At 68.2% G+C, this 57671-nt stretch carries 45 protein-coding genes (1 of these 45 running past the window's edge); 28 read left to right on the top strand and 17 right to left on the bottom strand.

Going from position 1 to position 57671, the window contains the following annotated elements:
• The 3 genes from DJ82_RS04305 to DJ82_RS04295 all read left to right on the top strand — a co-directional run.
• A protein-coding gene (locus DJ82_RS04305; RefSeq protein WP_094581142.1) for a diadenylate cyclase crosses the window boundary here: on the top strand, positions 1 to 341 show its 3' portion. The gene continues 217 nt to the left of window position 1, outside the view; 341 of the gene's 558 nt are visible here — the last part of the coding sequence; its start codon lies off the left edge, out of view; its stop codon occupies positions 339 to 341.
• 1232 nt (positions 342 to 1573) lie between these two features.
• Positions 1574 to 2749, top strand: coding sequence for an alpha-D-ribose 1-methylphosphonate 5-triphosphate diphosphatase (locus DJ82_RS04300; RefSeq protein WP_094581144.1), 1176 nt, complete (start codon positions 1574 to 1576; stop codon positions 2747 to 2749).
• A gap of 171 nt (positions 2750 to 2920) precedes the next feature.
• Positions 2921 to 4192, top strand: a complete 1272-nt coding sequence (locus DJ82_RS04295) for a glycosyltransferase family 4 protein (protein WP_094524682.1) — start codon at positions 2921 to 2923, stop codon at positions 4190 to 4192.
• Positions 4193 to 4350: 158 nt separating this feature from the next.
• Here DJ82_RS04295 and DJ82_RS04290 read toward each other — a convergent pair whose 3' ends face one another.
• Complete coding sequence (locus DJ82_RS04290; RefSeq protein ID WP_094581141.1) at positions 4351 to 5307, bottom strand: phosphoadenosine phosphosulfate reductase family protein; 957 nt, start codon at positions 5305 to 5307, stop codon at positions 4351 to 4353.
• A gap of 59 nt (positions 5308 to 5366) precedes the next feature.
• Positions 5367 to 7235: a PAS domain-containing protein gene (locus DJ82_RS04285; protein WP_158217276.1), complete on the bottom strand. Its 1869-nt coding sequence runs from the start codon at positions 7233 to 7235 to the stop codon at positions 5367 to 5369.
• A gap of 395 nt (positions 7236 to 7630) precedes the next feature.
• On the opposite strand from DJ82_RS04285, the gene DJ82_RS04280 reads away from it, so the two are divergent.
• Entirely contained in the window at positions 7631 to 7816 is a 186-nt protein-coding gene (locus DJ82_RS04280; protein ID WP_094525779.1) for a DUF1328 family protein, read from the top strand.
• A gap of 453 nt (positions 7817 to 8269) precedes the next feature.
• Here the strand turns inward: DJ82_RS04280 and DJ82_RS04275 are convergent, their stop codons facing one another.
• Positions 8270 to 9148 (bottom strand): hypothetical protein, encoded by an 879-nt coding sequence (locus tag DJ82_RS04275; protein WP_094581139.1) that lies wholly within the window; start codon positions 9146 to 9148, stop codon positions 8270 to 8272.
• 222 nt (positions 9149 to 9370) lie between these two features.
• Complete coding sequence (locus DJ82_RS04270) at positions 9371 to 10450, bottom strand: glycosyltransferase family 2 protein (RefSeq protein ID WP_094581138.1); 1080 nt, start codon at positions 10448 to 10450, stop codon at positions 9371 to 9373.
• Positions 10451 to 10790: 340 nt separating this feature from the next.
• Here DJ82_RS04270 and DJ82_RS04265 point away from each other — a divergent pair, with 340 nt between their 5' ends.
• From DJ82_RS04265 to DJ82_RS04250, 4 genes are all read left to right on the top strand, one after another.
• Complete coding sequence (locus DJ82_RS04265) at positions 10791 to 11624, top strand: LpxD N-terminal domain-containing protein (RefSeq protein WP_094525776.1); 834 nt, start codon at positions 10791 to 10793, stop codon at positions 11622 to 11624.
• Complete coding sequence (locus DJ82_RS04260; RefSeq protein ID WP_094581137.1) at positions 11621 to 12394, top strand: hypothetical protein; 774 nt, start codon at positions 11621 to 11623, stop codon at positions 12392 to 12394. The genes DJ82_RS04265 and DJ82_RS04260 overlap by 4 nt, the downstream gene beginning before the upstream one ends.
• 140 nt (positions 12395 to 12534) lie before the next feature.
• Complete coding sequence (locus DJ82_RS04255) at positions 12535 to 12723, top strand: hypothetical protein (protein ID WP_094581136.1); 189 nt, start codon at positions 12535 to 12537, stop codon at positions 12721 to 12723.
• Positions 12724 to 12913: 190 nt separating this feature from the next.
• On the top strand, positions 12914 to 14473 hold the full coding sequence (locus DJ82_RS04250; RefSeq protein WP_094581135.1) for an alkaline phosphatase family protein: 1560 nt from the start codon (positions 12914 to 12916) through the stop codon (positions 14471 to 14473).
• A gap of 168 nt (positions 14474 to 14641) precedes the next feature.
• Here the strand turns inward: DJ82_RS04250 and DJ82_RS04245 are convergent, their stop codons facing one another.
• Positions 14642 to 14956, bottom strand: coding sequence for a helix-turn-helix transcriptional regulator (locus DJ82_RS04245; protein WP_094525772.1), 315 nt, complete (start codon positions 14954 to 14956; stop codon positions 14642 to 14644).
• A gap of 122 nt (positions 14957 to 15078) precedes the next feature.
• Entirely contained in the window at positions 15079 to 16245 is a 1167-nt protein-coding gene (locus DJ82_RS04240) for a helix-turn-helix domain-containing protein (RefSeq protein WP_094581134.1), read from the bottom strand.
• Positions 16246 to 17010: 765 nt separating this feature from the next.
• On the opposite strand from DJ82_RS04240, the gene DJ82_RS04235 reads away from it, so the two are divergent.
• A complete protein-coding gene (locus DJ82_RS04235) occupies positions 17011 to 17316 on the top strand; it encodes a GYD domain-containing protein (protein ID WP_094525770.1) in 306 nt (101 codons plus the stop codon).
• 165 nt (positions 17317 to 17481) lie between these two features.
• On the opposite strand, the gene DJ82_RS04230 is transcribed toward DJ82_RS04235, so the two are convergent.
• Positions 17482 to 18144, bottom strand: a complete 663-nt coding sequence (locus DJ82_RS04230) for a hypothetical protein (protein WP_094581133.1) — start codon at positions 18142 to 18144, stop codon at positions 17482 to 17484.
• Between the two features lie 727 nt (positions 18145 to 18871).
• Here DJ82_RS04230 and DJ82_RS04225 point away from each other — a divergent pair.
• The 8 genes from DJ82_RS04225 (at position 18872) to DJ82_RS04190 (ending at position 29213) form a co-directional block, all read left to right on the top strand.
• Positions 18872 to 19981, top strand: coding sequence for a DegT/DnrJ/EryC1/StrS aminotransferase family protein (locus tag DJ82_RS04225; protein WP_094581132.1), 1110 nt, complete (start codon positions 18872 to 18874; stop codon positions 19979 to 19981).
• Positions 19978 to 20955 (top strand): Gfo/Idh/MocA family protein, encoded by a 978-nt coding sequence (locus tag DJ82_RS04220; RefSeq protein ID WP_094525767.1) that lies wholly within the window; start codon positions 19978 to 19980, stop codon positions 20953 to 20955. The genes DJ82_RS04225 and DJ82_RS04220 overlap by 4 nt, the downstream gene beginning before the upstream one ends.
• Positions 20956 to 21330: 375 nt before the next feature.
• A complete protein-coding gene (locus DJ82_RS04215) occupies positions 21331 to 21918 on the top strand; it encodes an acyltransferase (RefSeq protein ID WP_094525789.1) in 588 nt (195 codons plus the stop codon).
• 1 nt (position 21919) lies between these two features.
• Positions 21920 to 23305, top strand: coding sequence for a nucleotide sugar dehydrogenase (locus DJ82_RS04210; RefSeq protein WP_094525766.1), 1386 nt, complete (start codon positions 21920 to 21922; stop codon positions 23303 to 23305).
• Between the two features lie 70 nt (positions 23306 to 23375).
• On the top strand, positions 23376 to 24413 hold the full coding sequence (locus tag DJ82_RS04205) for a DUF354 domain-containing protein (protein ID WP_094525765.1): 1038 nt from the start codon (positions 23376 to 23378) through the stop codon (positions 24411 to 24413).
• Entirely contained in the window at positions 24410 to 25360 is a 951-nt protein-coding gene (locus DJ82_RS04200; RefSeq protein ID WP_094581131.1) for a glycosyltransferase family 4 protein, read from the top strand. The genes DJ82_RS04205 and DJ82_RS04200 overlap by 4 nt, the downstream gene beginning before the upstream one ends.
• A gap of 219 nt (positions 25361 to 25579) precedes the next feature.
• Positions 25580 to 27403, top strand: coding sequence for a glutamine--fructose-6-phosphate transaminase (isomerizing) (glmS, locus tag DJ82_RS04195; RefSeq protein ID WP_094557775.1), 1824 nt, complete (start codon positions 25580 to 25582; stop codon positions 27401 to 27403).
• A gap of 34 nt (positions 27404 to 27437) precedes the next feature.
• Positions 27438 to 29213, top strand: coding sequence for an asparagine synthase-related protein (locus DJ82_RS04190; protein ID WP_198948012.1), 1776 nt, complete (start codon positions 27438 to 27440; stop codon positions 29211 to 29213).
• 179 nt (positions 29214 to 29392) lie between these two features.
• Here DJ82_RS04190 and DJ82_RS04185 read toward each other — a convergent pair whose 3' ends face one another.
• The 3 genes from DJ82_RS04185 to DJ82_RS04175 form a co-directional block, all read right to left on the bottom strand.
• A complete protein-coding gene (locus DJ82_RS04185) occupies positions 29393 to 31189 on the bottom strand; it encodes a CARDB domain-containing protein (protein WP_094581130.1) in 1797 nt (598 codons plus the stop codon).
• A gap of 152 nt (positions 31190 to 31341) precedes the next feature.
• Positions 31342 to 32523: a bifunctional sugar-1-phosphate nucleotidylyltransferase/acetyltransferase gene (gene glmU / locus DJ82_RS04180; RefSeq protein WP_094525761.1), complete on the bottom strand. Its 1182-nt coding sequence runs from the start codon at positions 32521 to 32523 to the stop codon at positions 31342 to 31344.
• A 110-nt stretch (positions 32524 to 32633) separates the two neighbouring features.
• Positions 32634 to 33119 (bottom strand): response regulator, encoded by a 486-nt coding sequence (locus DJ82_RS04175; RefSeq protein WP_094581129.1) that lies wholly within the window; start codon positions 33117 to 33119, stop codon positions 32634 to 32636.
• Between the two features lie 216 nt (positions 33120 to 33335).
• Between DJ82_RS04175 and DJ82_RS04170 the strand changes: the two genes are divergently transcribed.
• Positions 33336 to 33632 (top strand): HalOD1 output domain-containing protein, encoded by a 297-nt coding sequence (locus tag DJ82_RS04170; RefSeq protein WP_094525759.1) that lies wholly within the window; start codon positions 33336 to 33338, stop codon positions 33630 to 33632.
• A gap of 167 nt (positions 33633 to 33799) precedes the next feature.
• Here the strand turns inward: DJ82_RS04170 and DJ82_RS04165 are convergent, their stop codons facing one another.
• Genes DJ82_RS04165 through DJ82_RS04160 form a run of 3 tightly spaced genes read right to left on the bottom strand, consistent with a single transcriptional unit; the run spans position 33800 to position 34795 of the window.
• Positions 33800 to 34024 carry a hypothetical protein gene (locus DJ82_RS04165; RefSeq protein WP_094525758.1) on the bottom strand — a complete coding sequence of 75 codons (225 nt, stop codon included), beginning with the start codon at positions 34022 to 34024 and terminating at the stop codon, positions 33800 to 33802.
• The gene (locus DJ82_RS14755; RefSeq protein ID WP_158217275.1) at positions 34021 to 34182 is read right to left on the bottom strand and encodes a hypothetical protein; all 162 of its coding nucleotides are present in this window, start codon (positions 34180 to 34182) and stop codon (positions 34021 to 34023) included. Before DJ82_RS14755 ends, DJ82_RS04165 begins: the two co-directional genes overlap by 4 nt.
• On the bottom strand, positions 34175 to 34795 hold the full coding sequence (locus DJ82_RS04160; protein WP_141212532.1) for a hypothetical protein: 621 nt from the start codon (positions 34793 to 34795) through the stop codon (positions 34175 to 34177). The genes DJ82_RS14755 and DJ82_RS04160 overlap by 8 nt, the downstream gene beginning before the upstream one ends.
• Before the next feature lie 419 nt (positions 34796 to 35214).
• Between DJ82_RS04160 and DJ82_RS04155 the strand changes: the two genes are divergently transcribed.
• On the top strand, positions 35215 to 35760 hold the full coding sequence (locus DJ82_RS04155) for a hypothetical protein (RefSeq protein ID WP_094581128.1): 546 nt from the start codon (positions 35215 to 35217) through the stop codon (positions 35758 to 35760).
• 203 nt (positions 35761 to 35963) lie between these two features.
• Here the strand turns inward: DJ82_RS04155 and DJ82_RS04150 are convergent, their stop codons facing one another.
• The gene (locus tag DJ82_RS04150) at positions 35964 to 37085 is read right to left on the bottom strand and encodes a hybrid sensor histidine kinase/response regulator (RefSeq protein ID WP_094525755.1); all 1122 of its coding nucleotides are present in this window, start codon (positions 37083 to 37085) and stop codon (positions 35964 to 35966) included.
• Positions 37086 to 37112: 27 nt separating this feature from the next.
• A complete protein-coding gene (locus DJ82_RS04145; protein ID WP_241881413.1) occupies positions 37113 to 37997 on the bottom strand; it encodes a winged helix-turn-helix transcriptional regulator in 885 nt (294 codons plus the stop codon).
• Between the two features lie 147 nt (positions 37998 to 38144).
• Here DJ82_RS04145 and DJ82_RS04140 point away from each other — a divergent pair, with 147 nt between their 5' ends.
• From DJ82_RS04140 to DJ82_RS04115, 6 genes are all read left to right on the top strand, one after another.
• A complete protein-coding gene (locus tag DJ82_RS04140) occupies positions 38145 to 38735 on the top strand; it encodes a metal-dependent hydrolase (RefSeq protein WP_094525754.1) in 591 nt (196 codons plus the stop codon).
• A 96-nt stretch (positions 38736 to 38831) separates the two neighbouring features.
• The gene (locus DJ82_RS04135) at positions 38832 to 39686 is read left to right on the top strand and encodes a succinylglutamate desuccinylase/aspartoacylase family protein (RefSeq protein ID WP_094581127.1); all 855 of its coding nucleotides are present in this window, start codon (positions 38832 to 38834) and stop codon (positions 39684 to 39686) included.
• Entirely contained in the window at positions 39683 to 40081 is a 399-nt protein-coding gene (locus DJ82_RS04130) for a hypothetical protein (RefSeq protein WP_198948011.1), read from the top strand. The genes DJ82_RS04135 and DJ82_RS04130 overlap by 4 nt, the downstream gene beginning before the upstream one ends.
• Before the next feature lie 138 nt (positions 40082 to 40219).
• The gene (locus DJ82_RS04125; RefSeq protein ID WP_198948010.1) at positions 40220 to 41869 is read left to right on the top strand and encodes a hypothetical protein; all 1650 of its coding nucleotides are present in this window, start codon (positions 40220 to 40222) and stop codon (positions 41867 to 41869) included.
• Positions 41809 to 42108: a hypothetical protein gene (locus DJ82_RS04120; RefSeq protein WP_094581126.1), complete on the top strand. Its 300-nt coding sequence runs from the start codon at positions 41809 to 41811 to the stop codon at positions 42106 to 42108. Before DJ82_RS04125 ends, DJ82_RS04120 begins: the two co-directional genes overlap by 61 nt.
• 82 nt (positions 42109 to 42190) lie before the next feature.
• Positions 42191 to 43180, top strand: a complete 990-nt coding sequence (locus DJ82_RS04115) for a DUF1616 domain-containing protein (RefSeq protein ID WP_094525752.1) — start codon at positions 42191 to 42193, stop codon at positions 43178 to 43180.
• A gap of 81 nt (positions 43181 to 43261) precedes the next feature.
• On the opposite strand, the gene DJ82_RS04110 is transcribed toward DJ82_RS04115, so the two are convergent.
• Positions 43262 to 45178 carry a hypothetical protein gene (locus DJ82_RS04110; protein ID WP_094581125.1) on the bottom strand — a complete coding sequence of 639 codons (1917 nt, stop codon included), beginning with the start codon at positions 45176 to 45178 and terminating at the stop codon, positions 43262 to 43264.
• A 329-nt stretch (positions 45179 to 45507) separates the two neighbouring features.
• On the opposite strand from DJ82_RS04110, the gene DJ82_RS04100 reads away from it, so the two are divergent.
• The 3 genes from DJ82_RS04100 to DJ82_RS04090 all read left to right on the top strand — a co-directional run bounded on the left by DJ82_RS04100 (position 45508) and on the right by DJ82_RS04090 (position 50874).
• Positions 45508 to 47082 (top strand): succinylglutamate desuccinylase/aspartoacylase family protein, encoded by a 1575-nt coding sequence (locus DJ82_RS04100; RefSeq protein WP_158217274.1) that lies wholly within the window; start codon positions 45508 to 45510, stop codon positions 47080 to 47082.
• A 181-nt stretch (positions 47083 to 47263) separates the two neighbouring features.
• Positions 47264 to 49111: a carbamoyltransferase C-terminal domain-containing protein gene (locus DJ82_RS04095; RefSeq protein WP_094581123.1), complete on the top strand. Its 1848-nt coding sequence runs from the start codon at positions 47264 to 47266 to the stop codon at positions 49109 to 49111.
• A 248-nt stretch (positions 49112 to 49359) separates the two neighbouring features.
• On the top strand, positions 49360 to 50874 hold the full coding sequence (locus DJ82_RS04090; RefSeq protein ID WP_094581122.1) for an oligosaccharide flippase family protein: 1515 nt from the start codon (positions 49360 to 49362) through the stop codon (positions 50872 to 50874).
• 36 nt (positions 50875 to 50910) lie between these two features.
• Here the strand turns inward: DJ82_RS04090 and DJ82_RS14915 are convergent, their stop codons facing one another.
• Complete coding sequence (locus DJ82_RS14915) at positions 50911 to 51741, bottom strand: CapA family protein (protein ID WP_198948009.1); 831 nt, start codon at positions 51739 to 51741, stop codon at positions 50911 to 50913.
• Positions 51742 to 57671 lie beyond the last annotated feature (5930 nt).

Raw genomic sequence — 57671 nt, 5'->3', positions numbered from 1 at the left:
CGTCGGTCTTCGACGAGGACGCGTTCGTCGACGCCGCCGGGACGGTGAGCGTCGAACGGGACGGGGGGATCGTCGTCGCCGTCGACGGCGAGGTCGAGGAGCAGATGGTTCGCTTCCGCGACCTCGGCACCCGGAGCGGCGAGTCCATGCTCGTCGACGACGTGAGCTACGAGCCGTGGATGGGGTCGCGGCACATGAGCGCGATCGAGACCTCGGTCCGGCCGGAGGTCGTGGCGACGGTGACGCTGAGCGAGGAGACGGGGCGCGTGAGCGTCTTCCGCGACGGCGATGCGACGTCGATGCGGCGCAACGAGATCGGCGGCGAGTGGCGCGCCGAGTAGGCGCCGGACGGAGATTTCGGTGTCGTCGACCGCGTTTCTACCCCCGAGCCCGGACGTCGTTCAGGTCGGGAGCCGACGGCGAGGCGGCGGGACCTCCGAGTGCCCGCGTCCGGGAGTTTTCCTCCGACGGAAACGGAGACCCATCGAGCCGGACGTCGCGGTGCGATCGGAGACGCGGCGCGGGCTGTCGAAGTTCGGTGTCCCCGCCGCTGTACCGCACTACTTTCGCTCATGCAGATATCATCGACTCCTTATAAATCTGGGTTCGTGCGGTCATTCGACCGCTTGCGGCCCGACTCGGAGAGCCGGTCGACGGCCCGCGGATCGAACGGGTCCGTACCACGTCGCAGTCGACGGAACCCCCAGTCGGATCGACGACCCGCGCGACCGGTCTGACGCAACCGTCGGTTCGCGACCGATGAAATCGCTCTCGTTCGGCCGCGTCCGCCGAGGGTACGGATTCTCGACGGCGATGGCGCTCACAGAGTTGCGATGGCGCTTACAGAGTTGCGATCGCGCCTGCAGAGTTGGGATCGCGCCCGCAGAGTTGGGATCGCGCTTGCAGCGGTCCGCGGGGAACCGCGGGTGGCCACTGCGACTCGCCTCGCGGTGGAGTCCCGTGGGCCCACGTTGCGCGTCACCGAACCGGACTCCGATTCCGAGGCGAGATGCGGCCGGACCGAAACGGAAATAAATATAATAAAAGTGATAGTATATAGAATATACCAGTTTTTATACTATTGTAACGCCGATCCGACGGTCGTCGAAACGGCGTCGCGATACGCGACCCTCGTCGCAGTCCGGTCGACCCGGACAGCGCCGCCGTCGACGGCGGCGAGGTCGAAAGGGCGTCGCCCGGCCGATCCGTGCGGTCGCATCGCAAGCCCAATCGGTCGAGTCGCCCGCCGGGCACCGGCTTCCGAACGGGTCATCGGCTTCCGAAGGGGGGTCGCGTGTGGGCGATGCAGATTCTCGGATTCCTCGGGGTCGGTGGTCTCGACTCGTGCAGACCGTTCGCAACGGGGCGGAGGCGCCGTCGGAGACGAGTCGGGAGTTGCCTCGGAGAACACCCGTGAAGACCCGTCTGCGTCGCGTTTTAGCCCTCCGATAGCCGAGTTCCGCCGACTTCCGCGGCTCTGAACGAGTGATTAATAAAGATAGCGCCGGCCCAGAGTTCGGCTCATGTGCCGACGGACAGAACGGGCGCTCGCGCCGGCCGACGGGTGGCGGAGATGACCGATCCCGTCGAGATCCGGAACGGTTCGATCGTGACGCCGCACGGGGTCATCGAGGGCGGACGCGTCGTCCTCGCGGACCGTCGCGTCGCCGAAGTGGGCGACGCCGGGACGGAACCGATCCCCGAGGCGACGACGGTCGACGCCGATGGGAACGTGGTGATGCCCGGGCTCGTCGACCTCCACGGGGACGACGTCGAGGACGAGTTGTATCCGCGATCCGGCGCGCGCGTCGACGCGCGGGAGGCCGTGATCGCCGCCGACCGCAGGAACGCCGCTGCCGGGATCACGACGAAGTTCCACGCGATCGCGTTCGAGGAGACGCCGTCGGAGGACCGCTCGATCGCCGACGCGACCGACCTGGTGGGGGCGATCGCCGGCGCGGAGGAGACGCTATGCGACAACCGGATCCACGCGCGGTGCGAGCTCTCGGAGGAGAGCGTCGGAGCCGTCGAATCGCTCCTCGAGGCGGTCCCCGTCGATCTCGTGTCGGTGATGCATCACTCCCCGGACGGCGGACAGTTCGACGACGAGGAGTTCAGCGACCACTACGTCGAGCAGCGGGACTGCACGCGGGAGTCGGCCGCGACGCTCGCGGTCCGACGCCGAAACACCTCGACCCGGCAGCGCATCGAGTTCATCGGCCGGGTGGCCGCCCTCGCCCGCGACCGGGGAGTACCGCTCGCGTCCCACGACGACGACTCGCCCGAGGCGGTCGACAGAATGGCCGCGATGGGCGCGTCGATCAGCGAGTTCCCGGTGACGCTGGAGGCGGCGGCGCGAGCGACGTCGGAACACGGCGTCGCGACGACGATGGGCGCTCCAAATCTCGTTCGCGGCGGGAGCCTCTGGGGGAACCTGAACGCGCGGGAGGCCGTCGACGCCGGCGTCGTCGACGCCCTCTGCACGGACTACCACCCGCAGTCGCTGCTGAAGGCCGCGTTCGTCGACACCGGCGAACCGCTGGCGACCCGAGTCGCCCGAGTCACGGTCAACCCCGCGGAAGCCGTCGGGCTCTACGACCGCGGCCGACTTCGGAGGGGCGCCCGTGCCGACGTGCTCGTCGTCGATCCCGACCCGACCCCGACCGTCGAACGCGTCTACGTCGGCGGGCGGGAGGCGGTACGGACGACCCGCCCAGACGACGCCCGCGAACGCGTCCCGACCGCCTGAGGCGCGTCATCGCCGCCGTCGTTCGGTACGGCCGTGAGTCGTCGCGGCCGCGGTTCGTCGCGACTGACGGTCCGACCCGTCGAGAGGCGGCGCCGGCGCCCGAGCTGAACGGAGAGGACGGACCCCGATTACTCTCCAGATAAATATCCCCAACAGAACGCCAGTAGGCACATGACCGAACCGAATCTCGACGTCGGGTTCGTCCCCGTCGAGTGCCCGGGACAGGGGAAGACCGGGGCCGCGAACACGTCCTCCCTGTTGATCGAGACGCTGTCGCACCGGCACGACCTGACCGTCTACGTGGTCACACAGCAGGAGGCGCGGCGGGCGGACCTCCCGGCGCGGGACCGCGTCGAGTACGTCGTCCAAGACGATCTCTCGATGCTGCCGCACCCGATCGCGACGAAACAGGATGCGCTGCGCTCGAAACGAACCGAACTCGAGGCTCACGACCTCGTGCACTCCTACTCGTCGGCGTTCATTCCCACGCTCGCGACGCTCGACTGCCCGACGCTCGCGACTCTCAACTCCTATCTCGCCGTGTGTCCGACCGCCAGCTTCCGATACCACGGCCGGGAGAGCTGTTCGGGTCCGGGACCGCTGAAGTGCGCCGGCTGCGTGCCGGCGACCGCGATCAACCGACGGAACGGGGCGGAGTCGGAGGCGAAGGCCGCCTACCTCGCGGCCGGTCGGGCGCCGCTGGTGAAAGAGTCGATCGAGCGGTGCGACGAGGTCACGGCCTATCAGGCGCTCGCTCCTCACCTCCGCGACGACTACGTCGGCGTCGGGTTCGATCGGGACCGGATCCGCGTCATCCCGCACTTCTACGACGAGCGGTTCTGCGCCGAGCCGCCGGAGACGAAGCCCGCTCGGCCCCGAGCGACCGCGGAGGATCCGGTCCGACTCCTCTACGCCGGGTCGCTACGACAGATCAAGGGCGTCGACGTCCTCTTTCGGGCGTTACCGGCCCTCTCGGACCGCGGGGTCGAGGCGGAGCTGCACGTGGCCGGCACCGGCCCCCTCGAGGATCGACTTCGAGAGATCGCCGACACCCTCGGCACGGGCGACCGGATCGTCTGGCACGGGTTCCTCGAACGGGAGGAGCTCGCGTCTCAGTACCGGAAGGCGGACGCGTTCGTGTACCCCGGCGTCATCGACGAACCGTTCGGCCGCGTGATGCTGGAGGCGCTCGCCAGCCGGACGCCGATCGTCAGCTCCGACACCGGGAGCATGGCGGCGATCGTCGGCGACGCCGGGGTCCTGTTCGAACCGGGGGACGAGGAACGCCTCGCTGCGGCGGTCGAGCGGCTCATCGCCGAGTATCCCGCGCGGTGCGACGCGATCGGGGACCAGCTCGCGACGTTCGCCCCCGAAACGGTGCTCGAAGAGTTCTGCGACCTCTACCGCGAGACGGTCGAGACGGCCGATAGATCCGGTCGTTGAGCCGGACCGTTCACGGTCGCGGACCGCGTTCCGACGTGCGGTCAGGGCAACCCGCGCGTGCCGTCGCTCGTCGACCCGGCCCTCGCTCGTCGACCCGGCCCTCGCTCGTCGACCCGGCCCTCGCTCGTCGATTCGGCCCCGTTCCGATTCCGTCCGACCTACATGTACCCGAGGTCGCTGAGCCGCTCCATGAGGTCCTCGTCGTCCCGCGTGCCGCCGGTCCGCCCGGTCGTCCCCGCACGCTCCTGTACCCAGGCCGGGGAGTCGTCCTCCTTCTCGGCCGAGACGGCGCTCCCGAGAGACCGGTACCCCTCGAAGTAGCGGCCGGAGACCGGCACGTCTTCGACGTCGACCCCGTCCGGGAGATCGGCCGCGCTTTCGGGGAGGCGTCCCTCCTCCGGGAATTCGGGGACCGTGGCGGGGACGACCTCAGTCCACATCGCCTCCCACACGTCGGCCTCCGTGAACGGGAGGATCGGATGGACGCGGTCGTGCGTCGGGTGCGCGTCGGCCGATCGACTGGCCGAGAAGAACGTCTCGTCGGTCCGGGCCCCCCGTTCGTCCCACCTGACGGCGGAGACGACGCCGTCGACGTCGTGGGTCTCGATCGCGTCGTTCAGCGGCACCGTTTTGAGGAGGTGGTTGCCCACGTAGCCGTCGAGGAGGAACGGGAACGTCTCGCCGTCGTATTTGAGAACGTCCCGGACGTGTCGGCGGTTCGCTTCGTTCAGGTCCGCGACGCCGACCTCGTCACCGGGGTCGGTCGCGTTGGCCGCCACGTCCTCGTTGCGAGCCACGTGGAGGTCGATCCCCCACTCGTCCGCCCATCGCTCCACGAACTCAACGACGTCCGGGAAGTGCTGAAAGTGGTCGAGGAACACCGCCGGCGGTCGGTCGTATCCGCGTCGGTCGGCGACCGCTCGGACGACGTGGAGCGTCAGCGTCGAGTCCGCTCCGCCGGTCCAGACGACCGCCGGGTCGTCGTACGCCTCGAGCGCTCGGTGAGCCACGTCGAACGCCTTGGCCGCCTTGTCGCTGAACGTCGGGTAGTCGGTGGGAAGTTCGTCCGCACCGTCGCCGTAATCGACGTCCGCGTGCTCCGGGGTCCGTGTCATACCGTTCGGTCTCACGCGACCGACCCACATTATGAAGCGGTCCCTAATGTCGGGACCCCTCAGCGCTGCGCGCCGCCGTCGCCGTGGGTCGACGGGTCGACCGATCCGACGGCGTCCGCGGGGACCGCGGCGGCGTCACCCTGCTCGCCGCCGGAAGGAGGGGTTTTCGGGAGCGTGAAGTGGAACACGGAGCCGACCCCCGCCTCCGACTCGACGCCGATGGATCCGCCGTGGCTCTCGACGATCTTCTCGCACGTCGCCAGCCCGATTCCGGACCCCGTCTCGTCGTGGCCGCTGGAGAAGATCTCGAATATCCCCTCCGTTTCCGCCTCGGTCATCCCCCCGTTTTCGTCCGCCACCGCGAACCGGACCATCTCGCCAGCGGGCTCCGCGGTGACGTGTACCTGCGGCCGACCGTCGGCGTGTGTTATCGCGTTCTCCACGAGGTTCTGGAACAGCTGGACGACGAGGGTCCTGTCGGCCGCGACGGTCGGAAGGGAGCCGGCGGTGATCCTCGCTCCGGATTCGGCGATTGTCGACCGGAGGTTCTCGATCACCTCCTCGAACACCGCCTCGGTGTCGACGGCCTCGAAGGACACCTCGCCGCCGCCGCGGGAGTATTCGAGTAGGTCGTCGATCATCGACGACATCCTGGCCGCGCCGTCGATCGCGAACTCGACGTACTCCGACCCGTCGTCGCCGAGCTCGTCTCCGTAGCGGTTTTCGAGGAGCCTGAGAAAGCTCTGGATCGTCCGGAGCGGCTCCTTGAGGTCGTGGGACGCGACGTACGCGAAGCGTTCCAGCTCGGCGTTCGACTCCCGGAGATCGTCGACGACCGACTCGATCTCCGCCTGCATCTCTATTTTCGTGGTGATATCGCGCCCGATGCCGCAGACGTACAGCGGGCGTCCGGCGTCGTCCTCGACGACCGAGGCGGAGAACTGGTACGGGATCGTCTCACCGTCGCTCGTGGCCAATCGAAGTTCGATCGAGTGTTCGCCGTCCGACCGGACCCTCTCGACGGCCTCGACGGCGCGATCGCGATCGCCGCTGTCGAACAGCCGGAACGCGTCCAGTTCACCGAGTTCGACGTCGCTGTAGCCGGTGACCTCGGAGACGGCCTCGTTCCAGTACACGAGCCTGCCGTCGAAATCGACGATGAAGAACAGATCGGCGAGCCGATCGAGGTACTTCCCGGTGAACGCGAACTCCGGTTCGTGGGGCTCTTCGAGCAGCAGATACCGGTCCCCGTCGATCGGACGGATCGTGACTGATCGCGACGATGGGCCGTCGGAGACGACCGTCCGCTGTTTGGCTCCGGTTCGAACCGCGTGCGCCCAGAGCTCCGGCAGATCGGCGGTGAGATCCTCGGGCGGAGCGTCCCGCAGCGAACGCCCGACGACGTCCCCGTCCGGCCCGTCGATACTGTCCGCCATGCGGTCGTTCACCCAGAGGTACGTCCCGTCCCGATCGACGCACGCGATCCCGGTCGCGGACTCCGAGAGGGGGTCGTCGACGGCGTCGTCGGCCGAGGCGGTCGGCCGTGTCGCGGAGACCGCCCCAGACGCGGCGTCGCCGACTGGCTCACCGACGGCGACGAGCGGGCCGTCCGACTCGGGGTCGTCCGGGTCGAACGTCCCGTCGACCAGCGCGGCCAGGTCGTCGTCGAGCGATTCGTGCGCCTCTCGTCGAGAGAGCGTCGTCAGCGACGGGTCGGTGTCCGCCAGTCGAAGCAGTACTCGAACGTCGCGCGTTTCGGTGCCGGAACCGAGCAGTACCCGATCGAACCGGCCGCCGATCAGCCGATCGACCGCGTCGCTCACGCTCGTCGTCGTGAAGGCGTTTGGGCGATCCGCCGGCTCCCGGTCGTTGATAACCCGTCGCAGTCCCTCGGCTTCCGCACCGACGTACAACACCGTTTCGTTCATGTATCCGTGGTATCGTATCAGCTGTCGATCATTACGCGGCCGTGACGGCCCCTTACACGCGAACTTGACTTCGACACGGGACATCGGCACCGTCGTCGGAAAAGCATACCCCTTCCGCGGCGCTCAGGCTCGGCGGTGGAAGGAGTGACATGAAATAGTCATTTATATCGCAGAGCGGGAGCCGGTTGGAGTGCGGTCGGCGGACTCGGGCGACTCTCGATGGGCGGGGGCTTGACGCCGCCGCGCGGCCACGGACTCGACCGCCGCCGATCGGTGCGAATTATCAGACAGATAATCAAGGGCCCGATGGCACAATTCGGATCCATGCGTCAACTACTGACGGCGAGCGGACCGAGACGTCTGGGTGTCGATCGAATCCGGAGGTCGGTTCGTTGATGCAGTACGCCGACTTCGTGGCGTTACAGAGCGGCGGGTTCATCGAGATAGCGCTGCTGTTCTTCGTTCTCGCCGTCCTCGCCGCGGTGGCCGGACTGCGAGGCGTGGCAGGGGTGTCCATGCGCATCGCCAAGATCTTCGTGTTCGTGTTCCTCGTGTTGTTCGTCGCTTCGCTGTTCCTCTGATCTCCCTCTCGCGGCCGCGCTGACGCCTTCACTTTCGTTCTCTCTCTTTCTCTCACCTTTCGTCTCATTCCCTCCCGTTCTCTCACCTTTCATCTCGGAGGGCCGAAACGCCGCCTTCCGCGAGGTCACTCCTCCGTCGCGGAGTCACAGTCGGTCCCGCGAGCGGACGACGGCCGCCGACTCCCGGAGCGGAGCCCGCGATCCCGGCGTTTACCATCCTGATAATAATACTGGTGCCGGCCGTATCGTTCGATGCCGAAGTGGACGGCACTTCCGGCACAGCCGATCGGAGTTGAGTTCCCTGCCACTCCGAAAGGGGGAAGCGTCACAGGATCCGCGCGCAACTGCCGCACCGCCACCCTCCTGCTTTTTGTCCGTAATCCCGTCGCCGGTCCGAAGCGAGAGCCGGGCCGTCGGCGCCCGGGTGCGGACGGGCGGGCGGCGCGTCGCGGCTCACGCCGGCACGTACTCCGTCCAGGAGCACCGCCGGAAGGCGACGTCGTACCCCGTGGTGTCCCGGACCGCGTCGAGACCGTTTCGAAGCTCCGTCCACTCGTCGTCCGTGAGGTCGAGTCGCTGCTGGGTCCCCATCTCCCCGGTGTTCGCCGGATCGTCGTCGTGACAGAGGACGAGGTGGGCGATCTCGTGGAGCGCTAAGCGCGCCTGTTCGCGGGGCGAGTCGCGGTGGCCGACGACGGCCCTGTTCCCGGCGTTCATCCCGTTGACCCACCCGTCGTTCCACCGATCGCGCAACCCGTCGGAGAGGTGGCAGTAGACGCGCCCCACGTGCGGGGGTTCGCGCCGCCCCGGAACGACGACGAGCTGGAAGGCGACGTTTTTCAGGTCCGCCTCGACCTCGCGGGCGTAGAAGCTCTGGGTCGCCCAGAGGATGCTGTGCACGTCGTTCCCGTACGACTCGAGGAACCGCCGTTCGTCGATCCGGTCCGGGTGGTCGAGCCACTGCATGTGGATGCCGTTGTCGCGGAACAGCGCCTCCAGACGACGCTTGACGGAGTCGTCTACCGCCGCGGTTCCGACGTATCTCGCGTCGACGAGGAAGTCCGTCCGGCCGACCTCCAGCCCCTCGAACGAGTCGGCGCCGAAGCGGTCGACGAGACGCTCGTGGAACGCCTCCGACCGCTTCAGTTCGTCCGGGATCCCGTCGCCGCCGCTGTGTTCGGACGCCCGGTCGCGCCGGTACGCTCCGACGCCGCCGGCGGCCGCGGCCCCGACGCCGCCGAGCAGGGTCGCGCCGGTTCCGCCGAGCGGAGCGAGCACCGACCGCCGCGACCGGCTCTCGTTCTCGCCTTCGGGCCGCGGTTGGTCTGCCATCGTGTTCTCGCATCGACGGACGCCTCACTCCTATATAAAAAATCACTGACCTGACAGTAACCGAGATACTTACCGCCGCTTAACCGGTCGGAAGCGCGGCGCGAAGGAGTTCTCAGACCGACGGCTTCGGGACGGTCGGCGGCGCGAGGGCGACGCCGATCAGCGCGTTCGACACCGATCAGCGCGTTCGACGCCGGGCGAGTTCCCGCGATATGACGGCGCTCACTCGTCGTTTCGGCCGTCCTCCGCCGTCGCTCCGATCTCTTGGAGGTCCCGGTTCTCGTCCAGGTCGAACACCATGGCGAGCAGCATGAACAGCCACCCGAGCGCGAACAGGACCCTCCCGTCTCCTCTGGACGGTCCGTCCCTCAGCGCGTCGGCTTCGACCGACGCGGCCCCCAGCGCGGACGTCCCGGCCCCGAGGTAATAACACAACGCGAGGGGGTGGAAGTCGCGCTGGAGGTATTTCACTCGCAGTCGCCAGAGGAACCCTCGCAACAGCAGGATCGACAGTTTCGGGATGAAAGAGGTGTACGAGATGTGGCTGGTTTCGTCCTCGTAGACGGCCCGTCGGGGGACGTCGGCGACCCGCATCTCGTGGACGTTGAGACGGATGAGCAGGTCGTTGACGAAGCCGTAATCCTCGTACAGTTCGTCGATTTCGAGCGTTTCGAGCGCCGACAGAGAGATCGCCGTCGACCCGTTCTGCGGGTCGTTCACCTTCCAGTAGCCGCTCGCGATCCGGGTCAGCAGCGCGAGCGTCGCGTCGCCGATCTGCCGGAACGCTGGCATCTCCTCGCGCGTCAGCATTCTGTTCCCCTTGGCGTAGTCGACCCGACCCGCCGCGACGGGCTCGACGATGCGCTCGACGACGTCCGGGGCCGTTTGCCCGTCGCCGGCGATCACGACCGTGATGTCCGTCCCGTCGGCGACCGATCGCTTGTATCCCGTCTTGATCGCTCCGCCGACGCCTCTGTTCCGTTCGTGCTGCAACGGGACGACCGTCGGGGATCCCCCGTCCTCGCCGTCGACGGCGGCGGCGCGGCCGCCGGCCTCGTCGCGAGCGCCGGACTCTTCGGCCGCGACGTCGGAGCCGTCGACGTCGCCGTTTCGGGCGGAGGGATCGACCGGGACCCCGCCGTCGGCGCGGGCCTGAATCGCGCTCCACGTGTCGTCGGTCGAAGCGTCGTCGACGACGTACGCGCGATCGACGTACGTCGGAAGCGTTTCGATGACCTCGCCGATGAACGGTTCCTCGTTGTAGACGGGGATGACGGCGGCGACGGTGTGTCCCTCGTACATTCTCTGGTACGTCGGTCTGCGGCGGTTCGCGGCTTTATTATGAGACCGATATGCCGCTCTCACGTCCGCGAGCACTCCGGTTTATCGGCCGTTCGATCCGCTCTCGCGACATTAACCGCGCGATAAGGAAATGGGAGCGACTCGATGGCCAAGCCGAGACCATGAGCGACCATCAGGAGACAGTGGGTGCCGATCCGTCCGTCTCGCAGGCACTCGGGTTACCGTCGCCCGCGCCGGGGTCGGTGCCCGCGTGCGGACGCGTCCGCACGCTGAGGGGCCCGTCGCCGATCGTCGGGTGCCGATCGGCCGATCAGCGCTCCGCGTTCGAGGGCCGTCCGGGATGACCGATTCACAGCGGATAGCCCGTCACGTCGACGCCAAGCACGTCGGACCGCCCGTCTCCGTCACGGGGGTCGACTCGCTCGCGACCGCGAACGAGGGCGACCTCGCCTTCTGCGTGTACGACGACGCCAGATACGTCCGTGAAACGGACGCTGGCGCCGTTCTCTGCCCCCAGACCGTCGGTGCGGTCGCGGGGACGACGCAGCTGGTCACCGACGAGCCACGGACGGCGTTCGCGGTCGCGGCGAACGAGTTTCTCGCCGAGGAACCGCTCGACCGAGACGGCGTCCATCCGACGGCGTCGGTCCACGACGACGCGGAGATCGGCGACCGGGTGCGGATCGGCCCTCACGCCGCGATCGGCGCCAACGTCCGCGTCGGCGACGACTGCTCGATTCGGGCGGGAGCGAGCGTCGGGTGCCCCGGCTTCGGGTTCGGGCGCGACGACGAGGGGGTGCCTCGAAGGTTACCCCACCGCGGTCGCGTCCGGATCGAGGACGGCGCCGAAATCGGGGCGAACGCGACAGTCGACCGCGCGGTGTTCGACGAGACCGTCATCGGTCGGAACGCCAAACTGAGCGCCAACGTGCACGTCGCCCATCAGGTCCGGATCGGCCAGAACGTCACGGTGGCGTACGGAACCGGCTTCTCCGGTCGGGTGACGGTCGGGGACGGGGCGGTGATCCAGCCGCACGTGGCCGTGGCGACGGGAGTGGACATCGGCTCCGGGGCCGAGGTCGGCATCAACTCGACGGTCCTCGACGACGTTCCGGCCGGGGAGACGGTCGTCGGGTCTCCCGCCCGGAACCGCTCGAAGGTGAGCGCCGAATGAGCAGTTCCCAAACGCCCGCGCTCGACGGCGTCGAGTTCACCTACGACTGGTACGAGCGCGCGCTGGTGTGGCTGTCGGACCACGGGTACGAATCGTCGTCCTTCGAGGGCGACGTCGGAGACGGTGACCTCCTGCTTCGTCACGACGTCGACCTCTCGCCGAGGAAGGCGCTGGAGATCGGTCGGATAGAGGCCGACCTCGGGTTCCGATCGACGTACTTCTTTCTCGTGTCGAATCCGCTGTACAACGTCTTCGACGCCGTCTGTCGCGCGGTGATCGACGAGATCGACGCGCTGGGCCACGACGTCGGCGTTCACTTCAGCACCCATCAGCACTGGTCGCGCCGACCGTCGCCAGAGGAGCTCCGAGAGCGGGTGACCTCGGAGCGGTCGGCGCTGTCGCTCGCTGCCGAGAACGTGTGCGATCCGGTGTCGTTCCACTGTCCGCCCGAGTGGGTGATCGACCGGACGTTCGACCGACTGGCGACCACGTACGAGCCGCGGTTCTTCTCCGAGGCGACGTACGTGGCCGACTCCGGACAGCGCTGGCGCGAGAGCCACCCGTTCGACACGCGGCTGTCGGAGCGGGTACAGCTCCTCACGCACCCCGGGCTGTGGGGCGAGACGGACCTGCCGTACACCGAGCGGGTGACGTCCAGCATCGACGAAAACGTCGGCTACGCCGAGCGGTTGCTCACCGACCAGCACCTCCGCGAGAAGTTCGACCCCCCGGTCGAGCTTCCCGAGAGGGAGCCGGCGGCCGATCGCTGATCCCATCCGTTCGACGACGGTCCAGCCGGCGTGACGGGCCACGAGGCGGTTCCACGTCGTCGTGTTGCCGTTCGTCGACCGTTTCGGCGTGGATACTCTGTGGATAATTAAAGGCGCCCGTGCCGATCCGTCTCAATGCGATGATCCGACGACCGAGCCCGACGACGGAGTACGGGGCGATCGATACCGTCGCCGAGATCCTGGCGAACGACGACGCGCCGGACGAGTGCATCATCTTCCGTCACTTCCCCGAGACGGACGCGTCGGGAGAAACGGTGTGGGTCTCGGCTCGGGGCGACTCGTTCGTCTCGCTCGACGAGGTGCGGTGAGCGGGTACGGAACGCGGGGTTCAACGGGCCCTCGGTGCGGCCGCTTACCTGCCGCATAAGCAAGTGGACGCCACCGGTGGTGATCGACATATGAGGAGAACAGACGCCGCGTCGGCCTCGACCTCTCGCGAAACGTCGTGTCGCGGTCGGCTCCGAGCGACGAGACGGCGACGAGCGCACCGGTGACACGATGAAGGCGTTGATCATCGGCGTCGACGCCGGCTGTGGCCCCGTCTTCGACGACCTCCGTGAGACGAACAGCATCCCCAACATCAGCGCGCTCGCCGCGGAGGGGCTCTCCACCGAGTTGGAATCGCAGATCCCGCCGTGGACGCCGAGCGCGTGGCCGTCGATATACACCGGATCGAACCCCGGAAAGCACGGCGTGTACGGATTCGTCACGTTCGACGGCTACGACTGGGAGGTCTCGACGGCCGACCACGTCCGAGCGCGGACGCTCTGGGAACTGCTCGACGACCACGGTCGATCGAGCGTCGTCGTCAACGCGCCGGTGACCTATCCGCCGGCCGACATCGACGGGGCGATCGTCCCGGGGTTCATGGCGCCGGAAGAGCCGCGGTGCCACCCGGAAGGGCTCTTCGAGGAACTCGTCGACGAGATCGGAGAGTACCGGGTGTACCCGCGCTACTCCCGCGACGACGAACGGCGCTCGGACGAGGAGAAGATCGACGAGTACCGCCGACTCGCGCGGATGCGGGGCGACGCGTTCAGATACCTCGCCGACCGGTTCGACCCGGATCTGGGGTTCGTCCAGTTCCAGAAGACGGACACGGTGTTTCACGAGTTCGAAGGGGATCCGGAGCACGTCCGCCGCATCTACGAGGAGACCGACGAACAGATCGGCGCGATCCTCGACGCCTGCGACCCGGACTGCGTGTTCCTGGTGAGCGATCACGGGATCGGACAGTACGAGAACTTCGAGTTCAGAGTGAACGAGTTCCTCCGCGACCGCGGGTTCCTCAACGTCTCCGAAGGGGGGAAGGGGATGCCGTCGTGGAACCCGATCCGGAACCAGCTCAGGGACGGCGACGCCGACCGGTCGTGGGACCCCGGTCTCGCGGGGCGGCTCGCCCGCGGCGCCAGCCGCGTCGGTGTCGACCCCCGAGCCCTCCTCGACCGGCTCGAGCACGTGGGTATGGCCGACGCCGTCCGCCGGCACGTCCCCGACGGCGTCGTCCGGGCGACGAGCAAGCAGGTCGACTTCGAGGCGTCGACGGCGTACATGCGCGCGCGAACCGAACTCGGCGTCCGGATCAACCTGGAGGGGCGGGAGCCGGACGGCGTCGTCGCTGGGGAGGAGTACGAGGCGGTCAGAACGGAGCTGATGGACCAGCTCAACGACGTGCAGACGCCCGACGGGAAGCCCGTCTTCGAGGAGGTGGCCCCCAGAGAGCGGTACTTCAGCGGGCCGTTCGCTGAGGACGCGGTCGACATCGTCACTGTCCCGCGGGACTTCTCCGAGTTCCTGTCGGCGCAGCTCCTCGGAGACCAGTTCGGCCCACCGACCGAGCCCTGGAACCACAAGCTCGAGGGGGTCCTGATCGCCGCGGGAGACGGCGTTGCGCCCGACGCGGCGGTCAACAACGCACACATTTTCGACGTCGCTCCCACGGTCATGGCGGCGATGGGCGTCCCGTACAGCGACCGGATGGACGGGACGGTGCTCCCGATGGTGTCGGACACCGGAACCGCTCCGTATCCCGCTGTGGACGGGACGACGCTACCGTAGCCGCTGGCCGTCGCCGCAGGCCGTGGCCGCTCGCCGTCGCCGCAAACTGTGGCCGCTCGCCGTCCGGGTCGTGGCCGCTCGCCGTCGCCGCAAGCTGTGGCCGCTCGCCGTCCGGGTCGTGGCCGCTCGCCGTCGCCGCGGGTTGAGGGTCGATCGCCGGAACCGCCGTCACTGCCGTTCGGGGAGCGACCTGATCCCGGTTTTTATCCCGTCTGGGACGTTCGAAAGCTCCCACTCGATCCGCGATTTGAGCTGCTGTTTCCCCCGCTCCGTGAGCATGTACTTGTTCGTTCTGTGGTCGTGACTACCCTTCTCCACGAGGCCCTTCTCGACGAGTGCATCGAGGTTCGGGTAGAGCCGGCCGTGCAGGACGTCCGACCCGTAGTACCGCTCGACGGCCTCTTTCACTTCGACCCCCTTCGGCTCCTCCAACCCGAAGGTCGTGAACAGGAGATCGCGTTGAAACGCGGTCAAGTCCATCATCCGTACTCGTCGTACGCGGGTCAGGCATTTACTTCGTCGACATCGTTACGGAACTTAGAACCCACGTAAGCGACCGCGACGCCGAAACGCCGCGAGCCGCTTCGGCCGTTCCGGTCGGATCGCTACTCCTGTTGGTCCGAGAGCTCGAGGCCGTCGACGTCGGACTGGAGATCCACGACGTTCTCGCGACCGATCCTGACGCGTTTGACGACCTCCTCCTCCTCTAAGTCCGACAGCACGCGGCTCACTTTCGCCTTCGACCACTCCGTCGACTCGATGATCTCGCTCTGTCGCATTCGCCCGTCGTTACGCTTGAGCAGCCGACAGACGACCTCCTCGTTCGTCAGGATCGACTGGTCGATCGGCGACGGATCCCCGCCGGTCGTCTCGTCGCCGGAGTCCCGATCCGGCCCGGGGCCGTCGGTGCCCGAGCCGTCGGACTGGCCGCTCGCGCCCGCTCCTCCGCCTCCGTATCTACGGACCGCCATCACGCCCACCCAGCCGATCGCTATCAGACCGAGGAGCACCGCGGCCAGAATCCGGTGGAGCAGGTACGGCTCGGTCGGATCGAGTCCCAACCGAACGAGCGTCGCGTCGTTGACGCCGTCGCCCGTCGTGTCGCGGACCAGCGGGTTCGTTCCGTACTTCTTCACCTCCTCCCAGTCGGTCAGTCCGTTGTCCGACGTGTCGGGGGTCGTGATGTCCGTCCCGTGTTTGAACTCCTCCGCGTTCGTCAGTCCGTCGCCGGTGAGATCGCCCTCCTTCTCGATCACCCTCACCTGAAGGGTCGCTTCGTCGACGACGTCGTTCTCGTCGAGGCCCGGGTCGGACAGCTCCATGAGGACGGTGTGATTCCCGGTCGCGTTACTCGGCCAGGAGTCAGTGGAGAGGCGGACGGTTCGGGTGGAGTCGGCGGAGAGTTCGACCTCCACGCAGTCGAACGAGACCGACGAGTCATCGCCCTCTCTGAACCCCCGTCCACAGAGATCGAACGACCCGCTGTCGTTGCCGGACGCGACGGTGACGTTCAATCGGAGCCCCTCCTCCTGCCAGACGAACGGGGGGCCCGGGTGGTCGTCGATCGTCTCGTACTGCGACTCGATGTAACCGTCGCCCTCGAGCGTCACGTTCTGGATCACGGCACCGCCAGAGTCGGTCTGGGCAGGTCCCGAGGTCGCGCCCTCAGCCAGCGACGCCTGACCGACCCCGGCCATCGCGCCCGAGCACACCAGCGCGACGAAAACGAGGCAAACGACGGCGGTTCGGCCGATCTCGCCAGTCTCGCTCATGATCTCAGGCCCCGCGGCCCGCGGCGGACGATCGGCGCCGCCCCCTGCTCGCACGACCTGTGAACGGGGCTCTCAGTCGCGAGGCAATCGGTCGGAGCCGCCGAGCGCTCGGTCGGAGCCGCCGGGCGTTCGGCGGCGACTCGGGCATGAGACGGAGCGGGGACGATGCGTATTCACGTGTGGCCATCGGGGTGATTTTGAGAGGTCTCCAGAACACACTTTCTCGTTGATTTGAGGTAGTTCGTTGTGCCTAAATTAATGTTTCCCTCGGAGATACCGTCGCGCACCGTCGCGGGACGACTCGGACGAGCGCGAAACCGACCGTCGTCGAACGCGACGCGACCGCCCGCCGTCCGCGGGCCGTGACCGAACCCGTCGTGAGCGACGCGGAGTGCCGGGAGCGCGGAAGCGCGGAGAGAGGCGGGAACGGAGGTGACGTCGCCTCTGAGAGTGTCGCAGACTTCGTTCGTTTCAGAAAGTCCCATTCGGGCGAGAATCGTCGCCCGTCTGTATTATTATGACGCTCCTCAGGCGACCGGCCGCGGCTCGGGACGCGGCCCGAAGCCCGTTACGTATGACGTAAGGCTCGGGCTCCCACGGACGGGCCCTCTGACGGTCAGTGAACCTCGGAAGCCGAGTGGGCGCTCGTCGCACCGGGCCGCGGCTGCGACGCTCTCGCGTCAGAAGCGGTCGCTCGGGACCGAGGCGGGCGGTGAGGGAGTTAACGGCCTCATAACTTAGCCTCGGGACCGTCGAGATGAGGCGATGCCACACCAGAACGAGTTCACGGAGTACGCGCTCCTCGCGGACATCCGGACGACGGACGTGCAGAACCCCCAAGAGCTCGCCGCGATCTGGGGACCAATACGGCAGGAGTGTACGGACGTCGGTGCCGAGGTCACGCACTCGTACGCGGTCCTCGGCGAACACGACTTCCTCGTCTTGCTGGACGCGCCGAGCCGGGACGTCTGTTTCAAGGCCTCGCTGATCATGGAGCGGCACGGCCTCGACGTCCAGTCGATGGAGGTGGTCCCGACAGAGGCGTTCGGTGAACTCGTCGAGGACCTCTGAGTCGGAGCGGCGACTGGCACGGAGCGTCGCATCGGACACCGCCGTTCGGTCCGCTCGCCGCGTCCGGTCGCTCCCGCGAAACAAAGAGTCGTCGTCGCTCGGCGCGTGTCGGTCGCCGTTCAGTTCTTGTCCGGTGTCGATCTCTGCGCGGTTCTCGGTCGCCCTTCAGTTCTCGGCGGATGACGGAACGAGTTCGGAGCGGTACGCGTACGCGACCGTGCCGACGAATATCGCGAGCACGACGGTCGCGACGGAGAGTCCCGAGAGCAGCGGCGTCAGTAGCCCGGCCCAGCCGGCGGCCACTAGGAGCCCGGCGCCGCCCGCGGTCTTGAGGAACGTCTCGCGCCGCTCGTTTTCCGCCGAGGTCGCGGCCGTCGCGGCCGGTGCGCTCTCGGTCGATGGCTCCGGGTTCAGGTACCGCTGTACCCGGTCGAGCCGCGGCCGAGGCTCGACGTAGCCTCGCGGTTTGTTGTAGTCGATGAGCCCCAAGTCGTCCAGCTTCGGGAGGTGAGACTGGTACAGCGCGATGTACACGCGCTGGCGTTGGTCCGAGTGCAGCCGCTGTACCGTCGTGTCGTTCTCCCACGCCGCGATCTGAACGGCCATGTCCCGCATCTCGATGACGTCGTCGACGTCGTCCAAGTAGCGGAGGACGTTCCGCCGACGCTCGTTCTGTAGGACGTGAAACACGTCGTCTAATTCGAGCGGTTCCGTGTCGGAACCGGCGTCCTCGATACCCGGAAGCGAGTCGACGGACACGTCGTCGTCGGTCTCTTGGTCCGGTTCCGAGGGTGTCGGTTCGCCGTCTGATTTAGATGCTGCTTTCATCTCTGTCTCGACCTCAACTGGATACAATTATCTACAGATAGAAAAAAGGGAGATACATTTGTGGAGGATTACGCCATCTTACTCACCTTTTCACCGAGTTTCAGTCAACTCGATAAGGTTGCGCAGCCGATTCGTCTCACGAACACGTACGCGGAGATATATTGTCGAGACCGGACGGAGTCGTCACGTCCCGCGATTTTGTTCCGAACAGTATCGACCGTCTATCATTACAGTAGTAGCGGCGTAATCCCACGCGGTATCTGGCGGTTGGGATCGGCCTAAGCCACGGACCGGCGGCCCGCCTCTCGGGTCGGCGATAGGTCGGGCGCCGGCCCCGGACCGGGACCGGCGTAATGCCGGTGTCCGCCCGTGCCGGGGAGCGTGCGGGCGAGTGGGGACATGCGGGCCGACCGGGGCGCGTGCGGGCGACAGGGGCGCGTGCGGGCCGACCGGAGCGCTCCCGACGCTCGTCCCCGGAGTGCGCGTCGCTCAGGGAACGGAAACGGCCGCCGGCGACGTCGGTCGGTGACGCCGGCCGGCGGCCGGGGGATCGAGGCGCGTTCCCGACCCGTCGACCGCGAAACTGCCCGCAGACGGGGGGAAGCGGTTACCTGACCGATAATAATGCGGTGTGGCTCCGAGAGATCATCCTACCGATGTTTGCGACGACCGCTGCGACTACCGTGCCGATGGATCGACTGGACCGCGGCTCGCCGGGACCGGTCAGATGACGGTGCCGATCGCCGATCCGTCCGTCGGAACGGCCGAGCGCGAACGCCTCGAATCGGTGCTCGCCTCGGGCCAACTGGCGGACGGCAACGAGGTCCGCGCGTTCGAATCGGCGTTCGCGGAGCACTGTGACGTCGACCGGGCGGTGGCCACCGCGAACGGGACGGCCGCGCTTCACGCCGCCCTCAGAGCCGTCGGCGTCGGCGACGGGCCGGCCGTCGTGACGACGCCGCTCTCCTTCGTGGCGACGGCGAACGCGATCCGGTTCACGGGAGCGACGCCGGTGTTCGCGGACGTCGACCCGGAGACGTACAACCTCGACCCCGACGCGGTCGAGGCGGCGATCCGGTCGGAAGGCGGCGACGTCGACGCGATCCTCGCCGTCCACCTGTACGGGTTGCCCGCCGACCTCGGACGGCTCCGCGAGATCGCCGACGCCCACGACGCCGCGTTGGTGGAGGACGCCGCGCAGGCGCACGGGGCGACGTACGACGGGCGGCCCGTCGGCGCGATCGGCGACGCGGGGTGTTTCTCGTTTTACCCCACGAAGAACATGACGACCGGGGAGGGCGGCATGGTGACGACGGACAGCGCCGACGTCGCCGACCGGGTCCGCCGCTTCATCGACCACGGCAGGGGAGACGGGTCGTACGAACACGCGACGCTGGGGCACAACTTCCGGATGACGAACCTCGCCGCGGCGATCGGCCGGGCGCAACTCGAGAAGCTCCCCGAGTTCGTCGAACGGCGCAGGGCGAACGCCGCCCGCCTCACGGACCGGCTGGCGGAGACGCCGGTGACGACGCCGACCGAGCCCGCGGAACGCCGACACGCCTACCACCAGTACACCGTGCGCACGAGCGATCGCGAGCGGCTCCGGCACGCGCTCGAAGAGGCGGGGATCGAGTCGGGCGTCTACTATCCGACGGTGCTCCACGAGCTGGAGAGCTACTCGGGGGTCGACGCGAGCGCACCCGTCGCGGAGCGAGCGACCGGAGAAGTGCTGTCGCTTCCGGTTCATCCGAAGGTGTCCGCGTCGGATATCGAGGCGATCGCCGAGGCGATCGACCGGGCGCTTTCGGCCGACGGGCCGGAGGGGCCCCGATGAGCCCCGACCGCGTCCGAGCCGGCGTCATCGGGGCCGGCAGCATGGGACAGAACCACGTTCGCGCGTACGACGAACTCGCGGGGGCCGAGCTGGTCGGCGTTCACGACGTCGATTCGGAGCGCGCCGAGCGCGTCGCGACGGAGTACGGGAGTCGGGCGCTGTCGTTCGCGGAGCTCCTGTCCGCCGCCGACGTCGTCACCGTGGCCGTCCCGACGGAGTACCACTTCCAGGCGGTGCGCGAGTGTATCGACGCCGGCGTCGACGTGCTCGTGGAGAAACCGTTCGTCGAACACGTCGACCGGGGACGCTCCCTCCTCGAGTACGCCGACGAGCGGGGCGTCACGGTCCAGGTCGGGCAGATCGAGCGGTTCAACCCGGCGGTCCGAGAGCTGTTCACCCTGCTTCCGGACGTCGAGATCCGCGCCGTCGAGGCACGTCGGCTCGGACCGCCGCCGGACCGGGCGATCGACGACTCGGTCGTGATGGACCTCATGATCCACGACATCGACCTGCTCTTACAGATCCTCGACGAACCGGCGGAGGTCGCGGCGGCGAGCACGGGCGACGGGGAGTACGCGACCGCGACGGTCAGGTCCGAGTCCGGCGCGATCGGTACGCTGACCGCCAGCAGAGTGACGCAGGAGAAGATCCGCGAGCTCGTCGTCTCCGGCGCGGACCGGAAGATCGAGGTCGACTTCATCGACCAATCGATCGAGATTTGCCGGCGCTCGGTCCCGGAGTACGTCCGAGACACCGGCTCCGTCAACTACCGTCACGAGACGGTCGTCGAGAACCTCGTCGTCGAACGCCACGAGCCGCTGAAAGAGGAGCTCTCGTCGTTCATCGCGGCCGTCCGGGAGGACGAGGAGCCGCTCGTTACCGGGGAAGACGGGCTGCGCGCCGTCGAACTCGCCCAGCGGATCGACGGTATCGGCACGCCCGTCGAGGAGTTCGAGATCGAACGGACGGCGTGAGCCCGAGCCGGGACCCCTTCGGCGACCGATACGACCGCGTCGCGGAGAAGTCGCGCGGCGGGCCCTTACGACACTCGTAAGCGCGATTCGCCGACTCGCGACTAACCTATGGGCCCCCATAATAATCCCCCGTCACGGGGAAGGGTGTGACGAGTATGCCTTCGAAATCAGCAGTCGCCGCGGGTATCGCCCTCGTCACCGTCACGCTCCTCGCGTACATCCGCCGATCGGCGGACGAGCGGTGACCGGATGCGTGACGAACCCGAGCGGATGCGCGACGAGCCAGACCGGAGACGCGACCAGCCAAACCAGATACGCGACGAGCCTGACTGGATACGCGACGACTCAGACCGACCGCGCGACGACCCGGATCGGATGAGCGAACCCAACGTCGTGCTCGGCGACGACGTCGCGATCGACGATCCCCGTCTCGTCGGCTACGTCCACGACGAGTCCGCGCCGCCCGCGGTTATCGGCGACGGAGCGACCGTTCGGTCGGGGACGGTCGTCTACGCCGACGTGGTCGTCGGCGACCGGTTTCAGACGGGTCACGACGCGCTCGTCCGCGAGGAGACCCGGATCGGCGACGACGTCCTCCTCGGGACGAAGGCCGTGATCGACGGGCGGACGACGGTCGGGTCGGACGTGAGCATCCAGACCGGGGCGTACGTCCCGTCGGAGACGACGATCGGCGACGACGTCTTCGTCGGTCCGCACGCGGTCCTCACGAACGACCCGTACCCGGTGCGAGCGGAGACCGACCTCGAGGGACCGACTCTCGAAGACGGCGTCAGCGTGGGGGCGAACGCGACCGTTCTTCCGGGCGTCACCGTCGGGGAGGACGCGTTCGTCGCCGCCGGCGCCGTCGTCACGGACGACGTGGGCGCCGAGGAGCTCGCCGTCGGCAGCCCGGCGGACACGGAACCGCTTCCGAACGCACTCCGGCAGCGGAACTCGGTGTAACATGTACCAGACGCCTTCCACGAGCCGCGAGCGAAGCTACGCCGACGGCGTCGTCGAACGCGCCGCGGACGAGCGGTCGACGGCCGACCGCGCGCCCGACGTCGAGTCCGCGACGGTGTGTGTCGTCGGGCTCGGCTACGTCGGCGTCCCGCTCGCGGTCGCGTTCGACGAGCAGGGGTACGACATCGTCGGCTACGATATCGACCCGGACCGAGTCGCGGAGTTCCGGAACGACCGCGACCCCACGGAGGAGCTGGGAGACGACCGGATCGCCGACAGCCAGATCCGGTTCACCGACGACCCGACGGCGATCCGCGACGCCGACTACGTCCTCATCACCGTTCCGACACCGCTCGACAGCGGGCAAAACCCCGAGCTCGCGTTCGTCAGGAGCGCGGCGGAGACCGTCGCCGAACACGTGAGCGAGGACACGACGATCGTGTTGGAGTCGACGGTGTACCCCGGCGTCACGCGGGACACCGTGGCGCCGATCGTGGAGGAGGGTTCCGGGTTCACGCTCGGCGACGAGTTTCACGTCGGCTACTCGCCGGAGCGGCTCTCGCCCGGGGATCAGGGGCGAACGCTGCAGGAGGCGGTCAAGATCGTGAGCGCCGACACCGCGAGGTCGCTCGAGGAGCTCGCCGCCCTGTACGACTCCGCCGTGGACGCCGGGGTCTACCGGGCGCCCTCGATCGAGACCGCCGAGGCGGCGAAGGTGCTCGAGAACGTCCAGCGCGACCTCAACATCGCCCTGATGAACGAGATGGCCATCATCTGCGACCACCTCGGCCTCGACACGAGCGAGGTGATCGACGCCGCCGCGACCAAGTGGAACTTCCACGACTACAGTCCCGGCCTCGTCGGCGGCCACTGCATCCCGGTCGACCCGCTCTACCTCGCCCACGGCTCCGAGCGGGCCGGGTTCTCTCCGAAGCTCATCTTCCAGGGACGGGAGGTCAACGAGTACATGCCGAAACACGTCGCGGAGGTCACGGTCAAGGCGTTCAACGCGGTGGGAACGGTCCCGAGGGACGCCCGGCTGCTGATCCTGGGAGCCGCGTACAAACCGAACGTTGGCGATATTCGAACGTCGGAAGTGAAGAGCCTCGTCGCCGCGCTCGGCGAGTACGACGTCGACTGCGCGGTCTGTGACCCGGTGGTCGACGACGAGGTGATCGCCGACGCGTTCGGGACCGAGACGGCGACCCTGGGCTCGTTCGACGACTTCGACGGTATCGTGCTGGCGACCCCGCACGACGCCTTCGCCGATCTCGACTACGAGCGGGTGGCCGAATCGCTCAATTCGGACCCGGTGTTCGTCGACGTGGACGGCGTCGCCGATAGGGACGAGATCGGCCGGGCCGGCTACGAGTACCGACGGTTATGAGCTCGACGGCCTCCCGAGCCCGTCGGAGCGCGACGGATCGCGGCGGGACGACCGTCCCGGCGGGGGAAGCATGAAGATCGCCGTGACGATCCAACGACCGCCGCACGTGCATTTCTACCGGCACGTCATCGAGGCGCTCGAACCGACCGCCCACGAGACGCGGGTCTACGTTCGCGACTCGGAGATAACGACCGCGCTGCTCGACGCGTTCGGCATCGAGCACACCGTGCTGACCGACACCGCAAACGGGTCGATGGGGGGTCTCGTGACGTCGCAGCTGCTGTTCGAATCCCGACTGCTCCGTCGACTGCTCCGGTTTCGCCCGGACGTCGTGACGGGGATCGGCGGCCTCTCCGCGTCCCACGCGGGGACGGTGGCCGGCGCCAGAACCGTCGCGTTCACCGACACCGAACACGCGAGACTGTCGAACGCGCTCACGAGGCCGTTCGCCGACGCGATCCACACGCCGGACTGTTTCCATCGGGATTTCGGCCCCAAACACGCCCGATACGCGGGCTATCACGAACTCGCGTACCTGCATCCGAACCGGTTCGACCCGGACCCGAGCGTGCCGGAGGCGGCAGGAGTCGACCCCGCCGAGCCGCTCGCGGTCGTCCGGCTCACCGACTGGGACGCGATGCACGACGTCGGCGCCGGGGGGATGGCCGACGTGACCGACGTCGTCGAACGGCTGGAGGCGGCCGGCGCGCAGGTCCGGGTGACCTCGGAGGTGCAGACGTCGAGCGATCTCGACGATCGCGCCCTCGACGTCCCGCCGGAGGAGGTCCACCACCTGCTCGCGCACGCGGACGTGTATCTCGGTGAGGGGGCGACGATGGCGGCCGAGAGCGCCGTGCTCGGCACGCCCGCGGTGTACGTCAACACGCTCCGGATGGGGTACACCGACGAGCTCGAGGCGCGATACGGGCTGCTGTACAACTGTCAGGGCTCGTTCCGACACGACCGGGCGATCGAGACGGCGGAACGCGTATTGAACGGTGACGAGGACCATGACTTCGAGGCGCGGCGTGACCGCCTGCTCGACGAGAAGACGGACCCGCACCGCTCGATACTGCGGGCACTCGGCGTGGAGGGGGTGCCGGCGTGACGGACCTCAGCGTCCTGCAGCTGGCGTCGTCCGAGGAGGCGTTTTTCACCCAGCAGGTCGACGCGCTGGAGGAACGCGGCGTCGACTGCACGACGCTCGTCGTCCGCGGCGACGCCGCCGAGGGCGACCCCCGCGGGATCCGCGCGTACGCGGAGACGTACGGCGACGTCCTCGCCGAGGCGAGCGGGTCGTACGATCTGGTCCACGCGAACTACGGGCTTGTCGGGCCGCTCGCGCTCGCACAGCCGGTTCGCCCGGTCGTGTTGACGCTGTGGGGGTCGGAAGTGATGGGATACTCGAACCGGCTCGACCGGGTCACCCGATTCGCCGCTCGACACAGCGACGCCGTCATCGCCCCGAATGAAGCCGTCTCTCGGCGGTTGGGCTGCGACCACGAGGTCGTCCCGTTCGGCGTCGACCTCGAGCTGTTCAGGCCCATCGACCGGACCCAGGCGCGGAAACGGCTCGGGTGGGACCAGTCGAAGCGGTTCGTCCTCTTCCCGTACGACACGGACCGGGACGTGAAGGACTTCGAACGCGCACAGCGGGTCGTCTCCGAGGCCGTGGTGAACGCGGAGATCAAGGCGATCCACGGGCGCGAGTACGAAGAGATGCCCTACCTCATGAATGCCTGTGACGTCCTCCTCGTTACCTCCGAGCGCGAGAGCGGTCCGATGGTCGTCCGCGAAGCGGCCGCCTGTAACGTGCCGGTCGTTTCGACCGACGTCGGGTTCGCGGCCGAGACGCTCGCCGACGTGGAGAACAGCCACGTCGCCGACACCGACGACGAACTGGCCGACGCGCTCGACGCGACGCTCCGGTCCGCCGGCCGATCGAACGGCCGCGAGCGCGTGAGAGCGCATACGGCGGAGCGTATGGCGACCGATCTGCACTCGATCTACAGCGCCCTTCTCGCGACCGACGGCGCTCGGTTATCGTCCGAGTAAGCGATTCCGGGCGGGCGGCGTCCGAGCGAACGATTTCGAACGACCGAAAGTCGCCCGCTTAGCCTCTCGATAGTAATCCCCGATAACACCGATAGGCCGTGGTACGCATGGCAGTCTCCAATGAGCCGACGTCGGACACCGCTCGAGCGCCCGGCTCGAGAACGACGACAGCCCGCGACGAACGTCGAACGCCTCCCGTCCGAAGGGGTGAGCACTGAGATGTGCGGTATCATCGGGTGCGTGGGGGTCGACGACTCGGCCGACCGCGTTCTGAGCGGCCTCAAGAACCTCGAGTACAGGGGGTACGACTCCGCCGGGGTGGCCGTTAGCACGGCCGAGGGCATCGCAGTGCGCAAGCGCGCCGGGAAGATCAGCGACCTCGAAGAGCGGTTCTCCCGCGGGCTCCCCGATGGGGAGATGTCCGTCGGGCACACGCGCTGGAGCACCCACGGGCCGCCGACCGACGAGAACGCCCACCCGCACACGAGCGGGTCTGAGGACGTCGCGGTGGTCCACAACGGGATCATCTCCAACTACGAGACCCTCCGAGAGGAGTGCCGCGGCCGCGGATACCGGTTCACCAGCGACACGGACACCGAGGTCGTCGCCCACCTCATCGAACGGTACCTCGACCGGGGTGACGGCCCCGAGACGGCGTTCCGGAAGACGGTAGACCGGATAGCGGGGAGCTACGCTATCGCCGTCCTGATCGAGGGGTCAGAGACCGTATACGCGGCGCGGGAAGGCTCCCCGCTCGTGCTCGGGATCGGCGACGACGCCGAGGCGGGCGGCTACTACCTCGCGAGCGACGTGCCCGCGTTTCTCGAGCACACCGATCAGGTGGTGTACCTCCAAGACGGCGACGTTCTCACCGTCTCCCCGGACGGCTACTCGTTCCTCGAACGGGGCGGGACGGAGCGGGAGAGACCGGTCGAGACGGTCGAGTGGAGCGCGGGCGAGACCGGCAAGGGAGGGTACGATCACTTCATGATCAAGGAGATCGAAGAGCAGCCGACCTCCCTCGCCGACACCTTGGAAGGGCGGGCCGATCCGGACGGCGGGATGATCGAGCTCGAGTCGTTCCCGGACGGGTCGTTCGCCGACGTTCAGGAGGTCCACTTGGTCGCCTGTGGAACGTCGTACCACGCCGCGATGTACGGCGCGAGGATCCTGAACAAAAGGGGCATCCGAGCGACGTCGTACCGGGCGAGCCAGTACGGGGACACCGTCCCGAAAGACGAGGAAACGCTGGTCATCGCGGTCACGCAGAGCGGCGAGACGGCGGACACGCTCGCCGCACTCAACGCCGCGAAACGCGACGGAGCCCGGACGTTCGCCGTCACGAACGTCGTCGGGTCGACCGTCTCGCGGGAGGCGGATTCGACGGTGTACATCCGGGCCGGTCCGGAGATCGGCGTCGCGGCGACCAAGACGTTCTCCTCGCAGGTCGTCACGCTCGCGATGCTCGCCGAGGAGTTCGCGGCCGACATCGATGGCGCGACCCCACGAGACGACACGCAGGAGTTCGTGGCGGCGCTCTCCCGGCTCCCTGGGCAGATCGACGACGTCGTGTCCACCTCGCGCGTCACCGATCTCTGCGAGCGGTACACCGATCAGGAGGAGTACTTCTTCATCGGCCACGGACTCGCGTACCCAGTCGCGCTCGAAGGCGCGCTGAAGTACAAAGAGATCACCTACGAACACGCCGAGGGGTTCACCTCCGGCGAGTTGAAGCACGGCCCGCTGGCGCTCGTGACCCACGGCGTCCCGGTGTTCGCCCTCTTCACCGGAGAGAACGACGAGCGGACCCGCATCAACGCGACGGAAGCCCAGTCGCGGGGCGCGCACGTGATCGCCGTCGCGGGCGAGGGGATCGACGTCGACTTCGCCGACGAAGTCGTTCGCGTCCCGTCGACGCACCCGGACCTCAACGGCCTGCTGGCGAACGTCATGCTCCAGCTCGTCTCGTACTACTCCGCGAAGCTACTGGATCGCCCGATCGACAAGCCGCGCAACCTCGCGAAGAGCGTGACGGTCAACTAACAGTGAGCACCGACACGACCGCGAGATGCGACCGATGACCGACGCCACAGTCGAAACGCCCCCGTCGGACGACGAACCGGCCCGGTCCCGACCGGGAACCACCTCGTCACCGAGCGAATCGGGGCTGATGAACGACGAGCTGTTCGGCGTCTTCGGCGATCGCGAACGCCTCGACGCGAGTCGGCCGGCGACGGAGTTCGACAGGGTCGTCGCCGGCGAGACGGTGACGATCGGCCTCCGCGGGAGCGAGGGCCGCCACCGCGAACGGAGTCACGTGTACGAGGGCCCGGACGGCTGCTGTGTCGTCTGGGGCGAGCTGTTCCCGCCCGAGTCGACGGATATCGACGCGTCCGAGTGGGTCTACGAACGGTTCGCGGCCGTCGGGACGGACGCGTTCGACGAGCTCAACGGCGCCTATCTCGTCGCCGTGGAGCACGACGGGACCGCTGCGATCGCCCCGGACCTCCTCCGATCCGTGGAGTGTTACGTCACGGACCGAGACGGGTACCGGGCGTTCGGAACCGACCCGGTCGGCGTCGCGCGGCTCGTCGAGGACCCGTCGATCGACGACCGCGCGCTGAACCAGTTCGTCCACTTCGGCGTGAGCTTCGAGAACAGGACGCTGCTCGAACGACTGCGGCGGGTCCCCTTCGACGCCGCGCTCGGCGAGCGGTCGACGACGGAACTGGAACGCTTCGTGTATCGACCGCGCGACGGCTCGCAGGCGGACCACGCGGCTGACCTCGCGGAACGGCTGGAGCGTGCGGTCGCCCGTCGCGACGGCGACGGCGCGTCCGCGGGTGCGCTGGCGAGCGCGGGCTACGACTCGCGGCTGCTGCTCGCGACGGTGTCGGACATCGACGTCAGCTACACCCTCGGGACGCCCACGGCGCCCGAAGTGCGAGTCGCCCGGGAGGTCGCGACGCAGTACGGCGTCGACCACGAACTCCTGCCGGTGACGGACCGCTACCTCGACGCCGACCCGGACGTCGTCCGGTACACCGGCGGGATACGGGAATCGCTCCACATCCACCACCGCGGCAACCGCGACGCGCTCACGCCGTCGAAGATGTACCACGGGCTGTTCCTCGACACCGTGTTGCGCGACCACTACGTCCCGTCCCGCACGATCGACGCCGTCGGTCACTCGCTCCCGATCGGGGGGCTGGAGTCGGATCCCGACCCGGTCGACCACTACCGGACGCGGCTCGGCTTCTGGGGCGACGGGGCGCCGCTCGCGGGCGGCGATGACTGGGACGGGACCGTCGACGAGCTGTTCGAGGAGTCGGTCACGACCGCCATCCAGAGCTACGGCCAGCGGTGCGACTCGACGTTGAACGCGATGGCGATGCTCGGAATCCAGCTCACGCCGGCGCTCCCCTTCCGAACGCAGATCGCCGACAACCACGTCGAGAGCCTCATCGCGGCCGACGCGGAGATACTCGACTGGCACCTCTCGACGCCGCCAGAGCACCGGAACGGGGAGACGTTCCAGCGGGCGCTGGGGCTCATCGACGACGATATCCTGAGGCATCGACCGCCGGACCGGCCGCACGAGTCGTACATGCTGAACCAGATAGAGGGGTTCCTCAGGCGAACCCTCCCCGGCGTCGACGCGCCGGGAACGCCGTGGCCCGACCGAGACGAGATTTACGCCGCCGCCGGGATGGACGGGCGGCTCTTTCCGGACTCACCTGACGTACACCGATTACCGCCGCGGATCAAGCTCCGGATCAACGACGCGCTCGTGTGGCTCGAGTGCGCGACGGGGACCGATCACGATCCGGAATCGCTGTTCAGCCTGGACTGAGGCGGCGCCTCCGGACCGCCTCTCGACCTCCGTGCGACGTCGTTCCCAGAGCGGAGACGCCCGTCCGAACCCGATCGCCCAGTGGTCGTGACAGGATAGCAGCCGTGGCAAGACGCCGCACCGTTTTCGCTCGCCTCCCCGGAGTTGCGATCGGGCGTATCGCCCGCTCTCACCGTCTTTTAGGCAGTTGATAGCGGGGAGGCTAGCGGGGCGAAGAGGTCTGTTCCGAGAATTCCACCGTCGTCGCTCGTGGTTCCGTCATCGTCCGTCGTATTCCCGTCATCGGTCGCGTTTCCGCCGTCGGTCGCATTTCCGCCGTCAGTCGCATTTCCGCCGTCAGTCGCATTTCCGCCGTCAGTCGCATTTCCGCCGTCAGTCGCATTCCCATTGTCCGTCGTATTCCCGCCATCGGTCGCGTTTCCGCCATCGGTCGTGGTTACATCGTCCGTCGCGTTTTCGCCATCAGTCGCGTTTCCGCCATCGGTCGCGTTCCCGCTATCAGTCGTGTTTCCTCCGTCGGTCGCATTCACATCGTCTGTCGCGTTTCCACTATCAGTCGCGCTTCCGCTATCAGTCGTGTTTCCGCCGTCTGTCGCGCTTCCGCTATCGGTCGTGTTTCCGCTATCAGTCGTGTTTCCGCCGTCTGTCGCGCTTCCGCTATCAGTCGTGTTTCCGCTATCAGTCGTGTTTCCGCCGTCTGTCGCGCTTTCGCCGTCGGTCGTGGTTACATTGTCCGTCGCGTTTCCGTCATCTGTGTCGTTCTCCGTCAGTTCGATTTGAATCTCACGCGTGTCGTCGCCAGTGTCGACGACGACCCGGCGCGTTCCGGGGTCGTATCTGCTCGTGTTGACCGTATGTCGAGACGTCTCCTGCTCGCCGGCGTCCACGCTGACGGAGTCCGACTGGACCTGTTCGTCGCCAAACGAGAGATCGACGTCGGTCGAGCCGTCGGATCCGCCATCGTTGGCGACGGTGTATTCGACGGAGACCGTTTCGCCGACCGTCGCGTCCTCGGGGGCGTTGAGCCCGGTCACGTTGAATTCGGCGGGGCGAGTGTCCCCGTCTCCGCCGTCATCGGTGTTTCCGTCACCGCTGTTCCGGCTACCGGCGTTACTATTTCCGCCATCATTGGTTTGGCTGTCGTCGCTGTCGGTGGTTTGGCTGTCGTCGCTGTTGTCGTTTCCACCGTTGGTCTGACTGTCGTCGCTGTTATCGTTTCCACCGGCGCGGTCGTCGCCGTCGTTCCCGTCGCTGTCGTTCTCGTCGTCGTTGTTCCGGCCGTCGTCGTTGTCGTTTCCACCGGCGCGGTCGTCGCCGTTTTGACGATTATCCCCACCGGCGCGGTCGTCGCCGTTCTCGCTGTCGTTCTCCGTCAGATCGATCCGGGCGTCCTGGCTGTCGTGATCCGTTTCGACGAAGACCCGGGACGTCCCGGAGTCGTCCCCGTCCGTGTCGACGCTGTGACGGTACGTCTCCTCCTCGCCGGGGTCCATGCTGACGGAGTACGACCGGACCCGCTCATCGCCGAGCCTGACGCTGACATCGGTCGAACCGTCGGCATCGCCGCCGTTCGTGACGGTGTATTCGACGGTTGCGTCCTCGCCGGCCGTCGCCTCCTCGGAGACACTGAGCTCGACCACGTCGAACTCGGGCGCGCCGGTCTCATCCTCCGCCGTGGTCTCACCGTCGCTCCCGTCCTCGTCCGCCGTGGTCTCGCCGTCGCCCCCGTCGGGTGACGATTCGTTTTCCGTCCCGTCGGCGTCCGGGGCGGTCGGCGGCTCGGACGTGTCACCCGCGTCCGGTGTGCTCGCTCCGCCGTCGGTGAGCGATCCGATCGCTCCGGCCACCCCGCCGAAGAATCCGGCGAACGCCAGCCCCGCGATGAAGAGGCCGATCCCGAACACGATCAGCAGCTGCTGGAGCCGGCGGTCGATACTGTCGCTCGACGACTGTCGCCGTCGGTTTGGTTGTGTCATTGGAACTGGAGTCCCCGCTGTGTGATAGGGGAGGGTTCGCGCTCTCCGGCCGTTATTATCGCCCTAGTAAATCCGCCCGCAACGAGCGTGACTCGGCTGCCGGCGACGACGACGGCGCGACAGACGACCCCTGACGGTGAGGACGCGACGGGCTATTTGTCGCGCGAAACGCGCTCCCCCGGCGTCGTCGTCGCGCCCGCCGAGAGGGTGACGCCGGGGTCGAGGCTGGTGTTGATCCCGGTTCGAGCGCCGTCCCCGATCACGGCGCCGAACTTCCGACGGCCGGTCGACACCCGGTCGCCTTTCACCGTGTGTTTCACCGGCTCACGGTCGTGTCGGAGGTTCGCGACGTTCGTTCCGGCACCCAGGTTGACGTCGCGACCGAGAACGCTGTCCCCGACGTACGAGAGGTGCGGGACGGCGGTCCCGGCCATGAGGACGCTGTTTTTGATCTCCACGCCGCTCCCGACGCGGACGTCGGCGCCGAGATACGTCGCGCCGCGGAGGTATGCGTTCGGCCCGACGGTGCTCCCGGCCCCGATCCGGACGGGGCCCTCGATCGTGACTCCACGTTTCACCGACGCGCCGGGTTCGACGACGACGTTCCCGGAGACCGTCGCCTCCCGATGAACCGAGCCGTCGAGCCGCCGCGGCTGCCGCTCCAGTTCCGACGCGGTCGCTTCGAGGAGCTCCCACGGGCGCCCGACGTCGCTCCATCGATCGAACTCGACGAACGACACCGGCCGGTCGTCGATGACGCGATTGACCACGTCGGTCAGCTCGAACTCGCCGCGCTCGCTCTTCGGAACGTCGAGGAGGGCGGTCGCGTCCGCCGGGAACACGTACGCGCCGGCGTTCACCAAGTCCGAGGGCGGGTCGGACGGTTTCTCGACGAGCCCCTCTACCGCGTCACCGCGCGTCCGGAGGACACCGTAGTTCGAGGGGGTCTCGACGCGGTACGCGCCGATGCCCGGGCCGGAGTCGAACAGCCGGCGGAGGCTCTCGGCGTCGTACATGTTGTCGCCGTTAAGGACGGCGAACTGACCCTCCACGTGGTCGGCCGCGGCCCGCACGGCGTCCGCCGTGCCGAGCAGTTCGTCCTGTTCGACGTGCGTCACCGGAACCCCCTCGTAACGCGACCCGAAGTGCTCGCGGACCGACGCCTGTTCGTAGCCGACCACGAAGACGAGCCGTTCCGCGCCGGCGTCGACGGCCGCCTCCGCGACGCGTTCCACCATCGGAGCCGACCCCACGGGCAGCATCGGCTTCGGGACGTTCTCGGTGAGGGGACGCATCCGGGTGCCGCGACCGGCCGCTAGGACGATGACTTGCATTCAGTGCCGCGGTAGTCGCGTCGCTCCCATACTTAAGTGGGATCTAATGCCTCCGGTCGCGGTCGACGAGGCGGCTCGGGAGACGCGAGCGCTGTCGTCGGTCCGGTGGCTCACCGCTCCGTCGGCTCGAATTCCGATTGCGCGCCGTCGGAGGGGAACTGGATCGCCGGGCTCTCCGCGTACTGGAACCAGTGTTTCACGAGCACGCTCGTGAGGTCGAGGAACCCCTCCCAGCCCTGTGGTTTACTGATGAACGCCTGGGCGTTCAGATCGTAACACAGACGTGCGGCGGTGGGGTCCGACGTGTCCGAGACGACGACGACCGGGATTCTGCCGACGTCGTCCGAGCCCATACGCCATCTGAGGACGTCGTGCCCGCTTTTCAGCGGGAGGTTGAGATCGAGAAGCACGAGTTCCGGGCGTCTGGCGTCGTCTTCGACGCTCGCCAGCCGTTCGATCGCGGCGGTTCCCGTGTTCACGAACTCGACGGTGACTTCCGGTGCGACCTCCTCGAACGCGAGCTCGAGGAGACGGATGGTTGGCGAATGGTGCTCTGCGATCAGCACCGTCCCGGAGTGAGTGGTGTCCTTGTCCATGTCGACCAACAGCCACCTGCGTGACTCGGCTCTGTCTTAGGTGACGTGCTGTTATAATTATGGGAATCGGTTCGAGCGGATTGCATCCAGTTTCGTCGGATTCGCGCCGAAAACGGCGACGAACCGACGCCGAATCGGGGTCGTTACCACGAAGTCACCGGGGCGGTTACCTGTACGGTGGCAAAGATTAACAAGAACAGAACCGATGTTTCGGGTATGGATCCCAACTATCACGGGCCTCCCTCTCCGTCGGAGGACGAGTACGTCCACCGGTTCCCGCCTGACTGGCGTGCCGACGAGGAGCAACTCACGCGGTGCACGCACGCGGTCGCCATCGTCACCGATCGGCGACCGGAGCAGTTCGACGTCGGGATACAGCGCATCGTCGATCCCGACGCGCTCGATCGGTTGTTCACGTCGGAGGCGGGCGGCGAAGACGCGCAACTGTCTCTCGTCGTCTCCGACCTCACGCTCCAAATTCGGGCCGACGGCGCTATCTTCGTGGTCGAATAGCGGGCTCTGTCGGGGGCGAACGAAGTGAGTCAGCGACGCCGCCGAGAGTCGACAACGCCGTCGAGAGTGGAAAACAACACCGTGAGTCGATAACGACGCCGAAATTCAAACTCCGCCAGTGGAACCCGTCGCAGACGCGCGCCCGGCGTCGGCGGTTGCGGGTCGGATCACCGAACGTCTGATATCGGCGTGTGAGAACCGTATGACGCGGATATCCAGCGACCGTCGATGTCGGATGACGTGTCGTACATCACGAGCTCGTTCGGCTCGAAGGAAACGCTCGGAGCGACGTCTTCCGGACAGTACGTGTGGCGGATGCTGAAGACGGGCCAGTCCATGTTCGTCTCGTCGGCTGGAGCAGGCCGGTCGCCCACCGAGTCCTCGCCGGTCATCGATCTCGCCCTCTGGCGTCCTGCACCCGGTCGACGTGTTCGATCGCCTCCTGAACGAGCGCCCGTTGTTCCGACGGCATGTGGGGGTGTCGCTGTCCGACCGCGACCAGCAGTTCCCTCGCCGCGACGAGGTGGGTGTCCGGCGAGCAGTCAGACATCGTCGCCCTCGTGCGCCGCGAGAATGGTCTCGAAGTACGGCGTCATCACGTCGATGGCCCGATCTGACGACCGGTTGTTCCGGTCGTCGTGAAGCTCGATCGCGACGAGGTATCTCGCCGGGAGCTCGCCGAAGCCGCTCCGGCCCGCGCGGTCCTTGGTCGGATACTCCTCGGTTCCGATCGCGGCGGCGACCTCGATGCGCTGGGCCTCCAGCGCGGGGCGGGAGTACTCTCCGCCGACTTTGTGCCGTTTCCAGCTCTCGGTCGTCAGTCGACCGTACGCCTCGTCCATTCCGACGATGCGGGCGCGGCGACGCAGGGGCGACTCGACGTCGTCCCACTCGGCGGCCGAGAGGGCGGCCGGCCGTTCGACGACGCCGTCGGAAACGAACGACCCCTCGACGTCGTCTTTAGCCCAGAGGGCGTCGACGAGCGCGGTCGCCGCGGAGCGGGCTTCGGCCGCGTCGAGGTGTTCGAACTGCGCGTCATCGACGAACGCGAACGCGTCGACCGCGGCTGACCGGGCGCGGTCGTCGTGTGCTCGGTACCCCTTACAGACCTGGATCGCCGCCCGGCGTGCCCGCTCGCCGACGGACCGATCCGTGGGGTCCACTGACGGCTCCGTGGGGGTCGATCGCTCGGCGGGGAACTCTGCCTGCGGACGTCCGGACGATATCCGACTGTTGCTCATCTGTACGAGAAACCGGGACGACCAACTACATATACCTCTGACAACACTCGCGTAACCGGTTCGGTTACCCCGCGGTAAGACGAGGGAAACCGCGTGCGCGTTCGACCGGTCGCCGACGTGCAAAACCGGTCGATTCGGACGGCTGGACCGCGGCTCGTCGACCGAGAGCGCCGTCGCCTCGGAACCGACACCAGTCGTTCGCGGCCCATCGCCGTTTCGACCGTCGTACCGCGCAGTTACACCGGGTTTCACCGTCCCGCTGATCATTAACAGCGCGATTATCCGCTTACCTGACTCGTAGCAATGGGCAAGGAGCACGGATGGGTCGATGGGTTCAACCCATGGTACGAAAAGAACTCGATCGCCGGAAGTTCGTTAGCCTCGTCGGTGCGGCCGGAGTCGTCGGCCTCGCCGGCTGTTCGGACGAACCGGAAGGGCCGTCAGACGGGACAGGAAACGGCTCCGACGGCGGAACCGGAACCGGCACCGACGGCGGAACTGGCACCGACGACGAAAGCGGGAGCGGCACCGGCACCGACGACGAAAGCGGGAGCGGCACCGGCACTGACGACGAAAGCGGCACCGGCACCGACGACGAAAGCGGCACCGGCACCGACGACGAAAGCGGCACCGGCACTGACGACGAGAGCGGGAGCGGCACCGACGATGAGAGCGGGAGCGGCACCGACGATGAGAGCGGGACCGGCACCGACGACGAGAGCGGCACCGGCACTGACGAGGAAAGCGGAAGCGGAACCGGCAACGAGACCGACAGCGGAACCGGCAACGAGACCGATAGCGAAACCGGCAACGAGACCGACAGCGGAACCGGCAACGAGACCGACAGCGAAACCGGCAACGAGACCGACAGCGAAACCGAAGGATAACCGACGCGGCGGCGAGGGTCGCGCGGGAATTCACTTTTTCTTCGAGGAGCGAGTCCAGCCTCCGATAGACGGTGGTTCCTCGAACGTCTGCGTCGCGTCCCCGTCGATAGCCAGTCGGGGAGGCGACGCGGCCACGCGTCAGGGAATACTCTCGCCGGCGAACGGGCGGACCGCGACGACCGCCGTGACTGTCTCGACGGAGTTCACACGAGGCCGGCCGAGGCCTCGGCCCGCTGAAGCGAGACGAGAAACACCGTCCCGTCGGGGTCGTTGTCCTCGATGGACATCTCGCCGCCGAACTGAGTGACGAGTTGGTGGCCGAGGGTCAGCCCCACGCCGAGTCCCGCGCTTTCGGCCCCGTTCGTCCGTTCGGAGAAAACGGCCTCGCGCCGGTGTTTCGGGATCCCCGTCCCGTTGTCGGCGACCCTGATCGTGACGGTGTCGCCCTCGGCCACCGCGTCGACGTGGACGGTCGGCGTCTCCTTGTCGTTGTACACCACCCCGTTGTTGACGAGGTTCGCGACGACGGACGAGAGGAGTTCGTTCGCCTTGACGGACGCCTCGGGGACGGACCCGAGCGTCACCTCCGCGCCCCCGTGCAGGCGGGTCGCCTTCTCGACTTCGTTCTCGAGGAGCGCCTCGAGGTTCACGTCGCCGAGCGGGTCCTGATCGTCGGCCATCGCGTCGAGGGCCTGACCGATCATATCCGTCAACTCGAGGATGTGGTTGCCCGACTGTCTGATCTCCTCGAGTATCGACTGCCCGCGCGGATCGACGTGATCGGTCAGCTCCGAGGCCCGACCGACGATGAGACTCACGTCGTTTCGAACGTCGTGGCGGGTGAGGCGGTTCAGGATCGCGAGCCGATCCGAGCGTCGTCTGAGAATTCGTTCCCGCTTTTTTCGTTCGATCGCGTACTGGAGGGTCAAAAGCAGCAGTTCGGGGGTCAGCTTCCCTTTCACGAGGTAGTCCTGCGCCCCTCTCGAAATCGCTTCACCGCCGAGCCGCTGTTCCGGCATCCCGGTCAGAACCACGACGGGGACGTTCGGGTCGACGTCGACCACGGCGTCGACCGTTTCGGCGCCTTCGCTGTCGGGAAGCTGGAGATCGAGGAGAACGACGTCGTACGTTCCCTCACGGAGGCGTGCCGTTCCTCGGTCGAGGTCCTCCTCGTGGGTAAACCGGATGCTCTCGAACTCGCTTTTATCGAGTACGCGTGCGAAAAGACCCGTCTCCTTCGCCGTTTTGTACTGCTCCCGAACGATTCGCGCGTCCGCGGGATTGTCCTCGATCAGCAGCACGGATAGAGCCGTATCGTCAGTCATGCGTTGTTGTGAGATGATGAGACCGCGTCATGAGTCGCCGTCCGGTTCCAGAGTCGCGACGAGCCGGTCCGCGTCGTCGAGCCCCTCGGTCGGGTCGTCGATCTCCGACTCGAGCGTCGCCAGTCGGTCGAGCAGCTGCTCGTAGCGGTCGTCACGCGCCAGCTCCGTCGCCACGAACTCGCTTTCGAGCAGCGCTCGCTTCGCGTTCAACACCAGGTACTCCTGCGTCCTGTCGTCGTAGGAGTCCCTCGTCAACACGTCCGTGACCATCTGCGTGAGCTGCTCTTTCGATCCCGGTTTCGTGAGATACGCGTCGAACGACATGTCGAGGATGTCCAAGTCGGGAGTGATCGCGGTGAGAATGATCACCCGCGTGTCGAACCCCCAGTCGCGTATCTGTGCGAGGACGTCCTCCCCGGACATGCCGGGCATCCGGCGGTCGAGCAGCACGACGTCGACGTCTTCGGACAGCTCAGAGAGCGCGCCCTCCCCGTGATACGCCCGTTTGACCTCGTACTCCTCTTCCAACCAGCCGGCGTACATGTCCACGAGCCGCGGGTCGTCGTCGACGACGAGGACGGTCGGGTCGGGGTCGAGGTACCGTTCCCCCCAAGAGGCCAGCGAGGAGAGTATCGACTGCAGATCCCGCCCGTCGTCGGTCAAGCTGTACTCGACTCGTTTCGGGGATTCGCTCACGACGGTCCTGTCGAGGAGCCCGTTGTCGACGAGCTCCTCGAGGCTCTCGGTGAGGACTTTCGACGAGATCCCCTCTAGGCGTTCCTGGAGCTCGCTGAACCGTAGCGACCCGTCGGTGAACAGTCGCTGGACGATGACCGGATGCCATTTCTTTGAGATTACGTTCATCGCCTCCGTGAGCCGCTCGACGTCTCGGTCGGTTCCGTCTCCCGTCACGGTCGATAATTCGATCGTAACCGGTCTTATTATGCGGGTGGTAAACGACCGATCATACCGTCCGATTCCGGAGCGGTCTCCGGCCTCGCGGGTCGGAATCGGATTACCAAAGCCGTACTTTTCGGAGGGAGGGCCCAACGGCGATCGATGTGGCCATGGGAACACGTCGCGTTCGGCTATCTGCTCTACTCGGCGTACACGCGCGTCAGACACGGGGAGTCACCGGAGGCGACGTCGACTGTCGCGATGGCGACGGCGGCCGTCCTTCCGGACGTGATCGATAAGCCGCTCGCGTGGGAGTTCGACGTGTTCGCCACGGGGTCCGCGCTCGGGCACTCGGTGTTCGTCGCGGCTCCGCTGCTCGTCGGCGTCGTCGCCCTCTCGCGGAACGCGGACCGCTCGGCGGCGGCGGACGGCTTCGCGGTCGGGTACGCGTCGCACCTGCTCGGCGACCTGCTGCCCGCGAGCGTTCGGAGCGGCGCACTCGTCGCCGACCGCCTCCTCTGGCCGCTCGGATCCGCCCCGCCCGACGGTCACGTCAGCCTCGGCGCCGGCTTCGATCACTACTTCGCGGAGTACCTCGCGTCGATCGTCACGCTCGATCCGACGCCGTACGTAGCTGTGCAAGCCGCGACGCTCCTCGCGACCGTGGCCCTGTGGACGGCGGACGGAACGCCGCCGTTGCCCGACGCGATCGAGGCCGCCCGGACGCGGGGCCGCCGGCTGTTCGGCGACTGACGGCGGACCGGGCGGAGCGCGATCGCTGACCTCGATCACCGCCGCACCGGGGTTACCATCGCTGTAATAACGTGTCTGTGGGGGCGTGAACCGGACATGAAACGACGGGCGGTGCTCGCCGCGGGAGCGACGGTAGCGGGCTCCGTGGTGGCCGGCGCGACGGTCGGTGCAACGCGCGGTGCGAGGGTCGGTGCAACGCGCGGTGCGACGACCGGCGACGATCCCGAGCCGCGCCCGCCGTCGCCGGCGGCGGAGACGACGGTCGAGACCGGAGCGGTGCGCCCGGGGACGAGACGGGAAACCCCCTACTTCGAGGTCGGCTCCGACGACAGCGGGCCGACGGCGGTCGTCGTCGGCGGGGTCCACGGAAACGAGGTGAGCGGCTATCGGGCCGCGGAACGGATCGCTGAGTGGGAGGTGACGAACGGGTCCGTCGTCGTCGTGCCGTGGGCGAACGTCGTCGCCGTTCGCCGGAACGAGCGCGAGGGGCCGGACGGCGACCTCAACCGACAGTTCTCGATCGGCGGGGAGCCCGAGACGCCGCTCGCGCGGAGTCTCTGGGAACTCGTCGCCGCCGCGGACCCGGACGTCGTCGTCGACCTCCACCGGTCGCGGGGGATCTACGGGACGCACGGCCGGTGGGTCGGGCAGGCGCTGTTTCCGACCGCGGCCGGCGGCGCGACGAGCGACGCGGACGCCGTCGCCGACCGCGTGAACGAGGCGGTGGTCCCGGCGTCGATGTGGGCCCACCGGTTCCGGCGCGGCAACACGCTGGGGGGGACGTCTCCCCTGTTGATCCACAAGGTGAGCGCGGACCTCGACACCGCCGGCGTGCTCGTCGAGCTCACGGAGTTCTACCTCGACGTCGACACGCAGGTCCGGTGGACGGAGCTGATCGCCGAACGGTTGCTGTCCCGGCACGGGATCGAACGACGGGGGTCGGCGATATGACGACCGCAGGCGGCGACGTGACGAGCGAGAGCGACGGAGGGCCGGGAGCGGACCGCGACGCCGCGATTGCGGACCGTGACGACGCGATTGCGGACCGCGGCACGTGGTGGACCGTCGTCGCGGGACCCGGCGTGGTGTGTCTCTTTTCACTGCTCACGGTGCCGCTGGTCCTCGGGACGCTCGACGCGCGGCTGCACTCGCCGCTCGCCGCGCCGGGATACGCGCTGTTCGTCGCGCTCACGGTCGTCGGGGAGCGCGTCGTCCCCCAGTTCGCGTTCCGGCTCTACTGGCCCCCGTTTCTGCTCTGCAGTTACGGGGTCGCCGTCGCGGGGGCCGGCGTCGGTCGCGCCTGCCTGCGCGGCTCGGACCGGCTCCGCGGCGCCGCCCGCGAGTGAAACCGCGGCGTCCGGACCGATTAGCAAACCGATAAGCGACGGCTGTCACACAGCCGATGTGAGCGGCGGAGCGGGCGGCGGAACACCCCCGATTTACGCGAACGATTACCATCCCGCACAGGCGTCTGTGGCCGCACGATGTCTGAAGAGGGTACGCGTTCGCTGTTGCATCGCCGAGGGATCATCAAGACGGTGGGGGCGGGCGTCGCGGCGTCCGCCGTCCCCGGCGGAACGGCCGTCGCTTCGGATCACGTCGAGGTCGTCGACATCGTCGAGGCGGGCGCGGACGACACGGGGACCGAGCCGATCGACGACGTGTTCGCGGACCACGCGGGCGACGACACACGGATCGAGTTCCCCGAGGGGCGATACAGGGTCAACGACCTCACCCTGTACGGACTGACGAACTTCGCGATGGTCGGGACCGGAGAGGCGGTCCTCGTCCCCGGCGACGAGTACGACCCGCGCACGTGGATCGCGGGGACGAACAACCGGGACGTCCGCGTCGAGAACTTCGTCATCGACAACACCGGGGAGGGCGTCGGCTCGTCGCTGACCGTTCACGCGTACGACGGGCTCGTCGTTCGCGACGTGACGAAACGCGGCCACCACGACGCCGGCACGGCCGCGTTCGGGTTCCGGGTCATCGAGGCGGACGGAACGGGGACCGTCGAGAGGCTGCGGGCCGCGGACGGCGGCGACAGCGTCGGCATCTACACGGATCCGGTCGGGGAGATAACTTACCGGGACTGCCACGTCGAGCTGTTCGCGAACAACGGGGTCTACGGCTCGCTCGGGACGGGAGCGGTCCACGTCGACGGCGGGCTCTACCGCAACAACAACGTCGCGAGCGTTCGGCTCGGCGCGCCCGGAAGCACCGTGACGGGCGCGACGTTCAGGGTCGACGACCCGCCCGATGACTACGGGAACTGCCGCGCCGTCCGAGTGGCCGACGGCCCCGGACCGGTCGCGATCGAGGACTGCGAGATCCGAATGATCAGCGGCCGCGGGACCGGCGGCGTCGTCGGCGCGTTCAGCGGCGGGTCGTTCACTGTCCGCGACACGGCGATCCACGTGGGGCCGCGGTACACGACGGTCGGCTCCGGCGGCACGCGGACGAGCTACGCGATCCACGTCGACCCGGCGACGGAGGCGGAGGTGGGGAGCCGGACGATCGAGGACACGGTGATCACGGGCGCCGGTGACCGCGTGGCGCCGGTCGAGTTCGCCCGCGACGACAACGAGCTCAGGAACGTCTGCGTCGAGCAGTCGGGCGAAGACCGCGCCGGGATCGTCTTCCACGACAGCGCGGACAACGTCGTCAGCGACTCGACGGTGTCGGTGCCCGGCGAAGCGATCGTCCTCGACGGCGACTCGTCGGTCGACAGAGACGGCGTCTCGACGGACGGGAGCTGTGCGTGGCCGACCGAGGGCGACGCGGTCGGTGACGACGGCGGCGAGGCGGCCGGGACCGCCGGCGGCGAGGCGGGCGGGCCGCCGAAGCCCCGCCGACGGACGGGGACCGCATCACGATCGGCGGCGGCGGCTCGGCGGCGCGCTACGAGTTCACCGTCGACGGCGACGTCGAGAGATCGGCCGCGGGCGACGCGGCGGTTGACGACGGCGACGCGATCGCCGACAACGGCACCGTCACCGGGCGGGCGACTGACGAGCCGGACGCGTACGCCTTCGACGGCGTCCTTACGGACTTCGAGGCGACCGACGACGTGGATGTCGCGATCAACGGGGAGTCGGTTCCCCCCGAGCTTATCGGGCCGAACGTCCTGACGGTCGTCGGGAAGGGCGAGACCGTCCGCTACGAGTTCGAGGTGACCGGCAGCGTCGCGAAGTCCACGGCCTACGGGGGGACGATAAACGACTTCGACGAGGTCCGCTCGGACGGCACCGTCGCCGGCCGCACGACCGACGAAGCGGACTCGTACAGCTGTATCGGCGTGGCGTCCTCGTTCGAGGCGGCCGGACCGGTGGAGGTGTACGCGGACGGGGAGCTCGTCACAGACGTCTGACTCGCCCAGGCGGACCGACCGAGAGTCGGGTTTACGCTCCCGATATAGATACGTCGCCGGCGCCGAGAGACGGACGCTTACGATGGGCAACGGATTTCGTTCTTTCGCCGACCTCGTGCTCGTGCTGCTGCTCGGCGCCGTCGCCGCCTGGGCTATCGCGACCGACGTCGGGTTCGGACCGCTCCGAGTCCTCTTCGGTATCGCGATGGTCCTGTTCCTGCCGGGGTACGTCCTCGCGGCGACGCTGTACCCAGGCCGCGCGGCGACGGAGCGCGACGCGGACCGTGCGCGCGCGCTCGACGGTCTCGAACGGGCGGTCCTCTCCGTGCTGTTGAGCGTCTGCGTCGTCCCCCTGCTCGCGTTCGCGGCCGACGTCACCGGCCTCGGCGTCTCCCGAGAACCCGTCCTCGGCCTCGTCGTCGCTTGGATCGGCGTGTTCGCCGTGGCCGCCACCGTCGCTCGGCTCCGCCTGCCGGCGGACCGGCAGTTCCGGGTCGAGGGCGGAGGATCCCTCGCCGCCGTCGACGGCTTCCTCCGCAAGCAGTCCGCGTCGCTGCGCTCCACCTCGCCGTTCGCCCCGCAGAACGACGCCGAACTGCTGTTGAACGCGCTCGTCGCCGCCGGCGTACTGCTGCTCGTCGCGAGCGTCGGCTTCACCGCGGTCGCCGACCCCGGAAACGAGTCGTTCACGGAGCTGTACCTGCTCAGTGAGAACGAGGACGGGGAACTCGTCGCCGAGGGGTTCGAGACGGAGTACGCCGGCGACGAGTCCGTCCCCGTCACCGTCGCGGTCGCGAATCACGAAGGGGACCGCGCGGAGTACACCGGGGTGGTCACGCTTCAACGGCTGTCCTCGAACGGGACGACCGTCGAAGCGGAAGACGAGATCGGGCGCTTCGAGGCGACCGTCCCGGACGGCGAGACGGTGCGGATCGAACCGGAGGCGACGCCGTCGATGACGGGCGAGAACCTGCGGCTCCGGGTCCTGCTGTACGACGGCGAGGTGCCGAACGAGCCGTCCGCCGACAGCGCGTACAGGACGGTCCACCTCGACGTGACCGTCGAGGGGTAGGCGACCGCGCGCCGCCGACCGCGACGGTCGCGACCGATCGGCGACGGAAGCGACCGCGGTCCGCCGGCGACCGCACGCCCGCTATCGCGGACAGAAGTGGAGGTCGCCGTTCGTGTACACCCTGTCTCTGGTCGGCCCGCAGACGGCGTCCTCGGGAAGCTGTCGGACGCGCTGCTCCCCGCCGACGTTGAACACGGGCGCGTCCGACGACTGATACGACCGATAGATCGCCCTGTCGTCCGAGATCGTCCCGTTCTCGCCGACGGTTCCGACGCCGAACCGCACGTCGCCGAGGCGGTTGAGCGTCAGCACGTACGGGTGGTCGGCGTGTATCGGTCCGCCGCCGTCCATCGTCGTGCGCTCGATAAGCGTCTCCGCGGCGGCGAGCTCGGACTCGGTGTAGCTGTACTTCACGTTGTGCTCGTCGAACGCCGGCGCGTCCGGCGTCGCCTGGGTCGAGAGGATCATCGCCCCCGGATAGACGAGCGCGAACAGGACCGCGACGGCGACGAACGCCGGCGCCGCCAAGTCGCGGCGGAGGTACCCGAACCCGACGGCCGTGAGCATCGCCATCCCGACGTACAGGAACGGGTACCAGCGACCGGGCAGGAGCGAGTTGATCCCTAACAGCGGCGGGACGAGCGTGACAGCGAGCAGCGCCGCCACCCACCCGACTAGGACCGCGGTCGCTTCCCGGAGTCGTTCGGCCCGCGTCGTCACGGCGGTCCCGACCGTGGTTCCGAACAGCAGCAGGAGGAATCCCAGCCTGTCGAGGTAGGTCAGCAGCGACTGATACGGGAGCGCGTCCGGGCCCCCGACGTCCTCGCCGAGCTCGGGGGCCCCTCCGCCCGCCGAGAGCGTCGCGACGTTCTCTCGCATCCTCGTGACGGCGCCGTTGAGTAGCGTCTCCCCGTAGTACGGGGTCTGGCTCCAGACGAACGACAGGAGCCCTGAGTTGAAGACGACGTACCCCAATAGCGTCGCCGTCGCGACGCCGAACGTCGTCGCGGTCCCGGCGGTGACGCCCCGACCGCCGGAGGCTCTCGCGAGCGGGAACACCGGTGACACGTACGCGACGTGGGCGAGCAGCGCGGCGCCGAGAACGGTCAACACGATGACCGACGACAGCTGGTGGGTCAACGCGAGCGCGAGGAAGAGGAAGACGAGCGCGGCGTCGTCTCGCAGGGAGGCGACTCCTTCCAACCGCCTGACGAACAGGAAGACGATCCCGAGGAAGATGGCGATCGACATGCTCGTCGGGATGAGGTGGATGCTCCAGCGGGTGACGTACCCCGCCAGCCCGTAGAGCGCCATCGCGAACAGCGCCCACCGGACCGTGGTCAGGTACCGCGTTGCGGCGAACACCAGTGCGAAGGAGGCGACCAGCGCCGTCCCGACGGAGAGGTACAGCGCCGCGCGGAGCGGGACATCGGCGAACAGCGACGTGACGGCGACAAGGAGGTGATACAGGGGCGCGCCGAGGTATTTCGAGTCGCCCATCCCGGCGACGCTGCCCGTCTCGACGAGGCGTCGGGTCATGTCCGGGACGTGAATCCAGACGTCGATGCCGGTGTAGCCGGGGACCGCGTACAGCGCCGGGAACCGAAGCGCGGCGACGAGGAGGACCACCTCGGCCAGCAGCGCGGGCGGGTGGAGAAACTCCTCGGGCGTGAAGTAGAGCTGCAGGAGGACGACGGTACCGAGGAGGCTGGCGATCACGTAGAAGGGAACCGAGCGACCGCCGGTCAGCGCCGACAGCGCGACGAGCAGCGCGACGCCGAAGAGGACGACGGCGAGGCCGACCTGCGGATAGCCGAACAGCGCCGCAGTCGGTCGGTCGGCGTCGGGCCGCCACCGGGCGAGGAGGTAGACGGAACACGCGGCGATGACCGTCAGCGGGATCGTCTTCGCCAGCGGGTGGGAGACGACGAGGTTGACCGCCAGCATCGCCGCGCCGGCGACGAGGCCGAGGAGGGCGATCGGGACGTCCTGTCTCATCCCGGCTCGTCACCACCGTCTCGGCCGAGCGATCGGCAGGCGTGTCGTCGAAGCGCGCCGATGCCACCGAATTGGCCGACGAGGCCGACTCCTTCGAGGCGGCCCGGTCGGACGCGGCGGTAACGCGGAACCACGATACGGTACCGACGGCCGCGAGGGGGTTAATTATCGGCCGTCTAATGCCGGCCCCGCTCGACGGACGGTTTCGAGCACCGCTCGCTTCCGGCCGCCGCGGCGCGCCGATCGCTTACCGCGAGGTGAGGGACCCGCTTCCCTAAATGTTAGAAATAGTATATGTGTGTCGTTCGGATGGATCCATCCAGAGACAGATGAACTCGGCAATCAGTGAGCGGACGGCGGAACTGCACAGCACGCGGCGGACGGTCCTCAGGGGAATCGGTGCCGCCGCGGCCGCGGCCTGCGGGCTCGGGGCGGCGGGCGGCGCGGCCGCGGCGTCCGATCGAACGAGCTATTCGATCAGGACGGGAACCGAGGAGGAGACGGACGTCTACGTGACGGAGGGCGCGGCCTCTGGGCCGACGGTCCTCGTCGTCGGCGGTCTCCACGGGAACGAGGCGTGCGGCTACCGGGCGGCGGAGCGGATCAAAGACTGGCGGATCGACGCCGGGACGCTGGTCGTCCTCCCCCGAGCGAACGTCCCGGCCATCGAGGCCGGCCACCGGCCGTGGGGCACCTGGGACCTGAACCGGCATTTCCCGGCGGGCGAACGGCCGAAAAGCAGGTTGGCGCAGGCGATCTGGGACGACGTGGTCGTCGAACACGACCCGGACTTCGTCTGGGACCTCCACAGCTCTCGGGGGATCCACAGCGAGGACGAGGGCGTCGGACAGGCGGTGTTTCCCACGCGGGCCGGCGACGCCAGGGACCAGGCCGCGGACGTCCGCGCGTTCCTCAACGACGAGTACGTTCCGGCGTCGATGCCGACGTACGCGTTCACCGGCTCGTCCAGCGTCGACGGGACGGCGGACATGCTCAAACACAAGATCGGCGCCGACCGGGACACGCCGTCGATCATCTTCGAAACGGTGTACAACGGGTTGTCGATGGCCCGGCAGGTCGCGTGGACGTCGGCCGCCGTGTGGCGCCACCTGCGGAACTACGGCCTGATCACGCGACCCGAGCGGACGATCACGGTCACCGGCCGAGGCGAGACCGCCCGCTACGAGTTCGCCGTCGACGGCGCCGTGACGTCGTCCGCAGCCGGCGGAGCCGAGATCAACGCCTACGACGGGATCGACGGCGGCGTCGTCACGGGCCGGACGACGAACCAGTCCGACTCCTTCCGGTTCACCGGGAACGTCGTCGACTTCGACGCCGACGCGCCGGTTGACGTGACCGTCGACGGGGACGCGGTCGAGGCGGGGTCGGTCGGCGCCGACGTGCTCACGATCGACGGCGGGGGTTCCACGGCGTACTACGAGTTCGCCGTCGACGGCGACGTCGAGAAGTCGACCGCGCACGGCGCGACGCGCAACGGCTACGACGCGATCGCCGACGACGGCACCGTCACCGGCCGCACCACTAACGAACCCGACTCCTACCGCCTCTCCGGGCCCGTTCTCGATTTCGAGGCCGACGGCGACGTCGCCGTCTCGCTGAACGGCGACCGGATCGAACCGGCGTTCCTCGGGGTGTCCACCATCACGATCGACGGCGGCGGCGCGACGGCCCACTACGAGTTCACCGTCGACGGCGATGTCGAGAAGTCGACCGCGCACGGCGCGACGCGCAACGGCTACGACGCGATCGCCGACGACGGCACCGTCACCGGCCGCACCACCAACGAGCCCGACTCTTACGCTTTCACGGGAGTCGTCGAGTCCGTCTCGGTCGACGGGAGCGCGACCGTCTACGCGGACGGCGAGGCGGTCGATCTCCGATAGCCGGTCGTCGGGAAACGGCGACTCGGGGACGAGCGTCCCCGACGTTGCCGGCCGCTGATCGCGGGCGATCGGGGTCGCGCGTTCCATCGGCGACGCGACGCCCTCCGGCGATGGTGGGCGGTGCCGAGATCGCGGGTTTATCCCCACGGTAAATTACCGTGTCGCGGACGACGGGCGTGACATGCCGCAGTACACCCTTTCGTTCAAGCCCGCTGTCGGCCTCTACGGTCGACACGATCCGAGCGCCGCGCTCTTCGAGGACGGTCAGCTCCGCTTCGCGATCGAAGAGGAACGGCTGACGAGACGGAAGCACGCGACGGCCACCTTCCCCTCGCGGTCCATCGAGGCGTGTCTGGAGTTCCGCGGTCTCGACCTATCGGACGTCGACGAGGTCGTCCTGCCGTACGACCCGACGCTCCGATCGAACATCCTCGGCTACCACCTCCGGGACTCGATCCGGATCGGGGGCGCGATACAGAAGCTGAACAACCTCTCGAACGCGGTCCGAAAGGAACTGGTCGCGCGGTACTTCCCGAAGGCGGAGGTCACCGACCGCCTCGCGGAGATCGGAACGCCCGTCCCGTCCGTGTCGCTCCGGTCCCATCACGCGTGTCACGCCGCGAGCGCGTTCCACCCCTCGACGTTCGACGAGGCGGCGGTGTTCACCATCGACGCGAAGGGCGAGTACGACTCGACCGTCGTCTGGCACGGGACGCCGGACGGGCTCGAACGGGTACGGACGTACGACCACCCGAACAGCCTGGGCCTGTTTTACGCCGTCGTCACCGAGTTCCTCGGCTACCGGATGTTCAACGGTGAGGGGAAGGTGATGGGGCTCGCGCCGTACGGGAACGAGAACCCCGCGATCGAGTCGGCGCTCCGGAGCGTGATCGACACCGGCGTCGACTACGACGTGACCGGGCTCACGGGGCGGTGGGGGACCGACTACGGGGTCGAGCGGCTCGAGGAGCTGTTCGGACGGTCCGCGAAGGCGGAGCCCACCGACTTCGATCAGTGGGAGAAAGACCTCGCCCACACCGCACAGGCGCTGCTCGAGGAGACGGTCGCTGACCTCGTCGACGCGTACTGTCGCCGGATCGGCACCGGCCGGGTCGGGCTGTCGGGCGGCGTCGCGCTCAACTGCAAGCTGAACAAGCGGGTCATGGAGCTCCCGTCGGTGGACGACGTGTTCGTTCAACCGGCCTCGAACGACGCGGGCCTGGCGCTCGGCGCCGGCTGGATCGACCGGGATCCGACCGACGTCGAGCCGATGGAGACGGCGTACTGGGGGCCCGAGTACGACGTCGACGCCGTCGAGGAACGGATCGAGACCAACAAGCTCGCGTACGCCAGACCCGACGACTTAGAGCGGACCGTCGCCGAGGCGCTCGCGTCTGGGGCTATCGTGGGGTGGTTCCAGGGCCGGCTCGAGTTCGGCCCGCGGGCGCTCGGAAACCGGAGCATCCTCGCCAGCCCGCGGAGCGAGGCGTCGCGGGACAGGGTGAACCGCTCCGTGAAACACCGCGAGGAGTGGCGGCCGTTCGCCCCCTCGATGGTCGAGGAGGCGGCCGACGACTACCTCGTGGACGCGACCGCGGCGCCGTTCATGATCAGGAGCTTCGACGTCGAGCCGGAGAAGCGAGACGAGATACCGGCGGCGCTCCACCCCGCGGACGGGACGACGCGCCCCCAGACCGTGAGCGCGGACGCGAACCCCCGATACCACCGCTTGCTGCGCGAGTTCGAGGAGCTGACGGGGACGCCGGTGCTGCTCAACACCTCGTTCAACGATCACGGCGAGCCGATCGTGACCGAACCGATCGAAGCGATCAAGGACTTCTTCGGCACGGGACTGGACCTCCTCGTCATCGAGGACCTCGTCGTCGCGAAGTTCGAGTCGACGTTCGGAAGCGGGCGGCGTTCGGACGACGGAGCGACCGACCGGACGACGGTCGATCGACGGGAGGGAGACGCGTCGGCAGACGGGCGGGCGGCGATCCGATCCGCGATCGCGGACCGGGCACCTTAGCAGCCGGGTAAGAAAGACCCGACGGCGGATAGCACACGACCAGCCGTGAGCACGACACGACGACGACGGCGTCGTTCCCCCGCGAACGGCGCGACGAGGCCGGGAGCCGCCGCGGAGCCGAGCCGACCGCGCGACGCGATTCCGGTCGCCACGCGCGAGTTCGCGGGGAGCCGGGCGGGGCGACGTCGACGCCCGCTGGGCCGGTTCGGTCTCGCCGACGGGGAAACGAGTCGAGGCGAGAGCGCCCCGTGAAGCGAACGTTCGCCTCCGCGTTCCTCTCGGTCGTCGGTGGGAAGTTCGTCATCGTCGCGGCGGCGGTGTTCATCACGCCCCTGCTCGTCAGGCTTCTCGGGGAGGACGCCTACGGGCAGTACGCGACGCTGATGGCGATGTTCGGGCTGCTGATGATACTCGTCAGCTCCGGGGTCAACAGCGGGACGCGGAAGTTCATCTCCGAGGAGCGCGACGCCGACCGGTGGAAAGACCACGTGTTCGGCTTCTACTTCCGATTCGCGGCCCTGTTCGCGTTCCTCGGATCGGCGCTGCTGGTGGGCGCGGCGCAGATCGGACTCGTCGACGCCGCGCTCGGCGAGGAGTTCGCGGGCTACGCCTCCGTGCTCGGTCTCCTCGTGTTCGCCTCGCAGTTCGGCGAGTACGCGCGCCGGGTGTTGATGGGGCTCAAACTGGAGCACGTCTCCGAGCCGATCGGCGTCGTGCACAAGGTGTCGTTCGGCGCGTTCGCGGTCGCCTTCGTCTACTTCGACTACGGCGTGCTCGGGGTGCTGCTCGGGCACCTCGTCGCCCGCGTCATCGAGATCGCGCTGTCGCTGTACTTCATCTCGAAACGGCTCTCGCTCGCGAGCGTGTTCACGCCGACGCCGGCGTCGTTCCCGCGGTCGAGGCTCCTCAGTTTCAACCACCTCTCGGTGGTGTACATCTTCCTCCTCACGTCGCTGTACCACGTCGACGTGTTGATGTTGGAGCGGTTCACCGCGAGCGCACAGGTCGGCTACTACAAGATCGCCCTCGTGATCGCCGAGTTCCTCTGGTTCGTCCCCCGGGCGCTCCAGTCGGTGATCATCCAGTCGACGTCGAACCTGTGGGCGGAGGGGAAGACCGAACGGGTGACTCGGCTGTCGAGCGCGATCACGAGGTACACGCTGGTGCTCACGATGCTCCTCGCCGTCGGGTTAGCGGTTCTCGCGCGGGACGTCGTCCCGCTGTACGCCGGTCCCGCGTACGTCGCGTCCGTCCCGCCGCTGCTCCTGTTGTTGCCCGGAACGATCGGCTTCGCGATCGCTCGCCCGATCCTCGCCGTCAGCCACGCGAAGGGCGACCTCCGCGTGATGATCGCCGCGACGGGGCTATCGGCGCTGATCAACGTCGCGCTCAACGCGCTCCTGATCCCGACCTACGGTATCGAGGGGGCCGCGATCGCCACGTCGGTCGGCTACGGGTCGCTCCCGCTGTTCCACGTGGCCGGCGCCCGCCGACTCGGCTACCGACCGCTGTCGGATCTCCGGCTCGGGCGCGTGGCCGTCGCGGCCGGCGCGACCGGGGCGGTCATCCACCCGCTCGCCAACGCGATAGCGGGGACCCTCCCGACGCTCGCGCTCGTGCCGCCGACCGGGTTCGTCGTCTACGTCGCGGTCGCGATCGCGACGCGGCTGGTCACGCTCGACGAGGTGAAACGCGGCGTCGCCGGGCTTCCGGACCCCGTCGGTGCCCGGGCCACCTCGCTCGTCGAGCGGGTCGTGGACTGACCACCCCGACTCCGCGTCGGCTCAGTTCCGGTCGGCTCAGGCCCCGTCGCCGGCCGAACGACGGGAGATCCCCGGCAGGTCTCCGACGAGACGGCTCACCAGCGCTTCCGCCCTGAGCCGCGACTTCGACGGGGGATCGACGACCGGCCTGTCCTCCGTCTCCTCGAGGAGCTCCCGCGTCCGTTCGATCGCGTCCGGAGTGCGGCGATCGGTCGCGATCCCGGTCCGGAGCTCCAGGGCGGTCTCGACGACGGCGCGGTGCGACTCGTTCCGGATCAGGTTGAGCAGGACGAGCAGTTCGGACTCCCGGCCGCCCGCCTCCCACAGCCCTCCTTTCCGCAGGTGATCGCCGGGGTTGCACAGCCCCTTCACCGGGTCTCCGCCCCCGATCTCGCGGAGCCAACCCGCGTACCGCTGGAGGAACACCCGATCGGCGACCTCCTGCCAGTGCGCCTCCAGGTCCTCGGCGGTGAGTCGCCCGAGGCGGTGGACGCGACCGAGCAGCGCGTCCCTGCGCTCGCCCTCCGGTATCTCCCGAACCCGGCCGTCGGCGAACTCGACCGGCACGAGGTCGGCCGACACCGGCGTGTCGCCCGCGAACGCGAGTTCGACCGCGAGCCCCTCGCGGGTGCTCGGCCGCCGCCGCTGTTCGAACAGGAAGTTCCCGAGGCTGTAGAACACCGGCGTCCCGTCCGCCTCCTCCCATCCCTGAGGGACGTGGGGATGGTGGCCGACGACGGCGTCGACGCCGTCGTCGACGAAGCGGCGGAGCGTCGTCGCCGCTCCACCGGCGGGAACCGGGACGTACTCGGTCCCGCCGTGGGAGACGAGCAGCGTCGCGTCGGCCGCGTCCGCCGTCCACGCCACGCGCGCCCGGCGTCCGGGTGACCGACCCACGCGGCGCCGGGTCGTCCGCGTCGGCGACGCCCGAACTCCCGCTCGCACGACGCCGAACACGAGCGCCCACCGATCACCCGGACCGCACGTACCTGCCGCTGCACGGCGCTCCCTGCTGTGCGGCACCGCAGAGCGTCGCGTCCGCGAGCCGTCGGTGCTCGCGCCATCGCAGCCGCGACACCGCGCCTCGACGGAGCGAGCGACGCCGTTTCGAGCCCCCGGCGCCGCCGCTCGGCGACCGAGGGAGAGAGCGCTCCGCGCCCACTCCTCCGGTTTCGCGATGCGATACCTCCTCCGCTCCGCCCGCCGTTCCCTCCGCTGACCGCCCGGAGTACCACCCCCGCCGAGCGCGCTGCGACCGGGCCGGTTCCCCCGCGCACGCGCTCACGCGGGCGTCTCGCGGCCGGCGATTGCGCCGCTATCTCTGATCGCAGCCCGACTGGCGACGTTTTCGTCTCCGCGGCGAGCCCGTCGCCTCGCCGCCCCACCCCTCCTGAACCCGCGAATCCTCGCCTCACCACCATACACGACGACTGGTTGAGCACGTCGTCCGCCGTCGGGGAATCTCGCTCGCGCTCGTCTCGGGAGCGCTCCCCGACGCCCGGAGCCAGGGGCCCGACACAGGACGAGGCGTGGACGTCGCTCGCTGACAGACGCTCCGAGATGTCCAACCCGTACAGGGGTTCGGGGCTGGCCAACGCCTGCCCGCGACGCAGGAGGGTGGAGCCGCACCACCGGACCTCGTCCCTGAATATCGCGCGAAAAGACGCGGCTCCGGCGGCGCGAGCGCCGGAGCCGGGAACCCCGCCGGAGCTGCGTCGCCGTCGCGCGCGACAGCCTGGCGCGCGTGTCCTCGCGGCTTCGACCGAGCGGTATCAGCGCGCACGTCATCCGTCGTGCGGGGGGAGCAGGGACGTTATTATCCGGTGACAAAGCCGACCAGCCGGTCGGTTCCGGGGCGTAACGTCGTCGCCCGGCTGACCCGATGGACGAGCGCGGTGCGACGGACCGGGGCGGACCCACCGACCCCGGGTAAGACGGTCGCTTATCGGAGTTTATGAAAGTACTTGAATGTTGGGGAGAGCTCGATCCGCTCGTGGTCAGAACCACACGCCACTTCGCAAGGACTCCGCGGCAGGCGTCTGTGCGGGCCTCGTTGTGAAAAGTCGCCGGCGGATCGGACCGTCGATCGGCGGGATGCCGCCGCCGCCACAGACTGACGGGCCGCACGGCCGTCTCAGACGAAGGCGCGACGGACCCGTCGGGCGACTACGACATCGCGGCCGGCGTTCGTCGGCGCGGACGGCTTACGGGACGTCGCGGAGGCGTGCGGACGCCGACGAACGGCCGACACCGTCTCGTTCACACGTCCTCGTACACGACGCCCCCGAGGCGGGCGAGTCATTCCCATCGAACTCGACTGCCGCGAGAAACAGGTCACCCTCTGTGGGGGGCCACCCTCGGCGTCGGTCATCGACGCCGGCGAGACGACGAGACGGTGTTGGAGGTCGTCGGCCCGGAAGCGGCGACATTACCAGAACAACCCGCTCGTCAAGGACCTCAAGGTCGTCGGCGGCGGGATCCGTCTGCGGCTCCGCGCCGCCGCCGTTTCGCCCCTCGTTCGAGAACTCACCTTCTACTCGACCGCCGACCACGCCGTCCTCGTCGACGGTACACCGGACTCCGCACCTTCCGGCCACGACTGGTAACACGTGCCAAGCGTGAACTGCGGCGGCGACGGATCAGGACCGACCGCTCGGCCGCGCGCACGGGACGACCCTCTGGGGGTGCCGGTTCACCGCGAACCGAGGCGGGGTCCGGTTCCGCGGCGCCGCCTGTAAGATGGTCGGCGGCACGAGCCAGCTCAACTACGATTACTGCGTCGAGACGCGGGGCGGGAAACGCGACCCTCCGTCTCGGCGCGTACGGTCGAGGGGAGACGCCCCGCGGCAACGACTTTCCCCGTCGAGGTGTACGCAAGCGGGACGACGGCCTCACGGTCGATAACACGTACTCCACCGGGATCAACCCCGACGGGCCAGCACGGTCACGACCGCCGTCCAGCGCGCCGTCACGGTCCACGACTTCCGGAGAAGCTGACGGTCCGGGACTTGCGTCGCGCGGCGCTACGGCACGGCTTCGTCGCGGACGTTCGGGTGCTGTCGACGCCGGACGTGTACGCCCCGCCTCGCACCATTCTCGGAGGAGACCGCCTCTTCCGCCCCAGACCACGACGCGAAACGGCAACGCCGGCGCGTCTCACGGCGTCATCCTGCCGACGGACCTCACCGCCGTCGACGGCCGCCTGGAGTACCGACCGGGGTACCACCGTCGGCGGCGACGGCGTCGAGGGCCACCCTATCTGCGGAACGGCGGGTGGAAGGTGTTCAGAGACGGTTCTGCTCTGAGCGTTCCGCGCGCCGAAGCGAGCGGGATCCCGCGTCCGGGGTCCCGCCGGTCCGACGCTTGACGGTCAGCTCCCGTACGCACCTCCGGCTCGACGGGGGCCGCTGAACACCGCCGTAGAGGAATTTGAAGTACCATACCGTAGCAACACGGGGAACCGAGGACGGTCCACCAGAGTTCAGCGCCAGCGGCGAGACCGACCGCTCCCCTTGACGCTCAGCCCGGTCCGACGGGTAGAGCGTCGGTACAGCATGGAGCGCGAGCACACGCTCACAGCGCGGGGGAAGCTGTCAGCGCGCTCGACAGCCAGGCCGCGGTACGCCGCCGCGTCTGGCCCAGAAGGGCCCCGGCCACCCCGGGCGATCGAAAAGGCGAACGACCGCCACCGCGAGCGCGAAGCGGTATCGCCTCCGCGCGCCGCCAGCGCGGTCCGCGACGACGGAGCCAGCAGCGCGACCGTCCACGCCGAGGTATCGCAGCGTCGCGGCGGTTTCCGTACCCCCGCAGTTCCGACGCCACGTCCGGGTCGCTTTTCGCCGCGAGGAACGCCGCTCCCCGTGACGATCGAGACCGGCGACGAGGCGACGCCGGTGAGCAGTGCCGGAAGCGACAGCGTCAGCGACGTCGAACGCCCAACGACCCGCGAGCATCACCGAACAGCAGCGGTGCGGTGGCGCTGCGCCGACGAACGCGTAGTACAGTACCGCTCCCACCGCTCGTCGTCGCGCTGTTCGCGTAGCTCCGGACCGGAGTCCCGGATACAGCAGCGCGAAGACGAGCCCGATCCGCGAGGCAGATTATGGGTCGGCCAACAGCGCGGAGTAGCACGCGCGGTGAACGCCCGCCAAGCAAGCCATCGTCGCGAGGCGATCAAGCACACCTCGTTGGCGTCCCCAGACCGGACCGAACGAACCGCCAGGAACGTCTCCCGCTCGTGTTCGGTCGTCCGCGTCGCGTAACAGCATCCCGATGCCGAAGTCGACCCGTGAGCGACGTACATCCCCAGCGCGACCTGACGGCGGCGACAGATTCTCCGGCAGCGACGCGACGAGTAGGCGTCGACCGGCAGCAGCGACTCAGTCATCGTCGCTTCACCTCCGGGAGCGGACCGCGCCAGCTGTCTGCCGCTCCGGCTCCGTTCAACGCGAGCGCCTCGGATTCGGTCTTGGATCAGCCACCCTTCAGACGTACGAGCCGCCCGTCGTCAACAGCCGACGGTAGACGACGACGAAACGCGACAGCGTGAGGGTCGCTCCCGCCCCGGTCAGCGTCCGAGAGACGCCCCTCAAACCGGTTCTGAGTTGCGCCCCTGAATGACGCCACCGGCTGGGCCCGATTCGGTTGACGTACCAGCCCGTGAGCAGCGGCGGCGTATCCGAGGGCGACGCCGCGACCATCGCCTTCAGGTAGCGGTCGCTGTCGAGAAGCCGCCGCCGTACGTGAGGTACCGCCCACAGCGCACGCGTGAACCAGGAAGCCGAAGTCCGACCATCGCGCGGAACGACGCAGAAACACGAGCGCGACGGGCGGCGTTCTCCTCGGTACTCGTTCAACCGGTCACCCTCCCGGCGTCGAAGTCGCCCCGGCTGGCGAGGAACGAGCCGCTCTGGGCAGGCTCACGCGTGACCGAGGTTGGTCGGCCTCGTGAGCGCGTCGACCTCGCTCCCGGGAACGCCAGCAGGTGCAAGTCGGCCTCGTCCGTCTCTAGGGGCGCTCCATGGCCCGCCGAAACTCGCGGCTGCGTGTCCTCGACCGTGACGGCGGAGGCCGTCGCCGTGGAACGGCCTGCAGCGGCCGCAAGTGACGAGCAAAGGATCACCACGGCAAGCTCGCGCGGTGTTTCCCGCCGCCTGACTCCCGCGGGTCTTCCAGACGATGTAACGGCCGGAGACGCCGGACCGCAGTAGCGCGACCGCGATCAGCGACGCCGTTGATCTGTGAACGTCTCCAAGGCATGCGCGGGTGAGGACGCGGCCGCTGGGTCCCCGTGAGCCGGCCGCCTCCATCCACACACCGTTCCGGGGAACATTTCGTATCCCCTCCGGCGTCTGCATCCCAACGCGTTGACGATCAGGATCCAGAAACCCCCGACAAGCCACCGGCGCCGACGCCGACGAGCACCGACGAGAGAGCGTACGCCCCGTCCCCGGACGCGCCCCGCGGCCGTAAGCAGCAGAACGCCCGAGGAACAGCGGCCTCGAGGAAGAAGGCCATCCTTCGCCCTCCCGAAAAGGCCAGCGGACCGCCGATGAGCTCATCCGCCACGCCCGAATGGTTGCGGGAAGTTTCGTCCCCGAACTGAAAGCTCATCCGGGAATCCCGGTGACCGTCCCCATAAACGAAGCCGGACGGCGAGCACCTTCACCCAGAACGAGCGCAGTCCCGAACCCGGCTCGTCCCGTCCCGTCCGCACGTCCCTCCTCCAAGTGAAATAGATCATAAACGGCGCGAGACCGATCGAGAGGACCCGCGAAAATATGTAAGCGGAGATGGTCCAGGCGAACTGTGCGCGGCTCGCGAGGCCCTCCGGGAGAAGGACGCGCCACCCACCCCGGGATCCGATCCACTGAATAACGTGCTCGGCACAAACGCGGCCCGTCCCCTTTGCTCGAAGGCGTAAAAGAAGATTGACCCGGCCCCGTTCGAGTACCGTACTCCAACAACTTATCCGTGTCAGGCCGTGGCTCCTGGAGCTCGGCACCCGTTCCGAAGTGGGCGAGGAACGAAAGGCGGACGGCTCCGTGTACGCGAAACCGGAACCGCCCGCCCCTCGCCGAGATAGCGACCCGGTCGAACCGAGACGTCCGCTAGCGAGAGGGTCGTGCGCGCTGTTCGGGTCGGGAATCGCCCGCTACACCGACATCGTATCAGACTTATACGATCATCATTACTTTTATATTGCGTCGATCGGCCATCGGTCACCGTTCGCGGTCGGCTCCGGAAGGCGCCGACCCGCAGCCGCGCGGCCGAACGCGTCGAGCAGCGTGTCGCCGGCCGGTAAAGACAGCAGAATCGCATCGACGGGCCGCTGGATCGGTCGGAACCGCCGGGCCGTCCGATTCCGAAGTCGGCGATCATATTCCGTCCGACGCGCGTTATGCCGTCAATACTCGAGTGACTGCCGAAACGGTCCGTTCAGAACTCAGCGGGGAAACCGTCGGTGGAAGGCGTCCGACCGGCGCTGGTTTCTCGTGACCCGCGTTGCACGTCGCCGTCACGGGCGCCGACTCCGCGACGCCGAAGCGCCGGTCCCGGAACAGCGCTATAGTATGTATATAATAGTCTAACTGATAAATTAACAGTCTGCTTAATTATTTCGGTGGGCCCGCTATCGGTGACGCGCGGCCCTCAGGACCGCGCCCACCTCGAGGCCCCGGTCGAATATGACCCCCTCGGATTCGCGAGACCCCATCGTATTGTGGCCGCCCGTCGCACCGTCGCCGTATGTACGACGATATCCTGGTGCCGAACCGACGCAGCGAGGGCGGTCCCCG

This window comes from Halorubrum sp. Ib24, assembly GCF_002252745.1.
Taxonomy (GTDB): Archaea; Halobacteriota; Halobacteria; order Halobacteriales; family Haloferacaceae; genus Halorubrum.
Note: the sequence above shows the minus strand (reverse complement) of the source record. Positions and strands in the feature narration are given on the sequence as shown.

Bases quoted from the DNA above. Each gene is read 5' to 3' on its own strand.
- DJ82_RS04275 (WP_094581139.1), bottom strand. From the start codon at position 9,148: ATGGCAGACCAACCGCGGCCCGAAGGCGAGAACGAGAGCCGGTCGCGG.
- DJ82_RS04245 (WP_094525772.1), bottom strand. From the start codon at position 14,956: ATGATGGACTTGACCGCGTTTCAACGCGATCTCCTGTTCACGACCTTC.
- DJ82_RS04280 (WP_094525779.1), top strand. From the start codon at position 7,631: ATGCAGTACGCCGACTTCGTGGCGTTACAGAGCGGCGGGTTCATCGAG.
- DJ82_RS04240 (WP_094581134.1), bottom strand. From the start codon at position 16,245: ATGAGCGAGACTGGCGAGATCGGCCGAACCGCCGTCGTTTGCCTCGTT.
- DJ82_RS04255 (WP_094581136.1), top strand. From the start codon at position 12,535: ATGATCCGACGACCGAGCCCGACGACGGAGTACGGGGCGATCGATACC.
- DJ82_RS04115 (WP_094525752.1), top strand. From the start codon at position 42,191: ATGGGCAACGGATTTCGTTCTTTCGCCGACCTCGTGCTCGTGCTGCTG.
- DJ82_RS04210 (WP_094525766.1), top strand. From the start codon at position 21,920: ATGTACCAGACGCCTTCCACGAGCCGCGAGCGAAGCTACGCCGACGGC.
- DJ82_RS04260 (WP_094581137.1), top strand. From the start codon at position 11,621: ATGAGCAGTTCCCAAACGCCCGCGCTCGACGGCGTCGAGTTCACCTAC.
- DJ82_RS04250 (WP_094581135.1), top strand. From the start codon at position 12,914: ATGAAGGCGTTGATCATCGGCGTCGACGCCGGCTGTGGCCCCGTCTTC.
- DJ82_RS04125 (WP_198948010.1), top strand. From the start codon at position 40,220: ATGTCTGAAGAGGGTACGCGTTCGCTGTTGCATCGCCGAGGGATCATC.
- DJ82_RS04110 (WP_094581125.1), bottom strand. From the start codon at position 45,178: ATGAGACAGGACGTCCCGATCGCCCTCCTCGGCCTCGTCGCCGGCGCG.
- DJ82_RS04095 (WP_094581123.1), top strand. From the start codon at position 47,264: ATGCCGCAGTACACCCTTTCGTTCAAGCCCGCTGTCGGCCTCTACGGT.
- DJ82_RS04185 (WP_094581130.1), bottom strand. From the start codon at position 31,189: ATGACACAACCAAACCGACGGCGACAGTCGTCGAGCGACAGTATCGAC.
- DJ82_RS04265 (WP_094525776.1), top strand. From the start codon at position 10,791: ATGACCGATTCACAGCGGATAGCCCGTCACGTCGACGCCAAGCACGTC.
- DJ82_RS04235 (WP_094525770.1), top strand. From the start codon at position 17,011: ATGCCACACCAGAACGAGTTCACGGAGTACGCGCTCCTCGCGGACATC.
- DJ82_RS04270 (WP_094581138.1), bottom strand. From the start codon at position 10,450: ATGTACGAGGGACACACCGTCGCCGCCGTCATCCCCGTCTACAACGAG.
- DJ82_RS14755 (WP_158217275.1), bottom strand. From the start codon at position 34,182: ATGTCTGACTGCTCGCCGGACACCCACCTCGTCGCGGCGAGGGAACTG.
- DJ82_RS04175 (WP_094581129.1), bottom strand. From the start codon at position 33,119: ATGGACAAGGACACCACTCACTCCGGGACGGTGCTGATCGCAGAGCAC.
- DJ82_RS04170 (WP_094525759.1), top strand. From the start codon at position 33,336: ATGGATCCCAACTATCACGGGCCTCCCTCTCCGTCGGAGGACGAGTAC.
- DJ82_RS04155 (WP_094581128.1), top strand. From the start codon at position 35,215: ATGGTACGAAAAGAACTCGATCGCCGGAAGTTCGTTAGCCTCGTCGGT.
- DJ82_RS04140 (WP_094525754.1), top strand. From the start codon at position 38,145: ATGTGGCCATGGGAACACGTCGCGTTCGGCTATCTGCTCTACTCGGCG.
- DJ82_RS04300 (WP_094581144.1), top strand. From the start codon at position 1,574: ATGACCGATCCCGTCGAGATCCGGAACGGTTCGATCGTGACGCCGCAC.
- DJ82_RS04290 (WP_094581141.1), bottom strand. From the start codon at position 5,307: ATGACACGGACCCCGGAGCACGCGGACGTCGATTACGGCGACGGTGCG.
- DJ82_RS04220 (WP_094525767.1), top strand. From the start codon at position 19,978: ATGAGCCCCGACCGCGTCCGAGCCGGCGTCATCGGGGCCGGCAGCATG.
- DJ82_RS04230 (WP_094581133.1), bottom strand. From the start codon at position 18,144: ATGAAAGCAGCATCTAAATCAGACGGCGAACCGACACCCTCGGAACCG.
- DJ82_RS04285 (WP_158217276.1), bottom strand. From the start codon at position 7,235: ATGAACGAAACGGTGTTGTACGTCGGTGCGGAAGCCGAGGGACTGCGA.
- DJ82_RS04130 (WP_198948011.1), top strand. From the start codon at position 39,683: ATGACGACCGCAGGCGGCGACGTGACGAGCGAGAGCGACGGAGGGCCG.
- DJ82_RS04150 (WP_094525755.1), bottom strand. From the start codon at position 37,085: ATGACTGACGATACGGCTCTATCCGTGCTGCTGATCGAGGACAATCCC.
- DJ82_RS04190 (WP_198948012.1), top strand. From the start codon at position 27,438: ATGACCGACGCCACAGTCGAAACGCCCCCGTCGGACGACGAACCGGCC.
- DJ82_RS04225 (WP_094581132.1), top strand. From the start codon at position 18,872: ATGACGGTGCCGATCGCCGATCCGTCCGTCGGAACGGCCGAGCGCGAA.
- DJ82_RS04205 (WP_094525765.1), top strand. From the start codon at position 23,376: ATGAAGATCGCCGTGACGATCCAACGACCGCCGCACGTGCATTTCTAC.
- glmU (WP_094525761.1), bottom strand. From the start codon at position 32,523: ATGCAAGTCATCGTCCTAGCGGCCGGTCGCGGCACCCGGATGCGTCCC.
- DJ82_RS04295 (WP_094524682.1), top strand. From the start codon at position 2,921: ATGACCGAACCGAATCTCGACGTCGGGTTCGTCCCCGTCGAGTGCCCG.
- DJ82_RS04135 (WP_094581127.1), top strand. From the start codon at position 38,832: ATGAAACGACGGGCGGTGCTCGCCGCGGGAGCGACGGTAGCGGGCTCC.
- DJ82_RS04100 (WP_158217274.1), top strand. From the start codon at position 45,508: ATGAACTCGGCAATCAGTGAGCGGACGGCGGAACTGCACAGCACGCGG.
- DJ82_RS04165 (WP_094525758.1), bottom strand. From the start codon at position 34,024: ATGACCGGCGAGGACTCGGTGGGCGACCGGCCTGCTCCAGCCGACGAG.
- DJ82_RS04215 (WP_094525789.1), top strand. From the start codon at position 21,331: ATGAGCGAACCCAACGTCGTGCTCGGCGACGACGTCGCGATCGACGAT.
- glmS (WP_094557775.1), top strand. From the start codon at position 25,580: ATGTGCGGTATCATCGGGTGCGTGGGGGTCGACGACTCGGCCGACCGC.